This is a genomic window from Verrucomicrobiota bacterium (assembly GCA_016871675.1).
Taxonomy (GTDB): domain Bacteria; phylum Verrucomicrobiota; class Verrucomicrobiia; order Limisphaerales; family VHCN01; genus VHCN01.
In genome coordinates this window covers 1-57,671 of sequence record VHCN01000011.1, presented here as the reverse complement: position 1 = coordinate 57,671, position 57,671 = coordinate 1, and the positions used below count along the sequence as shown (strand labels likewise).

The 57,671-nt window shown below is 65.6% G+C and carries 50 protein-coding genes and 1 tRNA gene (1 of these 51 running past the window's edge); 33 read left to right on the top strand and 18 right to left on the bottom strand.

The window, feature by feature from the left end; translation table 11 throughout:
• On the bottom strand, window positions 1-1,529 hold the beginning of the coding sequence (locus FJ386_04265; GenBank protein ID MBM3875920.1) for a PAS domain S-box protein. Its footprint begins 2,659 nt before the window's first position; only the first 1,529 of its 4,188 coding nucleotides appear in the window; it begins with the start codon at window positions 1,527-1,529; its stop codon lies beyond the left edge, outside the window.
• Window positions 1,530-1,559: 30 nt separating this feature from the next.
• On the opposite strand from FJ386_04265, the gene FJ386_04260 reads away from it, so the two are divergent.
• From FJ386_04260 to FJ386_04250, 3 genes are all read left to right on the top strand, one after another.
• Window positions 1,560-2,813: a membrane dipeptidase gene (locus FJ386_04260; protein ID MBM3875919.1), complete on the top strand. Its 1,254-nt coding sequence runs from the start codon at window positions 1,560-1,562 to the stop codon at window positions 2,811-2,813.
• Window positions 2,814-2,827: 14 nt separating this feature from the next.
• On the top strand, window positions 2,828-4,312 hold the full coding sequence (locus tag FJ386_04255; protein ID MBM3875918.1) for an arylsulfatase: 1,485 nt from the start codon (window positions 2,828-2,830) through the stop codon (window positions 4,310-4,312).
• A gap of 113 nt (window positions 4,313-4,425) precedes the next feature.
• On the top strand, window positions 4,426-6,123 hold the full coding sequence (locus FJ386_04250) for an amidase (protein MBM3875917.1): 1,698 nt from the start codon (window positions 4,426-4,428) through the stop codon (window positions 6,121-6,123).
• Between the two features lie 20 nt (window positions 6,124-6,143).
• Here the strand turns inward: FJ386_04250 and FJ386_04245 are convergent, their stop codons facing one another.
• A complete protein-coding gene (locus FJ386_04245) occupies window positions 6,144-6,596 on the bottom strand; it encodes a D-tyrosyl-tRNA(Tyr) deacylase (protein MBM3875916.1) in 453 nt (150 codons plus the stop codon).
• A gap of 142 nt (window positions 6,597-6,738) precedes the next feature.
• Between FJ386_04245 and FJ386_04240 the strand changes: the two genes are divergently transcribed.
• The 6 genes from FJ386_04240 (at window position 6,739) to FJ386_04215 (ending at window position 14,760) form a co-directional block, all read left to right on the top strand.
• Window positions 6,739-7,764 (top strand): Gfo/Idh/MocA family oxidoreductase, encoded by a 1,026-nt coding sequence (locus FJ386_04240; GenBank protein MBM3875915.1) that lies wholly within the window; start codon window positions 6,739-6,741, stop codon window positions 7,762-7,764.
• A gap of 289 nt (window positions 7,765-8,053) precedes the next feature.
• Complete coding sequence (locus FJ386_04235; protein MBM3875914.1) at window positions 8,054-10,843, top strand: DUF1549 domain-containing protein; 2,790 nt, start codon at window positions 8,054-8,056, stop codon at window positions 10,841-10,843.
• Between the two features lie 119 nt (window positions 10,844-10,962).
• The gene (locus tag FJ386_04230) at window positions 10,963-12,249 is read left to right on the top strand and encodes a DUF1501 domain-containing protein (protein MBM3875913.1); all 1,287 of its coding nucleotides are present in this window, start codon (window positions 10,963-10,965) and stop codon (window positions 12,247-12,249) included.
• Between the two features lie 74 nt (window positions 12,250-12,323).
• Window positions 12,324-13,778, top strand: a complete 1,455-nt coding sequence (locus FJ386_04225; protein MBM3875912.1) for an FAD-binding protein — start codon at window positions 12,324-12,326, stop codon at window positions 13,776-13,778.
• Window positions 13,775-14,188 (top strand): response regulator, encoded by a 414-nt coding sequence (locus FJ386_04220; protein ID MBM3875911.1) that lies wholly within the window; start codon window positions 13,775-13,777, stop codon window positions 14,186-14,188. The genes FJ386_04225 and FJ386_04220 overlap by 4 nt, the downstream gene beginning before the upstream one ends.
• Entirely contained in the window at window positions 14,185-14,760 is a 576-nt protein-coding gene (locus FJ386_04215) for a cob(I)yrinic acid a,c-diamide adenosyltransferase (protein ID MBM3875910.1), read from the top strand. Before FJ386_04220 ends, FJ386_04215 begins: the two co-directional genes overlap by 4 nt.
• 47 nt (window positions 14,761-14,807) lie before the next feature.
• On the opposite strand, the gene FJ386_04210 is transcribed toward FJ386_04215, so the two are convergent.
• Window positions 14,808-15,518 carry a RibD family protein gene (locus FJ386_04210; protein MBM3875909.1) on the bottom strand — a complete coding sequence of 237 codons (711 nt, stop codon included), beginning with the start codon at window positions 15,516-15,518 and terminating at the stop codon, window positions 14,808-14,810.
• Window positions 15,515-16,591, bottom strand: coding sequence for a tRNA preQ1(34) S-adenosylmethionine ribosyltransferase-isomerase QueA (gene queA / locus FJ386_04205; GenBank protein ID MBM3875908.1), 1,077 nt, complete (start codon window positions 16,589-16,591; stop codon window positions 15,515-15,517). The genes FJ386_04210 and queA overlap by 4 nt, the downstream gene beginning before the upstream one ends.
• A 253-nt stretch (window positions 16,592-16,844) precedes the next feature.
• Between queA and FJ386_04200 the strand changes: the two genes are divergently transcribed.
• From FJ386_04200 to FJ386_04120, 17 genes are all read left to right on the top strand, one after another.
• The gene (locus FJ386_04200) at window positions 16,845-17,306 is read left to right on the top strand and encodes a hypothetical protein (protein ID MBM3875907.1); all 462 of its coding nucleotides are present in this window, start codon (window positions 16,845-16,847) and stop codon (window positions 17,304-17,306) included.
• An 829-nt stretch (window positions 17,307-18,135) separates the two neighbouring features.
• Window positions 18,136-19,065, top strand: coding sequence for a 16S rRNA (cytosine(1402)-N(4))-methyltransferase RsmH (rsmH, locus tag FJ386_04195; protein MBM3875906.1), 930 nt, complete (start codon window positions 18,136-18,138; stop codon window positions 19,063-19,065).
• A 19-nt stretch (window positions 19,066-19,084) separates the two neighbouring features.
• Window positions 19,085-19,456 carry a hypothetical protein gene (locus FJ386_04190; GenBank protein MBM3875905.1) on the top strand — a complete coding sequence of 124 codons (372 nt, stop codon included), beginning with the start codon at window positions 19,085-19,087 and terminating at the stop codon, window positions 19,454-19,456.
• 92 nt (window positions 19,457-19,548) lie between these two features.
• The gene (locus FJ386_04185) at window positions 19,549-21,582 is read left to right on the top strand and encodes a penicillin-binding protein 2 (GenBank protein MBM3875904.1); all 2,034 of its coding nucleotides are present in this window, start codon (window positions 19,549-19,551) and stop codon (window positions 21,580-21,582) included.
• Between the two features lie 2 nt (window positions 21,583-21,584).
• Complete coding sequence (locus FJ386_04180; GenBank protein ID MBM3875903.1) at window positions 21,585-23,072, top strand: UDP-N-acetylmuramoyl-L-alanyl-D-glutamate--2,6-diaminopimelate ligase; 1,488 nt, start codon at window positions 21,585-21,587, stop codon at window positions 23,070-23,072.
• On the top strand, window positions 23,069-23,809 hold the full coding sequence (locus FJ386_04175; GenBank protein MBM3875902.1) for an SIMPL domain-containing protein: 741 nt from the start codon (window positions 23,069-23,071) through the stop codon (window positions 23,807-23,809). Before FJ386_04180 ends, FJ386_04175 begins: the two co-directional genes overlap by 4 nt.
• The gene (locus tag FJ386_04170; protein MBM3875901.1) at window positions 23,810-25,195 is read left to right on the top strand and encodes a UDP-N-acetylmuramoyl-tripeptide--D-alanyl-D-alanine ligase; all 1,386 of its coding nucleotides are present in this window, start codon (window positions 23,810-23,812) and stop codon (window positions 25,193-25,195) included.
• 17 nt (window positions 25,196-25,212) lie between these two features.
• The gene (gene mraY, locus FJ386_04165; protein ID MBM3875900.1) at window positions 25,213-26,358 is read left to right on the top strand and encodes a phospho-N-acetylmuramoyl-pentapeptide-transferase; all 1,146 of its coding nucleotides are present in this window, start codon (window positions 25,213-25,215) and stop codon (window positions 26,356-26,358) included.
• Between the two features lie 189 nt (window positions 26,359-26,547).
• The gene (gene murD / locus FJ386_04160) at window positions 26,548-27,987 is read left to right on the top strand and encodes a UDP-N-acetylmuramoyl-L-alanine--D-glutamate ligase (protein ID MBM3875899.1); all 1,440 of its coding nucleotides are present in this window, start codon (window positions 26,548-26,550) and stop codon (window positions 27,985-27,987) included.
• A 96-nt stretch (window positions 27,988-28,083) separates the two neighbouring features.
• A complete protein-coding gene (locus tag FJ386_04155) occupies window positions 28,084-28,911 on the top strand; it encodes a LysM peptidoglycan-binding domain-containing protein (GenBank protein MBM3875898.1) in 828 nt (275 codons plus the stop codon).
• A gap of 147 nt (window positions 28,912-29,058) precedes the next feature.
• Window positions 29,059-30,195 (top strand): putative lipid II flippase FtsW, encoded by a 1,137-nt coding sequence (gene ftsW, locus FJ386_04150; GenBank protein ID MBM3875897.1) that lies wholly within the window; start codon window positions 29,059-29,061, stop codon window positions 30,193-30,195.
• A 2-nt stretch (window positions 30,196-30,197) separates the two neighbouring features.
• Window positions 30,198-31,394 carry an undecaprenyldiphospho-muramoylpentapeptide beta-N-acetylglucosaminyltransferase gene (gene murG / locus FJ386_04145; protein MBM3875896.1) on the top strand — a complete coding sequence of 399 codons (1,197 nt, stop codon included), beginning with the start codon at window positions 30,198-30,200 and terminating at the stop codon, window positions 31,392-31,394.
• Window positions 31,238-33,823: a UDP-N-acetylmuramate dehydrogenase gene (gene murB, locus FJ386_04140; GenBank protein ID MBM3875895.1), complete on the top strand. Its 2,586-nt coding sequence runs from the start codon at window positions 31,238-31,240 to the stop codon at window positions 33,821-33,823. Before murG ends, murB begins: the two co-directional genes overlap by 157 nt.
• A 90-nt stretch (window positions 33,824-33,913) precedes the next feature.
• Window positions 33,914-34,819 (top strand): D-alanine--D-alanine ligase, encoded by a 906-nt coding sequence (locus FJ386_04135; protein MBM3875894.1) that lies wholly within the window; start codon window positions 33,914-33,916, stop codon window positions 34,817-34,819.
• Between the two features lie 56 nt (window positions 34,820-34,875).
• The gene (locus tag FJ386_04130) at window positions 34,876-35,841 is read left to right on the top strand and encodes an FtsQ-type POTRA domain-containing protein (protein ID MBM3875893.1); all 966 of its coding nucleotides are present in this window, start codon (window positions 34,876-34,878) and stop codon (window positions 35,839-35,841) included.
• Window positions 35,834-37,060: a cell division protein FtsA gene (gene ftsA / locus FJ386_04125; GenBank protein ID MBM3875892.1), complete on the top strand. Its 1,227-nt coding sequence runs from the start codon at window positions 35,834-35,836 to the stop codon at window positions 37,058-37,060. Before FJ386_04130 ends, ftsA begins: the two co-directional genes overlap by 8 nt.
• A 19-nt stretch (window positions 37,061-37,079) precedes the next feature.
• A complete protein-coding gene (locus FJ386_04120) occupies window positions 37,080-38,378 on the top strand; it encodes a hypothetical protein (GenBank protein ID MBM3875891.1) in 1,299 nt (432 codons plus the stop codon).
• 5 nt (window positions 38,379-38,383) lie between these two features.
• On the opposite strand, the gene FJ386_04115 is transcribed toward FJ386_04120, so the two are convergent.
• Complete coding sequence (locus FJ386_04115; GenBank protein MBM3875890.1) at window positions 38,384-38,713, bottom strand: cupin domain-containing protein; 330 nt, start codon at window positions 38,711-38,713, stop codon at window positions 38,384-38,386.
• A 130-nt stretch (window positions 38,714-38,843) separates the two neighbouring features.
• Between FJ386_04115 and plsY the strand changes: the two genes are divergently transcribed.
• Both plsY and FJ386_04105 read left to right on the top strand, forming a co-directional pair.
• Window positions 38,844-39,476 carry a glycerol-3-phosphate 1-O-acyltransferase PlsY gene (plsY, locus tag FJ386_04110; protein ID MBM3875889.1) on the top strand — a complete coding sequence of 211 codons (633 nt, stop codon included), beginning with the start codon at window positions 38,844-38,846 and terminating at the stop codon, window positions 39,474-39,476.
• Window positions 39,473-40,453 carry an NAD(P)-dependent glycerol-3-phosphate dehydrogenase gene (locus FJ386_04105; GenBank protein ID MBM3875888.1) on the top strand — a complete coding sequence of 327 codons (981 nt, stop codon included), beginning with the start codon at window positions 39,473-39,475 and terminating at the stop codon, window positions 40,451-40,453. The genes plsY and FJ386_04105 overlap by 4 nt, the downstream gene beginning before the upstream one ends.
• On the opposite strand, the gene FJ386_04100 is transcribed toward FJ386_04105, so the two are convergent.
• Together FJ386_04100 and FJ386_04095 are read right to left on the bottom strand one after the other, a co-directional pair.
• Window positions 40,422-41,291 (bottom strand): cobalamin biosynthesis protein CbiX, encoded by an 870-nt coding sequence (locus FJ386_04100; protein ID MBM3875887.1) that lies wholly within the window; start codon window positions 41,289-41,291, stop codon window positions 40,422-40,424. The two genes, FJ386_04105 and FJ386_04100, sit on opposite strands and share 32 nt — an antisense overlap.
• A 38-nt stretch (window positions 41,292-41,329) precedes the next feature.
• Window positions 41,330-42,352 carry a DUF4912 domain-containing protein gene (locus tag FJ386_04095; protein ID MBM3875886.1) on the bottom strand — a complete coding sequence of 341 codons (1,023 nt, stop codon included), beginning with the start codon at window positions 42,350-42,352 and terminating at the stop codon, window positions 41,330-41,332.
• Window positions 42,353-42,441: 89 nt separating this feature from the next.
• Here FJ386_04095 and FJ386_04090 point away from each other — a divergent pair, with 89 nt between their 5' ends.
• The 5 genes from FJ386_04090 to FJ386_04070 all read left to right on the top strand — a co-directional run bounded on the left by FJ386_04090 (window position 42,442) and on the right by FJ386_04070 (window position 45,085).
• A complete protein-coding gene (locus FJ386_04090; GenBank protein ID MBM3875885.1) occupies window positions 42,442-42,906 on the top strand; it encodes a RidA family protein in 465 nt (154 codons plus the stop codon).
• 87 nt (window positions 42,907-42,993) lie between these two features.
• Window positions 42,994-43,539, top strand: coding sequence for a RidA family protein (locus tag FJ386_04085; GenBank protein MBM3875884.1), 546 nt, complete (start codon window positions 42,994-42,996; stop codon window positions 43,537-43,539).
• A gap of 8 nt (window positions 43,540-43,547) precedes the next feature.
• On the top strand, window positions 43,548-44,660 hold the full coding sequence (locus tag FJ386_04080; protein ID MBM3875883.1) for a D-TA family PLP-dependent enzyme: 1,113 nt from the start codon (window positions 43,548-43,550) through the stop codon (window positions 44,658-44,660).
• Window positions 44,661-44,741: 81 nt separating this feature from the next.
• A tRNA-Arg gene (locus FJ386_04075) sits at window positions 44,742-44,818 on the top strand.
• Entirely contained in the window at window positions 44,780-45,085 is a 306-nt protein-coding gene (locus tag FJ386_04070; protein ID MBM3875882.1) for a hypothetical protein, read from the top strand. The genes FJ386_04075 and FJ386_04070 overlap by 39 nt, the downstream gene beginning before the upstream one ends.
• A 256-nt stretch (window positions 45,086-45,341) precedes the next feature.
• Here the strand turns inward: FJ386_04070 and ureG are convergent, their stop codons facing one another.
• The 11 genes from ureG to FJ386_04015 form a co-directional block, all read right to left on the bottom strand.
• Window positions 45,342-46,019 (bottom strand): urease accessory protein UreG, encoded by a 678-nt coding sequence (gene ureG, locus FJ386_04065; GenBank protein ID MBM3875881.1) that lies wholly within the window; start codon window positions 46,017-46,019, stop codon window positions 45,342-45,344.
• 75 nt (window positions 46,020-46,094) lie between these two features.
• Entirely contained in the window at window positions 46,095-46,886 is a 792-nt protein-coding gene (locus FJ386_04060) for a hypothetical protein (protein ID MBM3875880.1), read from the bottom strand.
• Between the two features lies 1 nt (window position 46,887).
• Window positions 46,888-48,603: an urease subunit alpha gene (gene ureC, locus FJ386_04055; GenBank protein ID MBM3875879.1), complete on the bottom strand. Its 1,716-nt coding sequence runs from the start codon at window positions 48,601-48,603 to the stop codon at window positions 46,888-46,890.
• Between the two features lie 225 nt (window positions 48,604-48,828).
• Window positions 48,829-49,581 carry an urease subunit gamma gene (locus tag FJ386_04050; protein MBM3875878.1) on the bottom strand — a complete coding sequence of 251 codons (753 nt, stop codon included), beginning with the start codon at window positions 49,579-49,581 and terminating at the stop codon, window positions 48,829-48,831.
• Between the two features lie 48 nt (window positions 49,582-49,629).
• Window positions 49,630-50,490 carry an urease accessory protein UreD gene (locus tag FJ386_04045; GenBank protein MBM3875877.1) on the bottom strand — a complete coding sequence of 287 codons (861 nt, stop codon included), beginning with the start codon at window positions 50,488-50,490 and terminating at the stop codon, window positions 49,630-49,632.
• A gap of 367 nt (window positions 50,491-50,857) precedes the next feature.
• Window positions 50,858-51,553, bottom strand: coding sequence for an urea ABC transporter ATP-binding subunit UrtE (urtE, locus tag FJ386_04040; GenBank protein ID MBM3875876.1), 696 nt, complete (start codon window positions 51,551-51,553; stop codon window positions 50,858-50,860).
• A 95-nt stretch (window positions 51,554-51,648) separates the two neighbouring features.
• Entirely contained in the window at window positions 51,649-52,410 is a 762-nt protein-coding gene (urtD, locus tag FJ386_04035; protein MBM3875875.1) for an urea ABC transporter ATP-binding protein UrtD, read from the bottom strand.
• A gap of 3 nt (window positions 52,411-52,413) precedes the next feature.
• Entirely contained in the window at window positions 52,414-53,613 is a 1,200-nt protein-coding gene (gene urtC, locus FJ386_04030; protein ID MBM3875874.1) for an urea ABC transporter permease subunit UrtC, read from the bottom strand.
• Window positions 53,614-53,746: 133 nt separating this feature from the next.
• Window positions 53,747-55,177, bottom strand: a complete 1,431-nt coding sequence (gene urtB, locus FJ386_04025; protein MBM3875873.1) for an urea ABC transporter permease subunit UrtB — start codon at window positions 55,175-55,177, stop codon at window positions 53,747-53,749.
• Between the two features lie 390 nt (window positions 55,178-55,567).
• Window positions 55,568-56,806: an urea ABC transporter substrate-binding protein gene (urtA, locus tag FJ386_04020; GenBank protein ID MBM3875872.1), complete on the bottom strand. Its 1,239-nt coding sequence runs from the start codon at window positions 56,804-56,806 to the stop codon at window positions 55,568-55,570.
• A gap of 64 nt (window positions 56,807-56,870) precedes the next feature.
• Window positions 56,871-57,671, bottom strand: an 801-nt coding sequence (locus FJ386_04015) for a hypothetical protein (GenBank protein MBM3875871.1), incomplete at its 5' end; no start/stop codon positions are given.

Below are 57,671 nucleotides of genomic sequence, written 5' to 3'. Positions count from 1 at the left end.
CAGAAGCGCGGGTTGACGAACGTAAACTTCCCCTGCCGGTCCTTGCGGAACATGTTTTGCGGAAGGTTCTCGACGAGCGAATGGTAGAGCACCTTCGAGTCGCGAAGCGCCTCTTCCGCGCGCTTCCGCTCGGTGATGTCGTGGAAGATGCTCATGAGCAGCGGCACGCCGGATTCGATTTCCACGAAGGAGTTGCCCAGTTCCACGTCGAGCGTGCGGCCGTTGCGGAAGGTGACCTTCCGCTCCATGTGATGCTCGACGGTGTGCCGCAGGAACCGCTCGCGATAGCGCGCCAGCCGGCCGGGATTGTCGGGGTCGTTCTCGCCGTAAATCGCCGTGAACGGCCGGCCTTCGAGTTCGGCGGGCTTCATGCCGACCATCTCGCAGTAGGCCGGGTTCACCGCGCGCGTCACGCCGTCCTTGTCCGTCAGCCGCATGCCGTCGGCCGAGTTTTCCCAGATCGAGCGGAACCGCGCCTCCGACCGCTGCAGCGCCTCCTCGTGGCGCCTGCGCACGGTGATGTCCTCGACCGTGCCTTCGTAATAAAGCAGGCGTCCCGCGGCGTCGCGCACGGCGCGGGCGTTCTCGACGATCCACAGCACGTTTCCGCTTTGGTCGAAGATCTCCGATTCGAAGCCCGTGATCTCGTCCTGATGCTCCATCAGGCGGATGAACTCCGAGCGCCGCGCCGGGTTCACGTAGAGCTGCCGCGCCACGTCGCTGAACGAGGCGATGAGTTCCTCCGGCGAACTGAAGCCGTAAATCCGCGCGAGCTTCCGGTTGGCCGAGATGAACTTGCCCTCCGGCGACGTCTGGAAAATCCCCTCGCTGACATTCTCGAAGATGCTCCGATACTTTGACTCCGCCTGTCGCAGGGCTTCCTCCGTGCGCTCGTGGCCGTCGATGGACCGCGCCAGTTCGGCGATGTTGCGGCGCAGTTCGAGCTGGCTGATCGCCTGCCGGCTCAGGCTTCGCAGCGCCGACGATTGGTGAAACGTCAGCGTGGCCGGCTCCGGCCCCATCACGCACAACGTCCCGAGCACGTGACCCTGCGGCGAGACGAGCGGCACGCCCGCGTAAAACCGCACCGTTGGCGCGCCGACCACCATCGGGTCGTTCGCGAAGCGCTCGTCCTTCGCCGCGTCCGCCACCACCACAAGGTCGCGCTGCAACGCGGTCACCGTGCAAAAGGACACCTCGCGGGGCAGCTTCTCGGCGGGGATTCCATGGACGGACTTGAACCAGTGCCGGTCTGCGTCCATCAAGCTCAGCAGCGCGATCGGCGCGGCGCAAACCTGCGAAGCCAGCCGGGTCAGGTCGTCGAATGCCGGCTCCGGTGCCGTGTCGAGGACGTTGTATTGCCTTAGCGCCTTGAGGCGCTCGTCGTGCGATGGCGACGTCTGTGAGGCGTGGGTCGTCAAGCCTTGCGCTTCGCCAGGCCGGCGGGGGACGCGCGCCGACTCTACTGGACCCGCGCCGGATGAGAAGCGCGGAGTGGCGGGCACCGTGTGACGCTTTGACTTCGGCACGCGCCTGCGTTTGAATCCGCCGACTCCACGATGAACCGCATGCCCTACCGTCGCCTGCCCGCGGCTTTGGCGTTCGCCGCTTGCCTGGTTTCGTCCACCGCCGTGCTCGTCGCGGCGGACAAGCCACGCGACACCACCGACGCCCGGCTTCGACAGATTCTCCGCGAAGACCCGCTCATCGACGGCCACAACGACATCCCGTGGCAATACCGGCTCCGCGCGAACGACCTCGGCGCCATCGATCTCGCGGGCGACACGCGAACGCTGAAGCGCCCGCTCTCCACCGACATTCCCCGCTTGCGGCGCGGCGGAGTCGGCGGCGTATTCTGGTCCGTTTACGTGCCGGTCACGCTCCGCGGCGAAGCGGCGGTGCGCGCCACATTCGAGCAGATTGATGTCGTCCACCGCCTCTGCGCGAAGCACCCCGACGCCTTGGAACTCGTCCGCAAAGCCGACGACATCGAGCGCATCCACCGCGCCGGCCGCATCGCCTCGCTCATCGGCATGGAAGGCGGCCACTCGATTGACAACTCGCTCGGCAACCTCCGCAAGATGCACGCGCTCGGCGCGCGTTACATGTCGCTCACGCACGCCGCCAACACCGACTGGGCAGACGCCGCGACCGATGAGCCCCGCGCCCGCGGCCTCACGGCGTTTGGCGAGGACGTCGTCCGCGAGATGAACCGCCTCGGCATGCTCGTGGATCTCTCGCACGTTTCCAAGCCCACCATGCTCGCCGCGATGACGGTGTCGAAGGCGCCCGTCATCTTCTCGCACTCAAGCGCGCGCGCCCTTTGCGACCATCCGCGCAACGTGGACGACGAGACGCTTCGCCTCCTCCGCGAAAACGGTGGCGTCATCATGATCAACTTCTTCCCCGGCTACCTTGTGCCCGCCCACGCCGCGTATGCCGAGAAACTCCGCGTCGAGCGGAAGCGCCTGCAGGGAATCCACGGCGACAACTTCTCCGCGCTCGACGACGGCCTTGCCGAGTGGCGTCAGGCCAACCCGCCACCGCCGAACGCCACGCTGGGCGACGTGGCCGACCATCTCGACCATGTGCTGAAAGTCGCGGGCGAAGACCACGTCGGACTCGGCTCGGACTTCGACGGCATCACGTATGCGCCCAAGGGACTCGAGGACGTCTCGTGCTACCCGGCGCTCTTCGCGGAGTTGCAGCGCCGCCGCTGGACACGCGACGAAATGAAGAAGCTCGCCGGCCGCAACATCCTCCGCGTGATGCACGTCGCCGAGCGCGTCGCGCAAGAACAGTCCGCGAAGTGATCCGAGCCTCAATCATGAACTGCTTCCTCGCCTTCACGCGTGCCATCGCCGCGATTTCAGGTGTCGCCTTCGCCGTTTCGCCCGCGCTTCACGCCGCGCCCGCGGGCAAGCCCAACATCATCTTCATCCTCGCTGACGACCTCGGCTACGGTGATCTCGGTTGCTACGGGCAGAAGCTCATCCAGACGCCGAACCTCGACCGCATGGCGCGCGAGGGGATGCGCTTCACCCAGTTCTACGCGGGCTCGACGGTGTGCGCGCCGTCACGCTCGGTGCTCATGACCGGCCAGCACACCGGCCACACGCGCGTCCGCGGCAACGCGGGCGCGGGCAACCCGCTCGCGCAATCGCTCCGCACGGGCGACATGACGGTCGCGCGCATGCTCAAGTCGCCGGGCTACTCCACCGCGCTCATCGGCAAGTGGGGACTCGGCGACGAGGGCGACGCGGCCGTCGGCATGCCCACGCGGCAGGGCTTCGACTACTTCTTCGGCTACCTCAACCAGCATCACGCGCACAACTACTGGCCCGCTTACCTCTTCCGCGCCGAGCAGCGCGTGCCGCTTCGCAATGAAGTTCCCGGCGGCGACCCGTCGAACCTTGCCGCCGCGCGCTTCGGCCGCGGCTGGGCCGGGAAGAAAGTGGACTACAGCCACGACCTGCTCGCCGAGGACGCGCTCAAGTGGGTGGAGACGCAAAAGGACCGCCCGTTCTTCCTCTACCTCGCGCTCACGACACCGCACGCGAACAACGAAGCCACGCGCGGCACCGGCAACGGGCAGGAAGTCCCCGACCTCGGCATCTACGCCGACAAGGACTGGACTCCGCAGAACAAGGGCCAGGCCGCGATGATCACGCGCATGGACCGCGACGTGGGCCGGCTGTTCGAGTCGCTGAAGCGCCTCGGCCTCGACGAGAAGACCCTCGTGCTGTTCAGCTCCGACAACGGGCACCATCGCGAAGGCGGCAACGACCCGGAGTTCTTCGATGCCAACGGCCCGCTCAACGGCATGAAGCGCAGCCTCACCGACGGCGGCATCCGCGTGCCCTTCCTCGCCCGCTGGCCGGGGCGCATCAAGCCCGGCTCCGTCTCGCCGCACGTGGGCTACTTCGGCGACTTCCTCGCGACAGCCGCGGAGTTGAGCGGCGCGCAGATTTCCCCGCCGCACGACAGCATCAGCTTCGTGCCCGCGCTGCTTGGGGACTTGGCGAAGCAGCCCAAGCACGCCGCGCTCTACTGGGAATTCCACGAAGGCGGCTTCAGCCAGGCGGTGCTGATGGACGGCCGCTGGAAAGCCATCCGCATGCGGCGACAGGATGCGCCGGTGCAGCTCTTCGACCTTGCGGGCGACATTGGCGAAACGACGAATCTCGCCGCTGACAACCCCGGGTTGGTCGCCCGCGCGAACGAGTTGTTCAAGTCCGCACGCACCGACTCACCCGACTGGCCCATCCGCGACGGCGCGGCGGGTGGCGCGAAACAGAAGGGAAAGCCGTGAACTCAAATCGGTTCGCCTCGAAATCCACCCGGCCGCCCGGTGGCTCCGGTCGCGCTGCGGCCGGACGCGTCGCGCCGCGACCCGCTCCACCACAGGCAGTTGGTCGCAGGCTCATCGTCGCCGCGATCCTTGCGGTGACAGCGGGTGATTCGAGTTCCGCCCGCGCCCAGATCACCAACACCAACTCCATCTCACGCCAGACCGTCATCGAGGCAGAGAAGCTGTTCGGCCTCGACTTCAACGACCGGAAGCGCGACCAGCTTCTGCCCGCGCTCCGGCAGCAGGCGCAGCGTTACGAAAACCTCCGCAAGTTCGGCATCACGAACGCCGTCCCGCCCGCGGTGAGCTTCAATCCGCTGCCCGCCGGCTTCAAGTTCGAGGCCCGGCGCGCGCCCTTCAAGCCGGGCACGCCGAAAGTCACGCTCCCCGCGAGCGACGAGGACATCGCGTTCCTTTCCGTCGGCGAACTCGGCGCGCTCATCAAATCGCGCCAGCTCACCTCCGAGCGGCTCACACGGCTCTACCTCGGCCGGCTCAAGAAATACGGCCCGCACCTCGACTGCGTCGTCACGCTCACCGAGGAACTCGCCCTCGCGCAGGCCCGCCGCGCCGACGCCGAGATCCGCCGCGGCAAGTATCGCGGCCCGCTGCACGGCATTCCCTACGGCGCGAAGGACCTTCTCGCCGTGCGCGGCTACAAGACGACGTGGGGCTCCGTCGCCTACCAGGATCAAGTCATCGAGGCCGACGCCGAAGTCATCAAGCGCCTCGAAGCCGCGGGCGCGGTGCTCGTGGCCAAACTCACGCTCGGCGAACTCGCGCTCGGCGACGTGTGGTTCGCCGGCACCAATCACATCACGAAGAACCCGTGGAACCTCACGCAGGGCTCGAGCGGTTCGAGCGCGGGTTCCGCGAGCGCGACGGCCGCGGGACTCGTCGCGTTCGGCATCGGTTCGGAAACGCTCGGCAGCATCGTGTCACCGTGCACGCGCTGCGGCGTCACGGGACTTCGCCCCACGTTCGGCCGCGTGCCGCGCACCGGCGCGATGGCGCTATCGTGGTCCATGGACAAGCTGGGCCCCATCTGCCGCACCGTCGAGGACTGCGCGCTCGTCTTCAACGCCATCCTCGGCCCCGACAGCGCGGATTTCTCGGTGATGGACGCGCCGTTCAACTACGACGCGAAGCTCAGGCTCTCCACGGTCCGCATCGGCTACTTGAAGACCGACTTCGACTCCGCCCGCCCCGGCGCAGGCAGGACGAACAACGAAGCCGCCCTCGACACGATGCGTGCTCTCGGCGTAAAGCTCATCCCCGTCGAACTGCCGGCGATGCCCGTCGGCGACCTCACGCTCATCTTGAACGTCGAGGCGGCTGCGGCGTTCGACGACCTCACGCGCAGCGGACGCGACGACCTGCTCGTGTTGCAGAATGCGTGGCCGCAGACGTTCCGGCGCGCGCGCTTCGTTCCGGCCGTCGAGTATCTGCAGGCCCACCGCGTGCGCCACCTGCTCGTGCAGGAGATGGCGAAGGTCTTCGACAAGGTGGACGTGTATGTAGCGCCAACGCACGACGGTTCAAACCTCCTCATCTCGAACCTCACGGGGCATCCGGCCGTGGTGGTGCCGAACGGCTTCACGTCCACAAACACCCCGACGGCCATCACGTTCATGGGCCAGCTTTTCGGCGAGGCCAGGCTGCTTGCCGTCGCGAAGGCGTATCAGGATGCGACCCGTCACCACAAGAAACGCCCGCCCGTGGACGCGCAGATCGCGAAGCTTGCAGCGGAGAGGTCCGGCGAATCGAAGTGAATGCCGCGTCTCCCCGGCCTTCACTCGCGCGCCTTCGAGTCGATCACGATGGTCACCGGGCCATCGTTCACGAGCGCGACGTGCATGTCGGCGCCAAACTCGCCGCGCTCGACCGCGCGGCCGAGGTGCGCCTCGAGCTCGCGCAGGAACTTCTCGTAGAGCGGCACCGCCACTTCCGGCCGCGCGGCGCGGATGTAGCTCGGTCGATTCCCCTTCTTCGTGCTGGCGAACAGCGTGAACTGGCTGAGGACGAGGATTCCGCCGCCGACTTCCTGCACGCCCAGGTTCATCAGTCCCGCGGCATCGTTGAAGATTCGCAGTCGCACGAGCTTGCCTGCGAGCCATTCAATGTCCTCCGCAGTGTCGGCGTCCCCGACGCCGACGAGCACGAGCAACCCGCGCGCGATGCGGCCCCTCACCTCGCCGCCGATGGTGACGGCGGCCTCCGAAACTCGCTGAACCACGGCGCGCATGTGGACGCGCGCGGAGGATGTCAAAGTGCCGCGCCGTCAACAAGCGAACAACCGGCGACGAGGCTTTGGGTTGACAGCCGGCGCGCGTGAGGGCGAGCATCGGCGCGTCACGCGCACGAAACACCACACGCACTCCACTTCCATGAGCAAGACATACAACGTCGGCATCATCGGCTACGGCTGGGTCGCCACGGCGCACATCCCGGCCATCAACGCCAGTTCGCAGGCGCAGGTCACCGCCGTGTATTCGTCGCGCCCGCAGGACGCCGCGGCGCTGACGGCGAAATACGGCTCGCCCATCGCCACCTTCACCAACCTCGAGGCGATGCTTGCCGACCCGAGTATCAACGCCGTCTCCGTCTGCTCCATGCCGAGCCTGCACGCGCCGCACGTCATCGCCGCCGCGCGCGCGGGCAAGCACATCATCATCGAAAAACCCCTCGCGATGTCGTGGACGGACGTGCAGGCCATGCAAGCCGCGGTGAAGAAAGCCGGCGTGAGGACGTGCGTGTGCTTTGAGTGCCGCTACTCGAGCCAGTTCACGGCGATCAAGGCGGTGCTCGACCGCGGCCTGCTTGGCAGGCTGCATTACGGCGAGGTGGACTACTACCACGGCATCGGCCCGTGGTATGGGCAGTTCCGGTGGAACACCTTCAAGAAGGACGGCGGCTCCTCGCTGCTCACGGCCGGCTGCCACGCGCTCGACGCGCTGTTGCTCTGCATGGGCGGCGAAGTCACCGAGGTGACCAGTTACGACACGCGTTCGCAGAGCAGAATCTTCAAGCCCTACGAATACACGACCACGAGCGTGACGATCCTCAAATTCAAGGGCGGCGCGGTGGGCAAGTGCGCGGCGGTGGTGGACTGCCTCCAGCCGTATTACTTCCACACGCACCTCGTCGGCAGCGAGGGCAGTTTGCTCGACGACAAGTTCCACTCGATGAAACTCGGCACCAACAAGGCCAAATGGAGCCAGCTCTCGATGAAGATGCTCGACTCCGGCGATGTGAGCGACCACCCGTATCAGTCGCAGTTCCAGGCGTTCTTCGACGCGCTCGACGCCGGCAAGGAAATGCCGCTCACGAGCCTCGCCGACGCCGCCGCGAGCCACCGGGTCATCTTCGCCGCGGACAAGTCGGCGGCGACGGGCAGGACGGTGAGATGGTAAGCATCGGCCACGAGCCGCGAGGCGCACGAACCCGGCTTGCGACACGCGAACGCGATTCAAGCGGTCAGCCGTGAGCGCCCTAATCTGCAGGCGGAGCATCGGCGTGGAAGGCGCCGCGGCGGGAACCGACACCCGCCCGACGAACAACTTGACCTCACGTCGCGCTCGCGGGTCTGTGATCGCCAAGGCGACCGGTTGATGCAGCCGCGCCGCACCCGCTCCAATTCTGCTGAATAGCCCCTCGCGGGCTCGCCTCTAAATTTCACCCGCCCCGCGCGCGCTCAAACCGATGAAACGACCGAGCCCACCGATGATACGACTCCCGCGCGCGCGGCGTCCGGGAGCGATTCTGTTGATGGCGGGACTGGTCGCGGCGGCCGTCGCGGCGCCTTCGCCGCCATTCGTCCCGCTGCACGAGCGGATCGACCGCATGATCGAGGGCACCTTCGTCGGGCCCGTCCTCGGCGTCGCCGCGGATGCAGATTTTGTGCGGCGCATCCACCTCGATCTCACCGGAAGGATTCCATCGGCCGAGGAGGCGCGCGCATTTCTCTCGGACACTTCGCCGGACAAGCGCCCCCGGCTCGTGGACCGGCTCGTCGGCTCGCGAGACTTCGCACGGCACATGGCCACGACATTCGACGTGATGTTCATGGAGCGTCGCCCCGAGAAGAGCGCGAAAGCCGCCGACTGGCAGCAGTGGCTCTTCGAGTCATTCGCGACAAACAAGCCCTACCACCAGCTCGCGCAAGAAATCCTTTCGGCGGACGGCACGGAGGCGAAGAATCGCGTCGCCTCGCGGTTTTTCCTCGACCGCGATGCGGAGTCGAACCTGCTCACCCGGGACACGGGCCGGATTTTCTTCGGCAAGGACCTGCAGTGCGCGCAGTGCCACGACCACCCGCGCGTGGATGATTTCCTCCAGCGCGATTACCACGGGCTCTACGCGTTCTTCAGCCGCGCCTATTTGTTCACCGAGGACCGGTCGAAGAAGGTGTTCCTCGCCGAGAAGGCCGACGGCGACGTGGCCTTCACATCGGTGTTCACGAAGGAGTCCGGCGCGACACGCCCGCGACCGCCCGGCGGACTGCAGATGGCCGAGCCGCGATTTCGGATGGGCGACGAGTGGGTCGTGCGGCCCGACGCGAAGGACAAGAATCTCCGGCCCGTCCCGAAGCACAGCCGCGTGGCGCTGCTCGCCGCTGCGACCACGGACGGCTCGAACCGCGACTTCAACCGCAACATCGCCAACCGGATTTGGGCCGCGATGATGGGCCGCGGCCTCGTCGACCCGGTGGACGAGATGCACTCGGACAATCCGCCGGCGTATCCCGCGCTGCTCGACCTGCTCGCGAACGAGATCGTGACGATGAAGTTCGACGTGCGATCGTTCGTGCGCGAACTCGCGCTGACGCGCGCGTATCAGCGCAGCATCGAGATCGCCACGGTGCCGGCCTTGCCCGCCCGCCCGACGGCTGGGCGAATCGCCGACCTCGAAGCGGAGCGGACGCGGCTCTCGGAGTGGCTCTTGAAGCACGACGAGGCGCACAAGGCAGCGCTGACAAACCTCGCCGCCGCGCGCAAGGAAGCCGCGCCACTTGTCGCGGACTTCGCCAAGACCAACGCCGCGCTGCTCGAAGTGAAGAAGGCGTGCGACCCGGCCATCAATGCGCATTACGAGGCACAGCGCATCCTCTTGTCGCGGCGCGACGCCTTGCAGTCCATCAACGAAGGTCTTGCCCGCGTGCAGGCTGCGCTGGCGAACTTGCCTGGAGACAAGGACCTCACCAACTCCATCGCCAGCCTCACCGCGCGCTCGGCCTCGCTCACGAAGGACGTGGAGGCCGCCGCGAAGGACGCCGACACCAAGGCCGCTGCGGCCAGGCCGATGTTCGACGGCCTGGCGGCCGCGGACAGTGCCGCAGACTCGATCCGCGAGCGGCACGACGCGGTGGAGAGACAGATACTCGCCCTCGAGGCCGGGCTTACGTCGATGCTGGCGCGGCGGCAGGCGGACCGGACGTTGTTGCGCCACGTCGAGCGACAGCTTGCGGACGCGAAGGCGCTCGTGGAAAGCGAGCCGCTTTTCGCCCTGGCCAGCGCTTCTCTCGCGGAACTCGAAGCGCTTCGCGGGCGGGAGCGGCGGGCGCGGGAAATCGTCGCCACTTACGATGCGCTCGTCGCAGCGCAGCGCGCGGACGACACCGCGGACAGGGAGCTGCGCGAGAGCCGGCGTCAGCTCGCCGAGGCGGTTTCGCCACCGAGAGGCTGCACGCCCGCCACGGCCGGGGAGCTTGCGAAGCTCCGCCGGGTGGTGGCGTCGCGCGAGGCAGCCGTCACGATCGCGACGATGCGGCTTGCGCAGGCCCGGCGGGGGTTTGAGCCGGTGGCCAGGCAGTTCGCCGACGCGAACCGCGATCTGCCCGCGATCGAGAAACAACGGGCGGCCGCCTCGGCCAAGGCCGAGGCCGACCGGCGCAAGCTTGGCGAACCGTTCGTGAAGCTGTCGCCGATGCTCGAAAATCGCTTCGCCTCGGGCGCGCTCGTGGCGCTCACGCCGGAGCAACTTTGCTGGAGCATGATGCAGGCGAGCGGCCAGGTGCGCGCGCAGGAGCTCGCCGCGGATGCCGAGTTCGAGAAGAAGGACCCGGCGACGGAATCGAACAAGGACAGCCCGGCGCGGCTCGCCGCCCGGGCGACCTTCCTCGAGCAGTTTGTGTGGGACCGGTTGCGTGGAAACGCGGGCCAGTTCGCAAGCCTGTTCGCCAACGGCGCCGGCCAGCCGCAGAACGCGTTCTACACAACCGCGGAACAGGCGCTGTTCTTCAACAACGGTGGGCTCGTCCGCAGTTGGCTCGCGCCGTCCGCGGGAAACCTCACTGACCGGCTCCTGAAGGCCGCCGATGCGCAGTCGCTATGCGACGAGCTTTACATGAGCGTGCTCACCCGGCCGCCGACTGCGGACGAGGTGAAGGAAGTTTCGCGTCGCCTCGGCGCGCGGGCCGGCGACAAGCCAGCGGTCGTGCAGGACCTTGCGTGGGCGCTGCTCACGAGCGTGGAGTTTCGATTCAAGCACTAGCGCGCTGCGTTGGGGGGGGGCGGGGCAGGCAAAAAAAGCCCGGACATTCCGTGATTCAGGGTTGCGTCGAGCGCGTCGGAATGGGATAAATTCAACAACGCACAACCCTTCCACGAGATATGAAATGTGATTACGCCTGCGGTTCAGCGGAGCACACCATTGCCCGGCGCCAGTTTCTCGGGTCGCTCGCCGCCGGGGCGGGCGCCGTGGCTGGCGGGCTCGGGGCGTTCGCCGCGCCCCCGGTGTCAGCCTCCCTCGCGAAGAACCAGAAGCGGATGGTCGTGTTCAACATGCACGGCGGGCTTTCGCAGCTCGAAAGTTGGGACCCTAAGCCCGGCACGGACACCGGCGGGCCGTTCCGCGCCATCCCGACAAGCGTGCCGGGAATCCACATCAGTGAACTGCTTCCATTCACGGCAAAGCAGATGCACCACCTCGCGCTCGTGCGCGGCATCAACACGAAGAACGACGACCATGGCAAGGGCACATACATGATGCTCACGGGCCGGCGTCAGGTGCCCGGGCAGGAGTTCCCCCAGATTGGCGCGGTGGTGGCGAAGTGCTTTGACGGGCCGCACCAGTCCCTGCCCGGCCACGTGCGCATCACGGCCGGCGGCGGCGGGCGCAGCGGCGACTCCGCGTATCTTGGTCCCAAATACGCCAGCATCGGGCTCGACGGCAGCCAGCCGCCCGCGAACACGACCAAGCCCGACAGCCTGTCCGTGGCGTCGCTCGCGGAGCAGAATGAATTTCGACGCGTTGCGAATGACCACTTCCTTTCGCGCCGGCGCACGGCGATGACCGATGCTTACACGCAGAGTTACGAGCAGGCGCTGGAGTTGATGAAGCAGCGGGACGTGTTTGACCTTTCCAAGGAACCCGAGAAGGACCATGAGCGTTACGGCAAGCACGACTTCGGCCGGCATTGTTTGATGGCGCGGCGGTTGTTGGAGAAGGGCATCACGTTCGCGCAGGTGTCGCACTCGAACTACGACACGCACAACGAGAATTTCAACTTCCACTTCGAGCAGATGGGCGAGTTCGACAAGCCCTTCGCCACGTTCGTGGCGGACCTCGCGGACCGCGGGATGCTCGACAGCACGCTGATCGTCGTGCTGAGCGAGTTCGGCCGCACGCCGCGCATCAACCAGTATTACGGCCGCGACCACTGGGGCCGCGCATGGAGCGTGTGCGTGGGCGGCGCGGGGATCGTGCGCGGCGCATCCGTGGGCGCGACGAACAAGAACGGCACGGAAGTCTCCGAGCGTGAGGTGGACTGCGGGCATCTCTTCCACACTTACCTGCGCGCGCTTGGATTGAGTTCGAAGGGCAATTTCGACATCGCCGGCCGGCAGGTTCCGATGGCCGACCCGGCGGTCGGGCCGATCAAAGAGCTGCTGGTCTGACCGACGTGCGTTTCCCTTGGCGCCGGGGCGCGCGCGCCCTCGACACCCCGGTGCCTGCCTGCTAGTTTCCGCCCGTGGCCCAGTCGTCGGAAACAGTGGTTTCGCCTTCCGTCGTCCGTGAACTGGCTTCCATTGTCGGGCCGGCGAACATCGTCACAGCCCACGACGAGCTCGTCGTCTACGAGTGCGACGCCTACACGCTCGAGAAAAGCCTGCCCACCGTCGTCGTGCTGCCGCACACGACGGATGAAGTCGCGACGGTGCTCAAGCTTTGCGCCAGCCACAACCTCCCGGTCATCCCACGCGGCGCAGGCACGAGCTTGAGCGGCACCGTGCTCGCCGTCACCGGCGGCGTGATGATCGCGCTCACGCGGATGAACCGCATCCTCGACCTCGACGTCCGCAACCGCCGCGCACTTGTCGAGGCGGGCGTCATCAACGCGCGAGTCACGCAAGCCGTCCAGTCACGCGGGCTTTTCTACGCGCCGGACCCCTCGTCGCAATCTGCATGCACCATCGGCGGCAACGTGGCCACGAACTCGGGAGGGCCGCACACGTTGAAATACGGCGTGACCACCAACCACGTGCTTGGCTTCGAGTTGGTGCTGCCCGACGGCGAAGTGGTGTGGCTCGGCGCGCGCCCCGGCGGCGGCGAGGATGTGGAGGGCTACGACCTGCGCGGCGCGGTGATCGGCTGCGAGGGGATGTTCGGGATTGTCACGCGCGTGCTGCTCCGGCTCGTCCGCGCGCCGCAGGAATTCAAGACCATGCTCGGCGTGTTCGAGAGCGTGGATGACGCGAGCCAGACGGTGAGCGACATCATCGGCGCGGGCATCGTGCCGGGCGCGATGGAGATGATGGACCAGATGATCACGCAGGCGGTCGAGGCTGCGTATCATTTCGGGTTCCCGCTGGACGCCGGCGCGGTGTTGATCGTCGAGTTGGACGGATTATCCGCGGGACTCGGTCGCCAGGCGGAGCGGGTCATGGACCTGTGCCGCCGGAACGCCGCGCGCGAAGTGCGGCTGGCGAAAACCGCGGAGGAGCGCGCAGAACTGTGGAAGTGCCGCAAGCGCGCGTTTGGCGCCATCGGGCGGTTGAGCCCGAGCTTCCTCACGCAAGACGGCGTGGTGCCGCGATCGAAACTGCCCGAAATGATGCAGTTCATCGGCGAAACGAGCCGGCGGTGCGGACTGCGCATTCCAAACGTCTTCCACGCGGGCGACGGGAACATCCATCCGCTGGTGCTTTTTGACGAGCGGGACCCGGAGCAAGTGCGGCGCGCGGTGAAGGCCGGCGAGGAAATCCTCGAGAGATGCATCGAGTTGGGTGGCAGCGTGAGCGGCGAACACGGCATCGGCGTGGAAAAGATGGACATGATGGCGCGGCAGTTCACGGCGGATGACCTCGACGCAATGCGGGCGCTCCGGCGCGTATTCGACCCGGAGGGCCGGTGCAATCCGCACAAGATGTTTCCCGGCTCCAAGCGCTGCGCGGACTTCGCGCCCCGCAAGCAGATTGCGGCATGAGCAACCCGCGCCCCAACGGCGGCAAGGCACTTGCGCCCCGCGCGAAGCGAAAGCTGCGCGCCCGCGTGGCGGGCCGTGCGGCCGGGGTTCGAGTCGCGCGCGGGCCGGGTGAAGCCCCGCCGGATCTCCGGGGCATGCGCGATGGCGACGGGCCTTACGCGGACCGCGCCGCGCACCCGTTGCCCGGATTGATCCTGCTCGACTTGAAACTCCCGAAGCGCTCGGGCCACGAAGTCCTCGCGTGGCTCGGGCAGCAAAGCGGGTTGAGTCCCATCCCGGCCGTCGTTCCCAGCCCGTCGCAGCAAGCCGCCGACATCGACGCCGCGTTTCGACGCGGCGCAAACTCCTACCTCGTAAAACCCGTGCTGTTCGACGACCGTGTGTCAACCGGAGCGCAGTTCATCCCATGAGCATCGCAACCAAGACCGGCGACAAAGGCACCACGGGCCTGATGTATAACCGCCGCGTGCCGAAGAACCACCCGCGCGTCGAGGCGTATGGTTGCGTGGACGAACTCAACGCGGCGCTCGGGGTCGCGCGCGCGACGACGAAGGCTTCTGCCATCCAGTCGGACTTGCTTCGCATCCAGAAGGACCTCGTCACCATCATGGGAGAACTGGCGACAACCATCGAGGACCTCGGCCGATACGAGAAAGACGGGCACCCGCTCGTGACGCCGGAACTCACGGCCAAGCTCGACGGGGTCGTCCGGCAGATTGAAGAACAGGACATCACTTACCGCGGCTGGGCGACCCCGGGCGCGACGCAGGATGCTGCGGCCGTCGACATGGCGCGGACCATTTGCCGGCGGGCGGAGCGGCGCGTCTGTGCCTTGCAGGAGGCGGGCGAGTTGCGAAATCCGGAGATCATCGTCTATCTCAATCGCCTTGCTGACGTGTTGTGGTTGATGGCCCGCCGGATCGAGACCGTCGCCGAGGAGCCGGAGCCCGGGGAGAAAGGTCCTGCCGGACAGGTCGCGTGAGAAATCTACCGTGGCTTGGGTTCCCTTCCGACGGGCAGCCGCCGCAATCATGCGTGCGCGGCCAAGACGAGGAAGAACTCATCCCCGGTCCGGCGCACCGATTGGATCTCAAACTTCGCCGCGTCACGGAGCTTTCCACCCAGCCCATCTGAAATCGTCGGCGCCTCGCGCCCTCCGATAATCTTCGGACAAAGCGTGACGTGGATTTCGTCCACGATCCCGGCGCGGAACAGCGCACTGTTGAGTTCGCCGCCGCCTTCGCAGAGCAGGCGGTGGACTTTCCATTCCGTGCGCAGCCAGCGAAGCGTCGGGTCCCATTCGATGGCGCGGCAACCGCACACGCGCACCACATCCGCGACCTCGCGCAACCGTGCAAGCCGCGTAGCCGGGCAGCGTGAAGTCGTGAGCACGACGACGGGTGACCTGCGGTCCGCGAACAAGTGCGCCCGTGGATCGAGCGTGCCGGATGGCGAAACGACGATGCGGAGGTTGAACTCGCGAAGCCCGCGCCGGATTCGCGCCCTGCGAAATGCCCCGCCACCGGGGCCGAGCGTGATCCGGTTCAAGTCCGCCGTCCGCGCGCCGCACATCACCGCGTCGGCCGTTGCGCGCAACTCGAGGAGGTGGCGCTGATCTCCCGCGCTGCTGAAGGACGAAACCGCGCGGTTGGCGGTGGCGATCTTGCCGTCCGCGGCCATCGACATATTGACCAGCACAAACGGCCGGCGTGGACTGGACTGATTGGAGTCCGGTTTCACAAGATCAACATCGCGTCGCCGTAGCTGAAAAACCGGTATCGCCCGCGAATGGCCGACGCATACGCGGACATCACGAGTTCTCGCCCGGTGTGGCCGCCGGGCGCGGCAAACGCGCACGCAAGCACGAGAAGTGACGAGCGAGGGAGGTGGAAATTTGTGAGCAGCGCGTCCACAACACGGAAGTGAAATGGCGGCCGGACAAAGAGGCGCGTGCGGCCGGACTGCTCGCGCCACGGGCCATCGAGGCTCGCGGCGATGGTCTCCAAGACGCGCAGGCTCGTTGTCCCGCAAGCGATGATCCGGCTCCCGCGGCTCTTCGCGGTGTTGAGCTCGGCTGCCGTTTCTGCGCCGAGGTGAAATCGCTCCTCGTGCATCACGTGGTCGTCGAGGTCTTCCGCCTTCACGGGTGCGAATGTTCCAAGCCCCACATGCAAGGTGACAAAACGGACTCGCGCGCCTCGCATGCGCGCAGCGTCGAGCAACTCGGGCGTGAAATGCAAACCTGCGGTCGGCGCCGCTGCGGATCCCGGCGGGCCGGCGAAGACTGTCTGATAGCGGACACGATCCTCGTTGTCGTCGCGCGGGTCGCCACGCGGAATGTATGGAGGCAACGGGACTTCACCGAGTTCATCCAACTCTCCGACGATGTTTGGTGTGGCGCGAAACTCGATACGGCAATGGCCCTCGTTGTTCCTTTCGCGCAAAACCGCGGTGACGGGCGACGGAGTTCCGCAACGCTTGCAGATTTGCAATTCGGCTCCGACGCGCACTCTCTTGGCGGGTTTCATCATCACCCACCAGTCGTTCACGGAGCTTTCCTCGAGCAGCAGAAGTTCCACGTGACCGCCGGTTGTCGGTTTGATTGCGCGCAACCTTGCCGGAATCACGCGCGAATTGTTTAAGACGAGAACGTCGCCCTCGCGCACGTAATCCAGCAAGTCCACAAAGCGCCGGTGTGCGATCGAGCCATGCTGCCGATCCAACACAATGAGTCGCGAAGCATCGCGACGTGGCGCGGGCGTGTGCGCGATCAACTCGGGGGGCAAATCGTAATCGAACTCCTGCGTGCGCACGGGCTTTCAATAGTAGTTCCGCGTCGCGAAGGCAAACCGCGATGACACTTGCTTTGTCCCCGCGCGGACTCAGTTCTTTGCGAGAGTGACTGACGAATTGCAAAAGTCGGGCGCCGACTGCCCTGAAATGGAGCGGTTCGGAGGCCGCGAAAGCACGCCCAAATTTTTTTTGATTCCCCTATTGACGCCCAAGTGCCCCTAAGGTAGAAAAAGGGTCGTTCCGGGGCAAATAGGCGAACCGTTTTTCTTGGATATGTCTGAAGTCAACGCCATCGCAGAGATGAGCTTCCACGGTGAATTCGACCATGGGGTCGACTTGCAGCGGCGGTTGCAGATTCCGGCCGACTGGAGGCCGACCGGCCCGAATGCCAAATTCATCCTCCTACCGTGGGAATATCCAGCGGGCTTTTGCATTCGAGTGCTCACGCCCGCCAAGCTAGATCACTTGCTTAAGGAGATTAACGCCCTGCCGAATGACAATCCAAGGAAGGCCCAACTCAAGCGCTACATCGGCGCGAACTCGAGCCGCGTAACACTCGACAAGAACGGGAGGATTTGCCTACCAACCGGACTATCGGAGAAGGCTGGAATCGTAAACTCGGCGAAGCTGGTGAGCTTGCTCGACCGATTCGAGATTTGGAACCCGGAGCGATACCTCCCAGTGGCATCAGATGATCAGAGTGTTGCGCCGGATGCGAACCGATATCTGGGCTGATTATGGGCCTGATGAAACTCCTGTAGGCGGGGAAGGGATTGGTCGGCATTCGCGATGGACGGACAAAGTATAAGGTTACCAAGGCCAACTTGGTTCCAAACTTTAACGAGACAGCTCGTTCGATTGGGCCTGTTAGTTCATTGAAAGTCGGTTCAAGTAAGAAAGTCGGGAACCCCGCCAATCCGTTCCAAAGGAAGGTGCGGGATGGCGCGCAGGGCAGAGCCAACAATTGCTCCCCGATCCGAAAGGCGACGGGGAACTGGGGAAAGCGACGCTGCCACTGTCGGAAATGACTGAGGCAGAGACAGTTGCTTGGAATGGCCAACCGGCCGTGGCGGATGCACCCGCCGCGGCCGGAGCCAGTCCAGAAGTAGGTTCGACTGGAAGGACAGAATCAAAAGCTATTATGCACCAAGCAGATACAATCGGATCGAAGCGAACACTCAAACGAAGTGGCACGATTCGTTCAATCCCCGTCACCGCCCGGCTCGCGGAACCACTCCTAACTGCCGGGGAGCGCAAGCGAAAGCCGAAACCGCCATTTGTGGCAAAGCTCGCTCAACTTGCGGCACTCGCCAAAATCGGAAAGCGCCAGAAACCTGACCAAACCTTCGAACCATGGCTCAACAAGTTGAAGGTAGTTCGGAATGACCTTCGGGACTCGGACCTGGAAGTCCTTCCCGTGAAAACCACTGCCGGTTCTCGCTGCAAGCCAGTCGGCCCCGGTGTGGACGCATCCAGCAGGTCAGTGGCCCGATTCGTTCAGAGCCGGAAGTTGTCACGGATGGTATCGGCGTGTTTTGCCTGGTTCTAACTTTGGCCATGAGAAGTGACGGAACTCACTCACAAGCCAGTGCTGTTGCCGCAAGTGCTCGAGGCCCTGCGGCCGCGGGCGGGCAGCCGCCTCGTCGACGGAACGATCGGTTTGGGTGGACACGCGTCGGCGCTGTTGATGGCCAGCGCGCCGGATGGGCTGCTTCTTGGATGCGATCTCGATGGCGCCGCGCTTGAGATCGCGTCGCGCCGACTCGAACCATTTACCGGGAGGTTCGAGCTGCAAAGGATGAATTTCGCCGGGCTGGCCCAGTGGATCCAGCCGGGGTCGTGCGGCGGGATGCTGCTGGATCTCGGGGTCAGCTCGGCCCAACTGGATTCGCCAGCCCGCGGGTTCAGTTTTCAGAACGACGGGCCCTTGGACATGAGAATGGACTGCAATTCGCCGATGACGGCCGCGACGCTCTGCAATACTGCGAGCGCCGCGGAACTCGCGCGCATGTTCGCGGACTTCTCGGACGAACCGCACGCCCGTCGCATCGCCCGAGCCATCGAGAGCGAACGTCAATCCCATACCTTTGAGACCACCGGGCAACTCGCGAGACTAGTCGAGCGCATCAACCCCCGCTGCGGCAGCAGGTCGCATCCCGCGACCAGGGTGTTTCAGGCGCTGCGCATGGCCGTGAATGACGAACTGGCCTCGCTGCGGTCGGGCCTCGCGGCTGCGCTCGAGATTCTCGCCCCCGGCGGCCGTCTGGCCGTGATCACGTTCCATTCCATCGAAGACAGGATCACCAAGAACTTTGGCCGCGACGCGGCCCGCGACTATTCCGTGCCGGGTGCGGAGGACATTCCCGAATTGCGCCAGGCGCGCCAGCCCCTGCTCCGGGTGCTCACACGCAAGCCGGTGGTGCCAGATGCCGCCGAGATCGCCGCCAACCCGCGCGCTCGGAGCGCCCAACTTCGAGTGTTCGAGAAGCTCTAGCCGCCAACATACCTTTGCCATGTCCAGAAACCGAAAGAACCCCTCCAGCGGATTCTCGCTCAGCGCCGCGGCGGCGATCGTCACGCTCATCATCGTCTTCGGCGCTGCATCGGTCGGTTACGTTTGGCAGAAGTCCCAAATCCTCGACCTCGGAAAGCAGATCAAGAACAACGAAATCCGTCTCGCCGAAATCCGTCGCCAGAACAAGATTCGCCGCGACCAACTCGACTACTTGCGGTCACCCGCCGTGCTCGATCAGCGCGTCAAGGAACTCAACCTCGGGCTCGTTCCTCCTCTGCCCGGGCAGATCATCACGCTCATCGAGTCGTTGCCTGCCGCTGCGACATCGCAGTCTTCAAAACACCTCGTCGCCGCGGCTCAGCGCCGATGATGACACACGAAATCCATGAACCCGCAATTGCCTGAAGACGATGGCGCGCCGCAGGACGCCAAGCCGTTCGCCCATGTGCCCGGTGGATTCGCATGGGGTTGGAGTTTTCACGTATTGTCCGGTCCGTCGCGCGCGCACGAGCCGTCTTCGTGCCCCGTCGACTGCCGGTCACTCGCGACAGGCTTCGCGCCCGACGACATTCTTGCCTTTGCCGCATGAAGCACCTCATGTCCTCGTCCGGTCGGCTGATTTTCCTGGCCTCGCTGCTGGTGCTGGGATTCTGCGGACTCGGCTTCCGGTTGGTTGAGCTTCAAGTGCTCCGGCACGGCGAATTGCGTGAACTCGCCGAGGTCAACACACGTCGCACACACTCCATCGAACCGCGCCGCGGCGACATCCGCGACATCAAGGGCAACCTGCTCGCCACGAGTCACGTTGTGAAGCACGTCGTCGCCAATCCCTCGCTCATTGGCGACCGCGCCGCCGACGTCGCGCGCGTCCTCGCCCCGCACTTGCGAATCCCGGAGGCTGAACTCGTCCGCAAGCTCACGCCCGTCTCGCAGCTTGATGACTCCGGCGTCGTCGTCACCAATCGCTGGGTCTCGCTCAAGAAAAAAGTCCCGCTCGAGTCGTGGAAGAGTCTGACTGCGGCGATGGCCACGCTCGACTTTGGCTACGATGAGAAGGCCGAGCGCAAGCTTCCCAAAGCCCAGCGGCAGGCGTTCGTCGCGATCCGACACAGGGCGATTTACGCCGAACAACCCGACCTCCAGCTGCGCGAGTATCCGAACCGTACCCTTGCCTCGCATATCCTCGGCTACACCGGCACAGCCGAGCGCAAGTTCAACAACCGCACTTACACCGACTATGTGGGGATGGACGGCATCGAACTCGCGCTCGACTCCAGGCTGAACGGTGTTCGCGGCTGGGTGCAGACCGCGGAGACACGCCGAGGGCAGGAAGTCGTGACGATGCGCCAGCAGGACGTCGAGCCGCGCAACGGATACAACGTGGTGCTCACCGTCGACTCCGGCCTCCAGCACATCCTCGAGTCCGAACTCGCCGCCGGCGTCAAGCGGCACGATCCCGTGGCCGCGCACGCCATCATGGTCCGCCCGCGCACGGGCGAAATCCTTGCGATGGCAACGATGCCCGACTACGACCCGAACCGCCCGGGCGACGGGCCAGCCGAGAATCGCCGCAACCGGCTCATCACAGACATCATGGAACCCGGCAGCACGTTCAAGGCGGTCACAATCGCCGCGGCGCTCGACGCGCAGCGCGTCACGCTCTCGGAGACCATCGATTGCGCGAACAACAAGTTCTTCTACGCCGGCAAGTGGCTTCACGAGCACGAGTCGCGCGGCTACGGCGTGATTTCCGTCGAGCAGATCATCGCCAAGTCCTCGAACATCGGCGCGGCGAAGATCGGCATCAAACTCGGACAGGAGAGCCTGCACGCCTCCATTCGCGGCTTTGGCTTTGGCAGCCAGAGCGGCATTCCACTCCGGGGCGAACAATGGGGCATCGTGCACCCGATCAAGGACTGGACACCGCTCTCCATCTCGCGCGTGCCGATGGGCCACGAGGTGGCTGTAACGCCGCTGCAGATGTGCATGGCGTTTGCCACGATCGCGAATGGCGGCAAGCTCATGCGCCCGATGCTCGTGGATCGCTTCGAGGGTGACCGCGGCCAGGTCGTCATGAAGATCCAGCCGCAGATCATTCGTCAGGCCATCTCTCCCGAGACGGCCAAGCTCATGACCCAGGCCCTCAAGGTCGTGGTCTCCACCAACGGCACCGCGCTCAAGGCCCGGCTCGATTACTACATTGTCGCGGGAAAGACCGGCACGGCGCAGAAGGCCGGGCGCAACGGCTACATGCCCGGCAAATACTTCAGCAGCTTCATCGGCTACTTCCCCGCCGACAACCCGGAGCTCTGCATCGCGGTGATCTTCGATGAACCGCACACCGGCGGTTACTACGGCGGGATCGTCGCGGCACCGGTCTTCAAGGGCATCGCCGAGCGCGCCGCCAATTACCTGAACATCCGGCCCGACCACGCGCCCGCGCAACCGATGGTGGTCTCGGGCCGGACACCTGCGCGCCCTGCCCGCGCCAACTAGCCATGCAAGTCCGGGAACTCGCCGCCCAACTCGCCCCGACGAAAGTCGAGGGCCCGCTGGATTTGGAAATCTCCGGCATCACCTACGACTCGCGTCGCGTCACCCCGGGCATGGTGTTCGTCGCCATGAAGGGTGCAAACGTGGACGGCCACGACTTCATCGCCCCGGCGGTGGCTCGCGGCGCGGCGGCGGTTGTCTGCGAGCGCAACGGTTTCGCGACCACGCGCACGGCTAAAATCATCGTCAGTGATTCCCGTGCCGCCCTCGCTTGCGCGTCGCTTGCGTATTTTGGTCGCCCGAGCTGCAGGCTCAAGGTCGCGGGCGTCACCGGCACCAACGGCAAGACCACCGTCACCTTCATGCTCAAGCAAATGCTCGAGGCATCGGGTGTGCGCACCGGTCTGCTCGGCACGGTCGGTTACGAAATCGGCGGGCGCATCCTGCCTGCGCCGCGCACCACGCCTGAATCGCTCGAGTTGCAGGACATGATGGCTCAGATGCTCCGCGCCGGATGCGGCGCGTGCGTCATGGAAGTCAGCTCGCATGCGCTCGACCAGCAACGCGTGGCCGGCGCCGAGTTCGACGTGGGCATCTTCACCAACCTCACGCGGGACCACCTCGATTACCACCGGACGATGGAGGACTACTTCGCCGCCAAGCTGCGGCTCTTCACCGGATGGCCGCACGGCGCCAAGCGCGGCGTGTGCGTGACGAACGTGGATGATCCGTTCGGCGCGCGAATCGCACGGGAGACCAACGCCCCGGCGACGCTGGGATTTGGCCTGTCGAACCGTGCAGACATTCGTGCGGCAAACATCCGGCTCGGCCGCGCAGACACGGCGTTCGAACTGCACGCGAACGGCGCCGCGCACCCTGTCCGCATGCCACTCATCGGCCGGCACAATGTTTACAACGCGCTCGCCGCGGTCGGCGGAGCGCTCGCGCTCGACGTCCCGACGGCCGCCGTGCTCAAGGCGCTCCGCTCGATGCGCGCCGCGCCCGGCCGGCTGGAGCCCGTCGAGTGCGCGCAGCCGTTCGCCGTGTTTGTGGATTACGCCCACACGGACGACGCGCTGCGCAACGTGCTCACGGCGTTGCGCGACGTCACCACGGGCCGTCTATTGCTCGCGTTCGGCTGCGGGGGCAACCGCGACACGGGCAAACGCGCCAGGATGGGCAAAGTCGCCGCGCAGCTCAGCGACGCCTGCATCATCACAAGCGACAATCCGCGCAACGAGCCGCCCGCCGCCATCGCCGTCGCCATTCAGGAGGGCTGGCACGCCGCGCGCGCGGATGGTTACCACGTCGAACTCGACCGGCGCCGCGCCATCGACCAGGTGCTCGCGATGGCCCGACCCGGCGACACAGTCCTCATCGCCGGCAAAGGCCACGAGACCTATCAGGAGATCCAGGGGACGGTCGCCCCGTTCGACGACAGGCTGCACGCGCGCGAAGCCCTCGAAACCCTCGGCGCGAAAGGAACCCGATGACGGAACCCCGCTCCCATCTCTTCGGTGTCGTCGCCGGTCTTGCCCTCGCCGCGGGGCTCGTCCTCTCGGCGATGATCGCGACGCGCGCCTGGATCAAGATTCACGAGACGCACTCGATCGCGGTTACGGGTTCCGCCCGCAAAAACATCCGCGCCGACCTCATCGTGTGGAAAGCCTCGTTCCTCTCCGAGGCCAAGTCCCTGATCGAGGCGCAGACCGCGTTGAAGGCCGACTCCGCGAAGGTGCTTGCGTTTCTGCAATCGCGAGGCGTCACCGACGCGGTCTTCCAGCCCATCAAGATCGAGGAAGTCCGCGGCCGCGAGTTTCGCGACACCAAGGGTAATTTCGACGAGCGCACCTTCAGCTACCGGTTGACGCAGCCCGTCGAAATCCGTTCCACCGATTTGGACCGGGTGATGCAGATGGACCGAGAGTCCGCGTCACTCGTCGGCCAGGGGGTGCTCTTCACCGCCGCCACGCCGCAATTCATCTACACGAAGGCCGGCGAGACGAAGATCGAAATGCTCGGGGAGGCGACGAAAGACGCCCGCGCCCGCGCCGCGCTCATCGCGCAACAGGGCGGCAGCCGAATCGGCGGCTTGCAATCCGCCAGGATGGGCGTGTTTCAGATCACACCGTTGCATTCCTCGCAGACCAGTTGGGAAGGGATGAACGACACAACCTCGCTCGAAAAAACCGTCACTGCGGTTGTCACAGCGACTTTCTCGCTCAAGTAAATGGACCCACGCACGTTGAACTACATCGCGGACGCCTGCGGGGGAGAACTGCTGCGAGGCATCGGAAGCGGGCTTGCCCGGCACATCTGCACCGATTCCCGCCGTGTGCGGCCGGGCGACATCTTTCTCGCGATCGCAGGTCCTGCGATGGACGGCCACACGTTTCTTGCCGAGGCCGCGGCGAAGGGCGCTTCCGCGGTCATCATCGCAAAGTCGAGGGATTCCGCCGCGGCAGGAAGCGCCGCCGTGATCGCCGTCGAAGACACACGCCACGCTTACGGCCGGCTTGCGGCACGCTACCGTCAGGATTTCGCGCTGCCTGTCGTCGCGGTCGGCGGCTCCAACGGAAAGACCACCACCAAGGAACTCATCGCCGCGGTGCTGCGCGAGAAGTTCAAGACGCTCGCGAGCCTCGCGAGTTTCAACAACGACATCGGCGTGCCGGCGACGCTGCTGCAGCTCGAATCGTCCCACACCGCGGCCGTGTTTGAAGTCGGCACGAACCATCCCGGCGAACTCGCGCCCCTGGTGGCGATGATCCGGCCGCGCCTCGGCGTGGTCACAAGCCTCGGCCGGGAGCACCTGGAATTCTTCGGCGACCTCGACGGTGTCGCGCGCGAGGAGGGCGCGCTCGCTGAGTTGCTGCCCCCGGACGGCACGCTGTTCGTGCACGGCGACAACCCCGGCATGGACGCGATCACGGCCCGCGCCAAGTGCCGCGTCGTGCGCGCCGGATTCGATGCGCGCAACGACTGGCGCGCGGAGAATGTGCGGCTTGAGGAAGGCGGGACAGTCTTCGCGGTGAAGTCGGCACAAGCTGGATTCAACGGCGACTGGCGGTTCGGGCTGCACGGGCGGCATCAGGTCATCAACGCCCTTTTCGCCATTGCCATCGGCGCGGAGTTGGGCGTGACCGCGGCGCAGGCGCGGCATGCGCTCGAGCATTGCGCGCCGCTGAACATGCGGCTCGAGACTTGGAAAGCCGGCGACATCACGGTGCTCGACGATTCCTACAATGCGAACGCGGACTCGATGCTCGCGGCGTTGCGGACGCTGCGCGAAATGCCGTGCGCGGGGCGCCGCGTGGCCGTGCTCGGGGACATGGCCGAGTTGGGCGCGCACAGCGCCGCGGCCCACGCCGAGGTCGGACGTGGAGCCGCTGAACTCGGGGTTCGCGTGCTGTTCACCACCGGCAAGTGGGCCGCCGTGATGGCCGAAGCCGCGAAGTCCGCCGGGCTGAAAAACGTGTTCGTGTTTGAAAATGTTCCTGACGCCGCGCAAGCCGTCCGTGCCGAGGTGAAGCCGGGCGACCGCGTGTTGCTGAAGGCGTCGCGCGCGACCCGCCTCGAGCGCGTGTCCGCGGTGCTGAAGGCGGACCGGGACTGAACCCCGAGCGATGACGAATGTTCTACTACTTGAGCCAATGGTTGCTGGACGCCGTGAACGGCACGGTGTGGGCCGACTGGCTGTCGCCGTTGCGCGTGTTCCGCTACATCACGGTGCGGAGCGCGGGCGCGGCGATCACGGCGCTGGCGTTGAGCTGGTGGCTTGGCCCGAAGGTCATCGCGTGGCTGAAGGAGCAGAAGTTCGGGCAGAATTACGCGGACCGCGCGCAGGAGTTGGGCAACCTCAGGACGCGCACGACGGACAAGGTCGGCGTGCCGACGATGGGCGGCGTGTTGATCGTGGTGGTCGTGGACTTGACGGCGCTGCTGTGGGCGCAATGGAACGCGCTGATCGTGCTCACGCTGGTCTCGATGCTCGTGCTCGGGGCGCTGGGCTTCTGGGACGACTACTTGAAGATCACGAAGAGCAACGCCGCCGGCGCGGCCGAGGGCGTGAAGCTCGTGGTGCAGTTCTCCCTCGCGCTGTTCATCGCGCTCTATCTTTTCCGCATGCCCGAGACACGCGACCTCGTGGCAAAGGTGATGGTGCCATTCCTGAAGAACGAATTGATGACCAACGCGATCGCGGGCGTGCTCATCACGGTCTTTGCGATCGTGGGCAGCTCGAACGCGGTGAACCTGACGGACGGTCTCGACGGACTGGCGATCGGCTGCACGGTCATCGTGACGATGGTGTTCGTCGTGTTCACCTACATCGCGGGCAACGCGGTCATCTCCAAGTATCTCGCGGTGCCGTATGTCGCGGGCGCGGGCGAGTTGACGGTGTTCTGCTCGGCGCTGGTCGGCGCGGGGCTGGGATTCCTGTGGTTCAACTGCCACCCGGCGCAAGTGTTCATGGGCGACACGGGTTCGCTGGCGATTGGCGGCGTGCTCGGGATCATCGCGGTGCTCATCCATCAGCCGTTCGTGCTGGTGATTGCCGGCGGCGTGTTTGTGATCGAGGCGGCCTCCGTGCTGGTGCAGCGGAGCTGGTTCAGATACACGCGCCGCAAGTTCGGCGAGGGCCGCCGGATCTTTCGAATGGCGCCGCTCCACCACCACTTTCAAATGCTCCAATGGCATGAATCACAAATCGTCACCCGTTTTTACATTGTGGGTTTGCTCTTCGCGGTGGTCGCGCTGAGCACGCTCAAGTTGCGCTAGTGAAACTGAAATCCAGCATGGGCACGAAAGGGCACGAACTCCACTGGGCCGGCGTCCCGAGGTATCGGGACGCCGCCCGCTTCATTCAGGGAGCGTCTGAACTGTGTTCGCCAGAACACGCCTGCTACATTGCCCGCCTATTCGTGTCCCTTCGTGCCCGTGCTGTGAAGCCGCCCCGCGGCCGCTGACATGCCCTCCCACGCCAACCAATCCGTGCTCGTCCTCGGCCTCGGGTCGAGTGGACGGGCCGCGTGCCTCATGCTCAAGGCGCACGGCGCGCGGGTCACTGCCGTGGACAGCGCGGACACGCCGGCGTTGCGCGAGACGGCCGCGCAACTCGCCGCCGGGGGCGTTCGCGTGGAGTTGGGCGCGACGATTCCGCCGGTGGGGCATTTCGACCTCGCCGTCTTGAGTCCCGGCGTGCCGTCGACGCTCCGTCTGGTGAAGGACCTTGCCGCGCGCGAGGTGCCGCTCATCAGCGAGCTCGAGCTCGGCTACCAGCACACCGTCTGCCTGAACATCGCCATCACCGGCACCAACGGCAAGACCACCACCACCGAGCTTGTCGAGCGCGCCCTCACACACTCCCACAAACACACGCTTGCCGCCGGCAACATCGGCACGCCCGTGTGCGACATCGTCGGGCGCACGCGGGAGCTGGACTACCTCACGGTCGAGGTCAGTTCGTTCCAGCTCGAGGGCATCCAGCACTTCCGGCCGTCGGTCGCCGTGCTGCTCAACATCACACCGGACCACCTCGACCGCTACGCGAGCATGGCCGATTACGTGCGGACCAAGGCGCGGCTTTTCGAAAACCAGCAGCCGTTCGACTGGGCCATCGTCCAGAGCGAGGCGCTTGCGCAACTGCGGTCGCTCGGGTGCAAGGTGCCGTCCAAGACGCTCACGTTCAGCGCGAACAACCGCCGCGCCGACATCTGGATGGACCGCAGCCTCCTCATCAGCCGCATCGAAGGTTGGGAGGGGCCGTTGCTCGACATGGAGCGCACAAAACTCCGCGGCCAGCACAACGCCGAGAATCTGATGGCCGCGCTTGCGGTGGGCCGGGTCCTCCGGCTGCCGCTCGAGCTCGTGGTCGAGTCGCTCTGCTCTTACCAACCCGGCGAGCACCGGTGCGAACTCGTCGCCGAGGTCCATGGCGTGAAGTTCATCAACGACTCGAAGGCCACGAACCTCGATGCCGTGGCAAAGGCGCTCCGCTCGATGCCTGCCTCCCGGCCTGGCGAGCCCAACGTGTGGCTCATCGCCGGGGGACGCGACAAGGGATTTGATTTTCACGACATCGGGCCGCTGCTGGCGCACCGTGTGCGCGAGGCATTCCTCGTCGGCGAGACCCGCGCGAAACTGCGCGCGGCGTGGAGCCTGTTTACACCTTGCGCCGTCAAGGACACGCTGATAGAAGCTGTGTTCGGCGCGGCAGAAAAGGCGGAACCCGGCGACGTCGTGTTATTGTCGCCGGCCTGTTCGAGCTTTGACCAGTTTCAAGATTACCGACAGCGGGGAGAAGTGTTTCGACAGGCAGTCAAACAGTGGGCCCGGGCTACGGATGGTGGCGCATCCGGGACGGGCCCCATTTCTGGTGGAGCCCCCAAGCCCGCATCACCACACTGACGCCACAGGACAGACGCCAGACAAACTATCTATGACAATTTGCGCCAGGACTGCCCGTCCGGCGGCAAACGCAGCAACACCCAACACACCCCAACCATGAGCACTCCAAATCCCATCAACCCCCAAGGCTCCCTGCTCGAGCAGAAAGCCCGCAAGAAGCCCAACCTGCCCATCGTCGTCATCATCTTCCTGGCCATCCACGCCATCGTGCTGGGCGGCATCCTGATGAGCGGCTGCAAGAAAGACGACCCCGGCACGCCGGGCACAACGGGGAAGGGAAACACCGGCAGCCTGCCGCCGATCAACACGAACGACTGGCTCCAGCAGCCGCCGACGCCGATCACGCCGGCTTCCAATCCCGTCGTCATCCCGACGCCGATCGCCCAGCAATCCAACACCGCGGTCATCACGCCGCCAACGCCCATCGTCGTCACGAACGCGGCGCCTCCGCCACGGACCACCGCCAGCGAGATTCCCGTGGCGACGCCATCCTCGCACGTCGTCGCCACGGGCGATTCCTTCTACAGCATGGGCAAGAAATACAACGTGCCAATGAAGGACATCGAAAACGCCAACCCCGGTGTCGATCCCAAGAAGCTCAAGCTCGGTCAGAAGATCAACATCCCCGCGCCCGCCGCGAAGGCGCCCCCCGCCGGAACCTCGAACGGCGCCGGCAAGGCCGCCGAGCCCGGCACTTACGTGGTCAAGTCCGGCGACCGGCTCGAGAAAATCGCCAGGGCCAACAACACCACCGTCGCGCGCATCAAGGAGGCGAACAACCTCCCGACCGACACCATCAAGGTCGGCCAGAAGCTCATCATCCCGCAGGGCAACGGCAAGAAATCCAACGGCACACCTGCGCCCGCGCCCGCGCCCGCGCCCGTGCCCGAGGGCGGCGTCATTCCCCCGCCGAAGAGCCCGTAGCCCGACAAACCCAGCGCAACTTCGGGAGAAACTGCCTCGCAACATGAAACGCTCGCGACGCAATCGAAACTTGACGCAGATCCCGGGGCCGGGTGTGTCCCCGATCCGCCGTCTTGCCCCGATGCGCCGCGCCTCCTCGGACCACGGTTGAAAGCCATCCCGACCCTCGTCATCAGCACCTGCGGACTGCTCGTCCTCGGGCTTGTGATGCTCTACAGCTCGCGAATGGCGGACAAAGGTGCGCACTTCATGCTGCTTCAGATGGCGTGGGCGGGCGTTGGAATCTTCGCGTGCGTCATCGCCGGTGCGACCGATTACCAGCGGCTCCGCAGGTGGAGTTGGGTGTTCCTCGCCATCGCCGTCATCATGCTCGTGCTCGTGCTCTTCCCAAACATCGGCAGGAAAATCGGCGGCGCGCGGCGCTGGTTCAGCTTTGGCCCGGTGAACTTCCAGCCGTCCGAGTTCGCCAAGCTCGCGCTCATCATCGGGGTCGCCGCGTATTGTGACTGGCAACGCCGGCACATGGGCGAGTTCTGGCGCGGCATCGCCTGGCCTTCGGCCCTCATCGGCTGCGTGCTCCTCCTCATCTTCATCGAGCCGGACCGCGGCACGACGATCCTCATGGGCGCGGTCACAGGCACGATGCTCATCGTCGCGGGCGTGAAGCTGCGGATGGTCATCCCGCCGCTCCTGCTCGCCGCGGGCGGGATCGCGTGGTCCATCTACCACGACCCGGTGCGCATGGCCCGCGTGGAGAGCTGGCTCAAGCTGATCCAACTCGACCCCGACGTGCGCATCACCGACGCGGACTGGCAGGTGTGGCAGGGCTTGCTCGCGTTCGTCGCTGGCGGCGTCGATGGCGTCGGGCTCGGCGAGGGCCGGCAGAAGCTCGGCTTCATCCCGGAGCATCACACCGACTTCATCCTGCCCGTCATCGGCGAGGAACTCGGTCTGGTCGTCACGCTCGGGGTGGTCCTCGCGTTCATCGCGCTTTTTTGCAGTGGTGTCTGGATCGCGTGGCGGGCGCGCGACACGTTCGGCCAGTTGCTCGCGTGCGGCGTCACGTTCCTCATCGGCTTCCAGGCGTTCATCAACATCGCCGTCGTCACGAGCATCCTTCCGAACAAGGGGCTGCCGCTCCCGTTCATCAGCTACGGCGGCTCGAACCTCCTCATGACCCTCACCGCGCTCGGTGTGCTGATCAGTGTCGCGCGGCAAATCGAGTCGCCACTCCCGCTGGTGCAGCCCACGCCCAGCCGCGCCTTGCCACTGACCACCACCTAGCCATGACCCCGGCGCCCGCCAAGCCGTTTGTCGCCCTCGCCTGCGGAGGCACCGGCGGGCACCTGTTCCCCGGCATCGCCGTCGCCACCGAGCTTCGAGCCCGCGGCGCGGATTGCGTGCTGCTCATCTCGCGGAAGGACGTGGATCACGAAGCCGCGCGCACCGCGCCCGAGATCGAAGCTGTCGCGCTCCCGGCCGTCGGGTGGGACTGGCGGCACCCGGTCCGCTTTGCGGGCGCCGCGTTGCGCAGCCACGCCGAGGCGCGCGGACTTTTCAAGCAGCGCAAGCCGTCTGCCGTGCTCGCGATGGGAGGGTTCACGAGCCTGCCCGCGGCCGTCGCCGGCCGTCGTGGTGGCGCCAAGATTTTCCTGCACGAGTCCAACGCCGTTCCCGGCCGCGCGAACCGCCTTCTCTCGCGCATCGCGGACGAGGCGTTCACCGGCTTCGACTCCGCAGCCGCGCAACTTGCCGCGACGCGCGTCACGCTTACGGGCACGCCGGTTCGCGCGCAATTCCAGCCGCAGGATTCCGCTGCCGCGCGGGCCGCGCTTGGGCTCGACCCCTCGCAGCCCGTGTTGCTCGTGATGGGCGGCAGCCAGGGCGCGCGCGGGGTGAACGACCTCGTGCTCGCCGCGCTCCCCGCGATCACGGAGTCCGCGCCCGGATTGCAACTCGTCCACCTCACCGGCCCCGGCGACGAACCGAAGGCGCTCGCCGCGCTCGCGAAGCTGCGCGTTCGCGCCGTCGTGCGGCCCTTCTTTGCGCGGATGGAACTCGCGATGAGCGCCGCCACCGTCGCCGTGTCCCGCGCGGGCGCCTCCACGCTCGCGGAACTTGCCGCGCTGCGCGTGCCGTCCGTGCTCGTGCCATACCCGCACGCCGCCGACAATCACCAGTGGTTCAACGCGCGTGCGTTCGAGCGCACGGGCGCGGCCCGGATGTTGTGGAATCACCACGCCACGCCCGCGGACCTCGCGCGGACCGTTCTCGAATTGCTCGCGCAGGCCGCCGCGCGGGACGCGATAAGTTCCGCCCTCGCGCAATGGCACCAACCCGGCGCCGCCGCGCGCATCGCCGGGCGGATTCTTGCCGCGATCGGCCTGGCCGTCGACGCCCCGCGACCCGCCGCCCCGCAGCGTCCCGGCTGCAGCGGCGACCCGGGCTTGCTCCGCGAAACACTCCTTCACACCGCGTCATGATCCGACTCACCGCCCAGGAAGTGAACGCCATCCTGCACCGGGCCGACCCGGTGGCGACGGTGTATCTCGTCGGCATCGGGGGCAGCGGCATGAACGGCCTCGCGCACCTGTTGCTCGACCTCGGCCACCAGGTCGTGGGCTCGGACCTCGTCGAGAACGACGAGATGCGGCAGTTGCGTGCGCGCGGCGCGAAGCTCTTCGTCGGCCACAACGCCGCGCAGATCATCGCCGCGAAGCCCTCGCTCGTCGTCCATTCCAGCGCGATCCCGAAGGACAACGTGGAACTTGAGGCCGCCTTGCAACGTCAGATCCCCATCGCGCGCCGCGCGGTGATGCTCGCCGCGCTGTTCCACCGGCAGCGCGGCATCTGCGTCGCGGGCATGCACGGCAAGACCACCACGGCCGGCATGCTCGCCTTTGCGCTCGATCAACTCAAGGTCCAGCCCAGCTACGCCATCGGCGCGGTCGTGCCGCAACTCGGCCGGCCCGCGCACTTCGTCGGCGCCGATCAATCGCCCGTCGCCGCCGGCGTGGTCGCGCGCGAGGACGCGCCGCGTCGCGGGCACGGCCACGAAGTCCGGCCCGAGCGGTGGTTTGTGATCGAAGCCGACGAGAGCGACGGCACGCTGTGCGAGTTCCACCCCGAGCACTCGATCGTGCTCAACGTGGACGAGGAGCACCTCGATTATTTCTCGAATTTCGAGGCGATCTGCGGCGAGTTCCAGCAGTTCGCCGAGCAGACGCGCGGCAAGCTCGTGTTCTGCGCCGACGACCCGCAGCTCGTCACGCTGCTCGCGCGCCGGCCCAACGCCGTGTCCGTGGGCTTCAATCCGCTGGCGATGTATCGCATCGAGCCAAAGCCGCCGGCGGCGCCGCGGGGCAAGTCCGCCGCGGTGCTCACGGCATTCGAGCTGTGGCATGAGGGCGAGACCCTCGGCGAATTCACGCTCCATCTTGCCGGCGAGAAAAACGTGTCCAACGCCGCGTGCGTGATCGCGCTGCTGGCCGAGATGGGTTTTCGTCCCGCCGAAATCGACGAGGCCATCGGCGCGTTCAAGGGCGCGCTCCGCCGCCAGCAGGAGTTGTTCAGCGACGAGAACTTCCGGCTGTTTGATGACTACGGTCACCATCCGCGCGAAGTGCAGGCGACGTTGCGCGCGATGAAATCGCTGACGAGCGGACGGCTGCTGGTCGCGTTCCAGCCGCACCGCTACTCCCGCACGCGCCACCTCCTCCGGCAGTTCGCGACGAGCTTCGCGATGGCCGACCGTTTGTGGATCGCGGAGGTTTATGCGGCCAACGAGCCGGAGATCCCCGGCGTGAACGGACTGGCCTTCGCTGAGGCGGTGCGGGCCGCGGGGCAATCCGCCGAGTTCGTGCCCGTGCTCGCCGACCTGCCCGCGCTCGTGCGCAACGCGATGCAACCCGGCGATGTCGCGCTCTTCCTCGGCGCGGGCGACATCACCCAAGCCGCCCATCTTATGGCCGGAAAACTCCGTGACGAGACGCCGCCCTCGCACCGGCAGACCCTCGCCGACCTTGCCGCGCGCCTTGCGCCGGGCACGGTCGTCCGCGCCAACGAAACGCTCGCCAATCGCACCACGCTGCGCGTCGGCGGCAAGGCGGATTTCTTCGTCGAGCCCGCGAGCGAGGCGGAGCTTTCAGACGTCCTGAATTTCTGCCGCGAGCGGTCGCTGCCCTTCATGCTGCTTGGGCGCGGCTCGAACCTGCTCATCCGGGACGGCGGGATTCGCGGCGTTGTGATTTCACTCGGCCACGCGTGTTTCAGCAAAGTGCAGGTGCAGGGCGAGCGGCTGCGCTGCGGCGCGGGGGCGCGGCTTCGGAGCGTGGCGAACGAGGCGAGGCGCCATGGCATCTCGGGGCTCGAATTCATCGAGGGCATCCCGGGCAGCGTCGGCGGCGCGCTCCGCATGAACGCCGGCGCGATGGGCTCCTGGACGTTTGATGTCGTCGAGAGCGTGCGCTTCATGGACTACGAGGGGCAGATTCACATCAAGCCCGTGAGCCAGCTCGACGTGGCGTATCGCTCGTGCCCGATGTTACAGACGCACATTGCGCTCGGCGCCGTCTTCAAGGGCCGCATGGCTGCGCGCGAGGACATCGTGAAACGCATGACCGAGTGCCAGCAGCGCCGGTGGACGTCTCAGCCGCGCAATCCGAGCGCCGGGTGCATCTTCAAGAACCCGACACCGATGCCCGCCGGCAAACTCATCGACGAGCTCGGCCTGAAGGGCCGGCACGTCGGCGGCGCGATGGTCAGCGATGTGCACGCCAACTTCATCGTCACCGAGCCCGGCGCAAAGGCGTGGGATGTTTTGCAATTGATCGAAGTCATCAAGCAGCACGCCCGCGAGTCGCGTGGGATTGAGTTGGAGACCGAGGTGGAGATCGTGGGCGAGGATGTGTGAAGCGCCGCGTCTCGCCGGTCGCGCCTCGCACGGCCTGAGGCTGGAGAGTGGGGCCGGGATTCCGGAAGAGTTGGGGCAGCGGGGCAGAACATGGGCAAGAAACGCAACATCACCGTGATGCTCGGGGGACCGGGCTCGGAGCGCGAGGTGTCGCTCAACAGCGGCGCCGCCGTCACGCGGGCGCTGCGCTCGATCGGGCACACCGTCCACGAACTCGACCCTATCGCGGCGGGCTGGACGCTTGCGCCCGGCACGGAGGTCGTGTTTCTGGCGCTCCACGGCACTTACGGCGAGGACGGCACGGTGCAGGCGCAACTCGATGGACTCGGAATCCCCTTCACCGGCTGCGGCGTGGAAGCGAGCCGCACGGGCTTCGACAAGGTGCTTACCAAGCGGCGTTGCATCGAGCACGGCGTTCCCACCGCGCGGTTCGCCGTGTTCCAGTCCGCCGACTCGCCGTGGCCTGCGGGATGGCAGGCGCCCGTCGTGCTCAAGCCGGTGCGCCAGGGGTCGAGCGTCGGCCTGCAGTTTGTGGACCGCGCGGAGGATTTTCCCGCCGCGCTCAAGGCCGCGTTTCGTTTCGACAACGAAGTGTTGATGGAGGAGCGCATCGCCGGGCGCGAAACCACGGTGGGCATTCTCGACGGCCGGCCGCTGCCCGTCGTCGAGGTGCGGCCGAAGGCGGGCCGCTACGATTACCAGACCAAATACACGGCGGGGACCACGGAGTATCTGTGCCCCGCGCCCTTCGACAGCGCGACGACGCAGCGCATCCAGCGCTCGGGGCTCGGGGCGTTCCACGCCATCGGCGGCCGGGATTATGCCCGCGTGGACGTGATGGTGCGCGACGACGGCAGCCCCGTGGTGCTCGAGGTGAACACGCTGCCCGGCATGACCGAGTTGAGCCTGCTGCCGAAAGCGGCCGCCGCCGCGGGGATCGATTATGCAACCTTGTGCGACCGCATGATCGAACTGGCATCGAGCCGGACGCGGTGAGTCCCACGACCGTGAACACGCCCCGCGCAACCGCCGGCACTCGAAACTGACACGCCATGTTCTGGAAACGCAATCGAAGCAACGCGCGCCACCGGCGCGACCACGTGCTCGACGTGAAGCTGCACCAGCAGCAGGCGGGCGCGGTCGCGGTTCGATTCGCGGGCCGGGCGCTCACCGCCGTGCTCGGCGCCGCGCTCGTGCTCGTGGTGCTCTGGCAGGCCGGCGCCTACGCGCTCGACGCGCTCATCTATCGGAATCCCGCGTTCGCGTTGAAGACCGTTGACGTGCATTGCAGCGGCGCGCTGCTTCCGGAAGTCGTCGTGCGTTGGGCCGGGGTGAAGCCCGGCGAAAACCTGATGGGCCTGGACTTGCGCCGCATCAAGCGCGATCTCGAACTCCAGCCGATCGTCGACTCGGTGGCCGTCGAGCGCGTGTTGCCGAACATACTGCGTCTGCGCGTGACCGAGCGCGAGGCGGTGGCCGTGATTTACGACGTGCGGCCCCGGGCTTCGGGCGCGGGCATGGCCGCGGAGCCGTTCTTCCTCGATCCCGCCGGCATCGTTTATCCCGTGCCCGCGCCGCACATCACGAAGGAGCCGCTTTTCCCGCTCGTGGGCCAGTTGCCCGTCCTCACGGGCGCGGCGGGAGTCGAACTGCGCGCCGGCCAGCCGGTCTTCTCACCCAAGCTCCGGTCCGCGCTGCGATTGCTCTCGCTCTTCGACGAGTCGGAGATGGCCTCGGCCACGGACATCCGGCGGGTGGATTTGAGCGCGCCGGAAGTCCTCCTCGTGACCACGGGGCAGGGCAGCCGCGTGACGTTTGCCACGACGATTCCGCCTGACACGCAAATCCGCCGGTGGCGCACGATCCACGAACTCGGCGCGCGCAATAACAAGGCCATCGCCACGCTCGACCTTTCGGTCACCAATCATCTTCCCGCGCTCTGGGTCGAGGCTTCGCGGGCGCCCGCCCCAACACCGAAGTCCAGCAAGCCTTCGCGAACCAAAAAGAAAAATGTTTGATTCCTCACCCTCAGTCCTCGTCGGCCTCGAGATCGGCACCTCGAAAATCTGCGCCGTGGTCGGCGAGGTTTCGGACGACAACGTCGTCAACATCATCGGCGTCGGCCAGCACCCGTCCACCGGCGTGCGCAAGGGCGAGATCGTTGACTCGGCCGCCGCCGCCGCGGACATCCGCGCCGCGCTGTCGCAGGCCGAGGAACACGCCGACGTCGAGATCCGCTCCGTGGTGCTTGGCGTCACCGGGGCGCACATCCATGGCTTCAACAACCACGGCCAGCATCCCATCGTCAGCGCCGACCGGCTCATCTGCGCGGACGACGTGCTGGACGTGGTGAAGAACGCGAAGGCCACCGGCCTTCCCGCCGAGCACTGCGTCCTGCACACGATCCGCCAGCATTTCACCGTGGATGGGCAGCACGGCATCGTGTCGCCCGTGGACATGGTCGGCGCGAAGCTCGAAGTGGACATGCACGTGGTGCACGCGCATTACAACCGGCTGCAGAATCCCGTGAACGTGCTCGAGGGGATGCAAATCCAGTTGCAGGGCGCGCCGGTCTTCAACGGGCTCGCCTCCGCCCTTTCCGCGCTCGACATCGAGCAGAAGGACAGCGGCGCCGTGGTGCTTGACCTTGGCGCGGGGACGACGGAATTCGTCGTCTATTCGCAAGGAGTCGTCCGCCACCTCGGCGTGCTCGCAGTGGGTGGCGACCACGTCACGAACGACCTCGCCTACGGGCTGAAGGTCCCGCAGGCGCGCGCCGAGGCGCTCAAGCTCGCGCACGGCTGCGCCGTCGTGGAGCCGTCGGCCCGGGGCAAAACGATCGCCCTCACGAGCGAGTCCGGCCATGCGGGACGCGACATCCATGTCGAACATCTCCAGCGCGTGATGTCTGCGCGGCTCGAGGAAACGTTCCAACTCATCGCGGCGGAATTGGACAAGGAGCGGCTGCTCGATCACCTCGGCGCGGGCGTCGTGCTGGTCGGCGGCGGCGCGCACATCCCGCGCATCCACGAACTCGCCGAGCGGGTTTTCCAGGTGCGCGTCTCGCCGCGGCACACGCACACCGTCAATGGCGTGAAGACCGTGCTCGATGCGCCCGAGTTCACCACGGCCATCGGGCTCGTGAAATACGGCTCGATGCAAGCGCAGCGGGCCGAGCCCGGCGGCTGGTTTGTCCGAGTCTTCGGCGAAACATTCGGCGCGCTGCTCGGTCGTTGACCCGCAATTCATCCCATCCATGAACCCGGAATCCCCACTCACCTCGAATCCGCCGGCCCAACGCGCTCTCGCTGTCTCGGTCCTCGGCGTCGGCAGCGCCGGATGCAACGCCCTCGAGCCGTTGCTCGGCGCCGGACTTGAATCGGTCAGATTCGCCGCGCTGAACACCGACGCGCTCGCCCTGTCCCGCTCGAACGCGCCCCTGAAACTCCCGCTCGGGGTGAAGGTCACCCGAGGACTCGGCGCGGGTGGCGACCCGGAGCGGGGACGCGCGGCGGCGGAGGAGTCGCTGCCGAAGTTTCACGAACTGATTCAGGGCTCGGACTTGGTCTTCATTGCCACCGGGCTCGGCGGAGGCACGGGCACGGGTGCGAGCCCAGTCCTCGCCCGCGCCGCGAAGGAGACCAACGCGCTCGTGCTCGCCGTCGTCACGCTGCCGTTTGAATGCGAGGGCGGCCGCCGCCGGCACATCGCGCAGCACGGGCTCGAGCAGTTGATGCTCGCCTGCGACGGGGTCATCTGCATGCCGAACGAGACGGCGCAACGGCTCCTGGACGACCAAACGTCTGTGATGGAAATGTTCCGAACGACCAACGGCCTGCTCGCCGACGGCGTGAGCGGCATCTGGCGGATGCTGACGCGGCCGGGGTTGATCAACATCGATTTCAGCGACCTGTGCTCCGTGCTGCGGCGGCGGCACGCGTTGTGCCGGTTTGCCACGGCCAGCGCCGCGGGGCCGAACCGCGCCCGCGAGGTGTTCGAGCGCCTCATGGCGAATCCGCTGCTCGAAGGCGGCGAGCTCCTCACCAACGCGGACGCGCTGCTCGTGAGCATCGTCGGCGGTCCCGGCCTCACCATGGCCGAGATCAACCGCGTGATGGATCAGATCAACCGCCAGTGCGACGGCGTGCATCTCGTCCTCGGCGCCGCCGTGGACGATTCCCTTGCGGACAAACTGTGCATCACAGTCGTCGCCTCGCGCGTGGCCCCGCAAAACCGTGAATCCCCGGGAGCGCCTTCCCCGGCTAGGGCGCATCCGCCGGCCGAGGACTTCTCGTCCATCCTCGAGCCGACCACATCCGTGCGTCCGCCCGTGCGGACCGTGCCGCCCGCGCCCGAGTCCACGCCCGAGCAAGTCGCGGCGCTCACCGGCACGGGGACAAAGCGGGCCAAAGGCAAGCCTGGCAAGCCGCAGCAGATCGCACTGCCGCTGGAAATCGTCTCAAAGGGGCGCTTCGAGAAAAGCGAGCCGACCCTTCGCAACGGCGAGGACCTCGACTTCCCGACCTACGTCCGCAAGGGCATTGTCCTGAACTGAAACGCTCAGGCGAGCGTCAGCGGTCCGTCAAAGACGGTCAGGCTCACCACTTCCGTGCGGGCGAGGTGCGGTCCGTGCTTCACCCCCTTCGGCGCGTGGAACAACGTGCCGCTCGAATACACCGCGCCGGATTCTTCCCACTCGCCCGTGAGAACGTAGGCCCACTCATTCGCGAGCGGGTGCGTGTGCGCCGGAATTTCCGCGCCGGCGTGGAATTTGCGAAGCACCGTCAACCCACCCGTCGCCTCGTTCTTGTGGAGCACGCACAACTCGACGCCCGGATACGGCCCCGGCATCCACGGCTTGTCGCCAGCCAGCACGGTGATGGGAAACATGCGCCGATGAAACGCGCCCGCCGGATGATTGCAAGTCCGCAGTCGGCTGACCGCGCGGGACCGGCAAACTTTGAACTTTGAACTTTGAACTTTGAACTCCTACCTTCGTCGCGTGGACCCGCTCGCCCTCATCGTGACTCTGGTGGCCGCGTATCTGCTCGGTTCCATCCCGACGGGATTTCTTGTGGCGAAGGCGCGCGGCGTGGACATCCGCGCGGTCGGCAGCGGCAACATCGGCGCGACGAACGCGTTCCGGGTGCTTGGCGCGGCGGCAGGTTCATTCGTGCTCTTCGTGGATGGGCTCAAGGGTTGCGCCGCGAGCGCGTGGGCTTCGGGCCTCGTGTTCGAATTCGTCGCGGGCCGTGGCTCCGCCCCGGCCTCGACGCGGGACGCGGTGGCCATCCTCGCTGGCATCTCGGCGATCCTGGGCCACAACTACACCTGCTGGCTCGGTTTCAAGGGGGGCAAGGGCATTGCGACCAGCGCCGGCGTGTTCTTTGCGCTGGCGCCGCTCGCCGCGGGCATCGCGCTTGGCTCGTGGGTGGCGGTGTTTGTGGTCTCGCGGTTTGTCTCGGTCGCTTCGCTCGCCGCATCCGTGGTTCTGCCGGCGGCGGTTTGGTTTTCCGACGCGGGCGCGCTGCTCAAGTGGGTCACGACCGCCGCGGGCGCGCTCGCGATTTACAAGCACCGCTCCAACATCGAGCGCCTGCTCGCGGGAACCGAGAGCCGAATCAGCTTCACTCAAACGGGTCCGTCGAAATGAACATCACCGTCCTCGGTGCCGGCGCATGGGGAACCGCGCTCGCCCGCATTCTCGCGCTGCGCGGACACCGCGTCGTGCTTTGGGATTTCTTTCCCGACGCCGTCGAGGCGATCCGCGCGACGGGCCGCAACGAACGCTATCTGCCCGGCATCGAGCTGCCGCCCGGCCTGCGCGCCGAGCCGGATGGCGCGCGCGCGGTTTCCGATGCCGAACTTGTCGTGGTGGCCGCGGTGTCCAAGGGCTTCCGCAACGTCACTCAAACCCTTGGCGGATTCGGAGGCATCGTCGTCAGCGTCACGAAGGGCATCGAGATCGGGACGGGCAAGACGATGACGGACATCCTCGGCGAGAACGCGCCGCGTGCGCGCGTCGTGGCGATGTCCGGACCCACGCTGGCCCTGGAGGTCGCGCGCGGCGTGCCCACGGCGATCGTGGCGGCGAGCACCGACGAGGCGGCGGCGCAGACCGTGCAGTCGCTCTTTCACAGCCCGGCCTTTCGCGTTTACACGAGCGCGGATGTCCACGGCGTCGAGCTCGGCGGCGCGCTCAAGAACGTCATCGCCATCGGCGCGGGCGTGTGCGACGGCCTGGGCTTCGGCGACAACTCGAAGGCGGCGCTCGTCACGCGGGCCATCGCGGAACTGCGGCGGCTTGGCGTGGCTTGCGGCGCCCAGGCGGACACGTTTTCCGGCTTGAGCGGGATGGGTGACCTGATGGTGACGTGCTTCTCCAAGCTCAGCCGCAACCGCGGTTTCGGCGAACGGCTCGGCCGCGGCGAGAAGGCCGAGGACATCGTTGCGAGCATGACGGCGGTTGCCGAGGGGTATCCGACCGCGCGCTCGGCCCGCGAACTCGCGCGGCGTCACGGTGTCGACACCCCCATCATGCAGGAAGTCCACGCGATGCTCCATGAGGGCAAGGACGTGCGGCAGGCCGTGCGCGACCTCACCGGGCGAGAGTCGAAGGCGGAGGATTAGCCGCTGCCTCGCGCACGCGCTCGAGGATGACGTCAGCGATATGCGGTTCGGTGCCGACACTGGAGCCATACCACAGGAGCTTGCCGTGGCGCCCGGTCGGATTGCGCCATGTGGGCTGGCCGGACTTGAACCGCTCCTTCACGACGCGCTCTGGTTCGCCGAGCAGCACCGGGATGTCCTCGTAGCTGTGCAGCCCGTCGCTGATGAAGAAGGGAACCACCACGAGGTTCCGTGCCTCTGCCATCTGCCAGCAGGAGGCAATGCGCGGCTCCTCCTCCATGAAAACGGCGTGAACCTCTGCGAATGGTCCGAGTGCGCGGATACGCCCGACCTGCCGCTCGATGGCTTTGCGTGAATTCTCGTTGTTGCCGGTGCCATGCCCGGCGACGAACAGCGCCGTGTCGCGGTCCGCGGGTCGCCGCGGAAACGGATGCGCGTCCACGACTTCGCGCGCGCGGGCGAGGATGACGCCCGTCATGGTGTCGTGAGTCCCGACCGGGCCGCAGTAGTGAATCGTTTGTGTCGGAGTCCGGCGCGTGCGCGGAAATCCCGCCTCGGTGGAAGGCGCAAAGCCCATCTCGCGCGGCAGCACGTCCTCGGTGAAGTAGCCTTCGCTGATGAACAGCGGCACGATGAAGACGCGAGATGCAAACACGCCGCGGAGCGCACCGGCCCAATGCGGCTCCTGCTTCCAGAAGGTCTCGACCACTTGGGCAAACGTGCCGCGCCGGCGCAATGCGTCGGCGTGTTGAAAGGTGGGCGCGGCCGAATCGGCGTTCAGCGTCGAGCCATGCCCTGCGAGCACGAGCGCGGCGTCCGTCAGGTCGGGATTCGGCATGGCCAATCGTTAACCCGGCGCGCGCGTCGTCGCAAGCATCACGCCACCTTCGCGGCGGCGGCGGACGAAAGCGCGCCCGGCGTCTCGTCGGCGAGCCTGCGTTTCACGAGCTCGGTGATGTCGAGGGAGCCGACCCACACACGGCGCACGGCGTCCATTGTCACCACATCGGCGAGCGCTTGTTCCTGCGCGGGCGTGAGCTCAGGCGGCGCCGCGGGGTGCGAGGCGGATTGGGCGGCGAAGACCTCGACGGGCGGGAGTTGCGGGAACTCCGGCCGGAGTTGTTCGAGCGCTTCGAGCAGCGGGACGTGCGCGGAGACGGCGGCCTTCACGACACCGAGGATTTGGTCGAACGGAACCGCTGCCGGGAGATTTGCGAACCGGACGGTCGTGTCCCCACTCATCGCATCGGGCGGTGTGAGCGCCGGGCGTGAGGTCGCCACGGGGGTCCACGTGCCCGCGGCGTCGCGGTAGCCGAGTTCCGCGATGAACCGCGTGCCGCCGCGGCCGACGAACACAAACCAGCTTTGCGACTCGGGATGCACGTGCTGCGTCACGAGCGGTTCGCCCGCGACGCGGTCGGCGAAGACGCGCAACACGAGGTGACCGTCGGCGGAAAGCGCGTTCAACCGTCCTAGGTGCTCGCGAGGGAAATCCCAGTGGGCGTAGAGCCAGTGCGGGTCGCGCGCGGTGAGCAGCAGTTTGTGTGTGCCGTAGGACTCGGGCAGTTCGCCTGTTTCATCAAGCCGCGCCGCGTGCGCGGGCGGCGCCGAGGGGCCGAGCGAATATCGCGTTCCGGGGCCGCTCGCGGAAACCGGGCGCGCCGGTTCATCGCCTTCGAGCAGAAGGCGCGGCACTTCGATCACCGGCTTGCGCGCGCGCGGTTTCGAGGCCTTGAACAACCGGCGCTGGGCCGCGCGGCGCTTTGCAGCGGGCTCCGGTTTGGCCGGGGTCTTGGGAGTTTTCTTCCGTGTGTCGTCCGATTTCATGATCGGGGAGGCGGGGCTCTGCGGGAATGGCGAAATGCCCACGAACAGGGACGGACTATTGGCAGGCGCCATTCATCGCGCAATGGAAAAGTCTTGCCCGGCTGATGTTACGACACGATTGTCACCCACGCGCCTCCAGTTAGGCCGCGTCAAAGATCAACATGAGCGCCGAAGCCCGTCTGCGCGAACTACGACTTCAACTTCCACCCGCGCCCAAGCCCGTGGCGGTTTACAAGCCCGTCGTGATCGTGGGCACGATGTGCTACGTCTCCGGCCACGGCCCGCTCAAGCCCGACAAATCGATGATGACCGGCGTTGTCGGGAGGGAAGTGGACCTCGCCGGCGGACAAGCCGCCGCGCGGCAGGTCGGCCTTGCGATCCTCGCCACGCTTCGCAATGAACTTGGCTCGCTCGACCGCGTGAAGCGCCTCGTGAAAACGCTCGGCATGGTGAACACCGCGCCGGATTTCTACGATCACCCGAAGGTCATCAATGGATTCAGCGAACTCATGCGGGATGTCTTCGGCGAGGATGCCGGCGTCGGCGCGCGCAGCGCAGTCGGCATGGGGCCGCTGCCGGGGAACATCTCGGTCGAGGTCGAATGCATCTTTGAACTCGACGCCTGAATCCGCGTGAACACGTCGTCCTCGTCCCCGCATGGGACTCACTTCGCCGCGGTGCTCTTGAGCCTGGCATTTTGCGGCTGCATCTCCATGGATGTGACGCGCGAGACCCGGACCGCATCGAGCACGCGGCCGACAACGAAGACCTCGGCAGCATCGAAGCCGGAGGCGCCTTCCGCCGAGGCCCGCCTGCTGGAACTGGGCCTCAAGCTGCCCGAGGCGAACAAACCTTCCGCCACGCTCACGCCGGTCGTGATCACGGGTAACCTCGCATTCGTGTCCGGACACATTTCGCGCGGTGCCGATGGCAAGGCCATCACGGGCCGCGTGAGTGAGGAACTCACTGTCGCCCAGGGCAAAGATGCCGCGCGACAGGTAGGCCTCGCCGTGCTCGCCTCGTTAAAGCAGGAACTCGGGAGCCTCGACCGCGTCAGGCGCGTGGTGAAAGTGCTCGGCATGGTGAACAGCCCCGCCGGCTTCAAGGACCAGCCGCAGGTGATCAACGGCTTCAGCGAGCTGCTCATCGAAGTCTTCGGCAGGGAGCGCGGTCTCGGCGCCCGAAGCGCGGTCGGCGTCGCCTCGCTGCCCGGAAACGTGGCCGTCGAGATCGAGGCGATTTTCGAGATCGAGCGCTGAGCGTTCCCATGACCAAGGACTGGCACCGCATCCTCAACGTGGACGATGTCCCGTCGCCCGCGCTCGTGGTTTATCCCGACCGCATCGCGGAGAACATCCGCCGCATGGTCGCCATCGCCGGGACCGCACGCCGGCTTCGGCCGCATATCAAGACCCACAAGCTTCCGGAGGTCATCAAACTGCAAGCCGAGGCCGGCATCACCAAGGTCAAGTGCGCGACGATCGCCGAGGCAGAGATGGTCGCGAAGGGCGGCGTCCCCGACGTGCTGTTGGCATATCAACCCCTCGGCCCCAACGTCCGGCGCCTCATCCAGCTCATCAAACAACATCCGCGCACACGGTTCGCCGCCATCGCCGACGACGAGGCGGCGCTGCGAAATCTTTCGAAAGCCTTCGAGGCCGCAAGCCTTACCCTGGAAATCCTGCTCGACCTCGACACCGGCATGCAGCGCACCGGCATCCAACCCGGCCCGCGCGCCTTCGAACTCTACCAACTCATCACCAAACTCCCCGGCCTGCGCGCGGGCGGACTGCACGCCTACGACGGCCACCTTTGCATCGCGGACCTCGCCGAACGCACGGCGAAGTGCGACGCGGCCTTCGAGGGCGTCGAGGGACTCAAGACGCAGCTCGAAGGCGCGCACATCCAGGTGCCGCGCATCGTCGCCGGCGGCACACCCACGTTTCCCATCCACGCAAAACGCGAGGGCGACATCGAGTGCGGGCCCGGCACGTGCGTCTTCTGGGACGCGGGCTACGGCATCAAGCTGCCCGACATGGATTTTCAAGTCGCCGCTTTGGTGCTGACCCGCGTGGTGAGCAAGCCCGGCCCGAACCGGCTCTGCCTCGACCTCGGCCACAAAGCCATCGCCGCCGAGAACCCGCACCCGCGCGTGCGGTTGCTCGGCTTGAGCGACGCCAAGGCCGTGATGCACAGCGAGGAACACCTCGTGATCGAGACCCCGCGGGCGGACGAATTCAAGGTCGGGTCGGTGCTTTACGGCGAGCCATGGCACATCTGCCCGACCGTCGCGTTGCACTCGCAGGCGGTCGTCATCCGCAACGGCCGCGCCGACACGCGCTGGCAGGTCGTCGCACGCGAGCGAAGCCTCTCGGTGTGAGCTTGGCCGCTTTCGGGCCGGGTCAGCCAACTCCGCGCTTGCCGCCTCTACGACCCACCGCTAGATTGCCGCGCCTTTGGAGCACCCGTAGCTCAATTGGATAGAGCATCTGACTACGGATCAGAAGGTTTCAGGTTCAACTCCTGACGGGTGCGCCAATTACTACAAGATGTTTCGAGCGTAACCCAACGAAGTTCTCCAAGGCCGGAGCGGAGCTCCTCTTCGAGGTGGTGAGCCGGGCGTATGAGCGCACCAGCCTGCTGGTGACGACGAACCTGCCCTTTGCCCAATGGACGGAGGTGCTGGGCAGCGAGCGGCTGACCGGCGCGTTGCTGGACCGGCTGACGCACCGGGTGCACATCCTGGAAGCCAACGGGCAAAGCTACCGGTTGCAAGACGCCAAAGAGCGGCTGAAGTGGAAGTAAGTCCAACGAACCTTCGACCGCAGGCGGGCGCGAGCTGGGGGCTCGCCGCTCGCCCGCCTGCTCGTTTTACCTCGCGGCGAGCTTCTCGGACTTGACCTCCCAGCCCAAAAACCGTTCCCTACGCCTCGGAAGGTGTCTCACTTTTCGAGCGCCACCCGCCGCACTTTTCGACCGGCGTTTACAACAATGCAGTCACGATGCTCCAACGCTGTTCGTCAGCCAGCGGCCTAAGCATTTTCACCCGCCAGTCCATTTCTCAGTGTGAGTGCTCCACCCCGGTCGCATGCTGCCAAGCGTGGAGGATGTGAGTGATGATCGCGTCCACGCCCACCCCGTTCTTGACCTGCGCGAAGACGAAGGGACCGTTGCCGCGCATCTTCTTGGAGTCGCGCTCCATCACCGTGAGGTCTGCGCCGATGAGCGAGGCAAGGTCGGTCTTGTTGATGACCAGCAAATCGCTCTGGGTGATGCCGGGGCCGCCTTTGCGCGGGATTTTGTCGCCGCCCGCCACGTCAATGACCTGGATGGTGTAATCGGCCAGCTCGCGGCTGTAGCAGGCGGCGAGGTTGTCGCCGCCGGACTCGATGAGGAGCAGTTGCGGATGGAACTTCCGGTGCAAGTCCTCAAGCGCAAGCAGGTTCGCCGTGATGTCCTCGCGGATGGCCGCGTGCGGGCAGCCGCCGGTCTCGACGGCCTTGATGCGGTCGGCGGCGAGCGCGTCGTTGCGCACGAGGAACTCACCGTCTTCCTTGGTGAAGATGTCGTTGGTGACGGCGGCGATGTTCATCTTCTCGCGCAACTTGCGGCAAAGCTGGAGCATCAACGCGGTCTTGCCGCTGCCCACCGGCCCACCCACGCCGACAGTGAAAGCGCGGCGGCTGAAATCACGGTGCAGTGGCTGGTCGCGCTCATGGAAATGGCCCGGGTGTTCCATGTGCTCGTGGGTATGACCGCCGGGGCCGTGGCTGTGGGAGTGGGGATGGAGGAGGATGCGATTCATGGTGGGAGTTCAGCTTTGAAAGAGCCGTGAGTAAAGCCGGTCCTGCGCACCCTGCCAGAGGTCGAGGAGCGGCGCGGTCTGCGTGAGGTTGTCCAAGGTGAACGAGGCAGCCTGCGTGGCCACAGCCTCAGCCACCGTTCCGAGGCGATGCTGCACGGCCTGGGCTTCCAGCGGGCCGATGACACCAAGGCGAACAGCGGAGGACACCAGCCCGCGCAGGTGCAAGAAAAGGAAGAGCCTCGCGGCTGACGGCGCCGTGATGGCGAGCCGCTGAGTGAGCACGCCGAAAACGGGGGCGAGGTGGCAAAGCTCCGGCGGTTCGGCAAGCTCCGGCAGGAAGGCGCGCGTGACAGCGGTCCAAAAGGCACGGCCTTGCAAACGGCTGGCGCGGTTCGCGACGTGGTTGGAAAGGAACGCGTCGCAGAGTTGGTCGAACTCAGTCAGGCGCTGCGACTCGGTGTGAGCGGCAGTAACGAGAGGCAACGCAGCGCGGGCGCATTGGCGAAGGCTGGCTTCGAGGAAACCGGGCAAGCCCGCGCGGGTCACTTCGCCATGCTGGCACGCGGCTTCCAATCCGCCGGAATGTCCGAAGCCGCCGGTGGGGAAGGCGGAGTCAGCGAGCTGCCAGAGGAGCCAGTCGTCGCCGCTCGCGCCTGCGGCCGTTGAAACGGTGGTGTGACCATCACGCGCCTCAACCCCGGGCAGAAGCCCGGTGCCAATGCGCGGAGCAACGTCCAAAGCGGGCACGCGGTGACGCGGCCTGTCCGTTCGCCTGTTTCGCTTTGGCACAGCCGCCGCCATTTTAGAAAAGAAAATACCGTTGCGCCAGCGGCAGCACCTGCGCGGGTTCGCAGGTGAGCAGCTCACCGTCAGCGCGGACCTCGTAGGTCTCGGGGTCCACGGTGATTTTGGGCAACGCGTTGTTCCACTTGAGGTCGCGCTTGGTGACTTTGCGGCAGCCTTTCACAGCTTCGATGCGTTTGGTGATTCCGTAGCCCTTCGCCACGCCCTTCGCTTTGCAGAGCTGGCTGACGAACGCGATGCTTGTCGCACCCGTCGCGCGACCAAACGCGCCGAACATCGGACGCATGTAAACCGGTTGCGGCGTGGGAATGCTCGCGTTCGGATCGCCCATCTGCGCCCACGCGATGAATCCGCCTTTGATGACCATCTCCGGTTTCGCGCCGAACATCGCAGGCTTCCACAGCACGAGATCGGCGAGTTTCCCGACTTCAATTGAACCGATGACATGCGCCATGCCGTGGGCAAGCGCGGGGTTGATGGTGTATTTGGAGAGGTAACGCTTGATGCGGACGTTGTCGTTGTCGCCTTTTTCTTCGGGCAAGCGACCGCGCTGTTGCTTCATCTTATCCGCCGTCTGCCAAGACCGCGTGATGACTTCGCCGATGCGGCCCATCGCCTGCGAATCCGAGCTCATCATGCTGATCGCGCCCATGTCGTGCAGGATATCCTCCGCCGCGATGGTCTCACCCCGGATGCGGCTCTCGGCAAACGCCACGTCCTCGGGCAGGTTCGGGTCGAGATGATGGCAGACCATGAGCATGTCGAGATGCTCGTCAATCGTGTTGACCGTGTAAGGCCGCGTCGGGTTGGTGGAACTCGGCAGCACGTTCGGCTCACCGCAGATGCGGATGATGTCCGGCGCGTGACCGCCGCCCGCGCCTTCGCTGTGATACGTGTGAATCGTGCGGCCCTTGAACGCGGCAATCGTGCCTTCGACGAACGTGGATTCGTTCAGCGTGTCGGTGTGAATCGTCACCTGCACGTCGTGTTTGTCCGCGATGCCGAGGCAGCAATCAATCGCGGCGGGCGTCGTGCCCCAGTCCTCGTGCAGCTTGAGGCCGATTGCGCCGGCGGCAATTTGCTCGGGCAAACCGGCGGGCATCGCGGTGTTGCCTTTGCCGGTGAAACCAAAGTTGAGCGGCAGGGAATCCACCGCTTGCAACATCGCCTTGAAATAAAACGGCGCGGGCGTGCAGGTCGTCGCGCAAGTGCCGACCGCCGGGCCAGTGCCGCCGCCAACCATCGTGGTGAGACCGGCGGCAATCGCTTCGTGCGCCTGTTGCGGGCAGATGAAATGGATGTGCGTGTCGAGGCCGCCCGCCGTGAGAATCAAACCCTCGCCCGCGATGACTTCCGTGGTGACGCCGACGATCATGCCTTTGGTCACGCCCGCCATCATGTCGGGATTGCCCGCCTTGCCGATGCCGGAGATCAAGCCATTCTTGATGCCGATGTCGGCCTTGTAGATGCCGGTATGATCGAGCACGAGCGCGTTGGTGATGACGCAATCCAACGCGACCTTCGCCCCGACACCGGCGGCCTGGCCCATGCCTTCGCGGATGACTTTGCCGCCGCCGAATTTGCATTCGTCGCCATAGACGGTGAAATCCTTCTCGACCTCCGCGATGAGCGAAGTGTCGCCGAGCCGGACTTTGTCGCCGGTGGTCGGGCCGAACATGTCGGCGTAGTGGGCGCGTTTCATTTTATGGGACATAGCAGGAATCGGGTTCAGCCCCGGAGGGGCGTTTGAAGGTAGCGCACGGCGTGAGCCGTGGGTCTAGCGAACATACGGAACAAGCCCCGGCAGGGGCGAAAGAGATTTCCGGCGGAAAATAACGATTCTGTCGCCCCTCCGGGGCTTGCGCTATTTCGGACGCGAATCCCACGGCTCACGCCGTGGGCTACCTTCTGCCGCCTCTCTGAGGCTATGAAATGCGTTTCAAGCACTGGCAAAACCTTTCGCCTTCGCTTTCTTCAACGCGGCTTTCTTCCCAGCGGAGGAAACTTTGCCGCTGGCGAGGTTGTTGCCACCGCGGATGACTTTCTTCCCGGCGATTTCAACGAGCTTCACCGTCTTGGTTTCACCGGGTTCAAAACGCACGGCTGTGCCTGCCGGGATGTCGAGGCGCAGTCCGTAGGCTTTCGCGCGGTCGAAGCGCAGTGAAGCGTTGGTCTCAATGAAGTGGTAGTGGCTGCCGACTTGAATCGGGCGGTCGCCGAGATTCGTGACGGCCAACGTGGCGGTCGCACGACCGGCATTGAGTTCGATTTCACCGTCCTTGATTTCGCAGGCACCGGGCACTGGCTGTTCTGCCGCCGGTTTGAAATCTGAGATGTCCGGCACAGGGAGGAAACTGCCGTGGAGCGCGAGGGCCAAGTCGCCGTTCTCGCTGGCGATGGGATGATGCACAGTGACGAGCTTCGAGCCGTCGGGAAACGTGCCTTCCACCTGCACGTCGTAAATCATCTCCGGCACGCCGGGCATGACCTGGTTGCGGCCCAGCAGCTTACGGCCAAGATTCATCAACTCGGCGACACTCCGGCCATCGCGGATGAACTCCAGCAGAACCGTCGCGATGAGCGCGACGGCTTCGGGGTGGTTCAGGCGCAACCCGCGCGCGAGGCGCTTCTGCGCAAGGGAGCCGGCGGCGTGGAGGGTGAGCTTGTCGAGTTCGCGGGGGCTAAGATGCATGGTCAGTAGTCAGTGTTCAGTGACCAGTGTTCAGTCGGTTTGGGTGGTTTACCATTTTCGGGCGAAGGGGTCGTCGCCGAGGTGTGCGGGGAGGAAGGCGAGGTGGGTGTGGAGTTCGCGGGCCACGTCCTCGAAACGCTCGCCAGCGATACGGAGCAAGGCCCCGTCACGGAGCGGGCTCGCGGCGACGACCAGTGGAGCGCGGCGCTCTACAGGGCGCTCGGCGAGGGTGGCGAGCAGTTGCTGCGCGGCAGTGGCCAGTGGCGGGCCGAGGAGCAGGAGGAGCGCGAAGCAATTGAAGCGGCCGAGGCGCATCGGGGCATCGAGCGCTCCGTCGGCGGGATCGAGGAGCAGCGAGTCGAGGAAGAGGCGCTTGGGGATGGCCGATTGGTCGGAGCGCCAGACTTCAATGCGGCTGGCGTAGGCGTTGAAGGCCCAGCGTTCACCGCGCGCGACGCGGCCGGAACAGCACCAGTCAAGGAGCACCAGTCCGGCGGTCGGGTGCAGGAAGATTTCCTGGCGCTGGCTGAAGCTGGAATCGGCGAACGACTGGACCGGGTCGGGGGCGAGGACGAGCAGGCTGTCCTCGGCGACGTCAGCGCGGACACGATGCGAGCAGGGGCGCTGCGTGGGGTTGCGATAGATTTTCGTCGAGGCCTGCGTGCCGACAAAGCAGCGCGTGCCGGGGCCAGCGTGGAGGTCGAGGCGGGTTTCATCACCGGCGACCATGCCGCCGCCGAAGCTGCTGAGGTAGGCCCAGACACTCTCGCCGCGCGAACGGGGCGTGAGGAGTTTCAGCGGCGAGGTGGCGAAGGACGAAGTGACGGCGGTCTTCCCGGCGATCCGCTCGCACTGCAAGTGCGCGTGGCCGGAACGACGAGTGGTAAAGTCATGGATGGCGGCGACCATCACGCACGGAGTCCCCAAACAACAGCGGCAACGGCAACAGCGACGAGGCCCGCGCCTTGGAGCATACGGCGCGGCCAGCGGGCTTGGACAAAACGCGCGCCGAGGCACAGCACGACGCCAGCGAGGGCGAGCACGGCGAGATGGTCGGGACTCGTCACCAAATGCCGTGCGTCCACCGCAGCCCAATCATGGCCGGGATGCGCGGACGCGGAGAGTGCGAAGGCAGTCGTAGCCGCCGACGTGAGGAGGCGGACTTTGAGGCGTGAGCCAAGGGTTACACGCCACCCCTCACCCCGACCCTCTCCCCTCATCCGATGAAGGGAGAGGGAGGAGAAGCGGTTCGTGCGGCTGCGGTCAGATGGGTTGCTCATACAGTCAGGTGCAGTTTGACGAGGTCGTCGTTGAGTTGGGCGATGGGGCCGGAGGCTACGATGGAGCCGCGATCCATGATGTAAAAGTTGTCCCCGACCGCGAGGCAGAAGTCGAGGTATTGCTCGACGAGGAGGATGCTGATCTTGCCCTCCTGTTTGATCTTCACGAGCGTGTCGCCGATCAGGTCAATGATGTTGGGCTGGATGCCCTCGGTCGGCTCGTCGAGGATGAGCACCTTGGGGTCAGTGAGCAGGGCGCGGGCGATGGCGAGCTGCTGCTGCTGGCCACCGCTGAGCACGCCGCCCTTGCGCTGGAGAAACTCCTTGAGGATGGGGAACAGCTCGAGCACGCGGTCCACCTGGCCGTTCGCCTTCGCGCCGTGGACCACGAGACTGAGCTTCAAATTCTCCCAGACCGTGAGGTGCGGGAAGATGTCGCGCCCCTGCGGCACGTAGCCAACCCCGTCACGAGCGCGCTCGTCAGGCCGGCAGCCGGTGAGATTCTTGCCGGCCAGCGTCACGGTGCCGGAGTCCGCCTGCACGAGGCCGATGATGCTCTTGAGCGTGGTGGTCTTGCCGACGCCGTTGCGGCCCATGAGGCAGACGAGGCTGCGGTCCGGGACTTCGAGGCTGACGCCGCGCAGGATGCGGGAGCCGTCGTAGGAAACGTTGATGTCGGAAAGGGTCAGCATGGGAAGTAATTAGTGATTAGTGATTAGTCTCCGAGCGATCAACGCGGTCCCTTCCGCGCACTCATTACTAATTACTAAGCACTTCTTCATTGGGTTCACGCCTTCTTCTTGCGACCGAGATACACCTCGATGACGCGCTCGTCGTTCTGCACCTGGTCCACGGTGCCTTCACAGAGGACATGGCCCTGGTGGAGGACGGTGACTTTGCGGGCAATCTGCCGGACGAAGGTCATGTCGTGCTCGATGACGACGATGCTGTGCTTGCCTTCGAGACTCATCAACAGCTCGCCGGTTTTGTGCGTCTCCTCGTCGGTCATGCCGGCGGCAGGTTCGTCCACGAGGAGGAGCTTCGGATTCTGCGCAAGCAACATGCCGATTTCGAGCCACTGCTTCTGGCCGTGGGAGAGCAGGCCGGCCTTCGTATCGGCCTTGTCCACCAGACCGATGGTCTTCATCACCTCATGGATGCGGTCGCGCTGCTCGGAGGAGATGCGCGAGAAGAGGCATGACCAGAGGCTGCGGCTGCCTTCGAGCGAGAGCCAGATGTTCTCGAAGACCGTGCTGTCCACATAAACCGAGGGCGTCTGAAACTTGCGGCCGATGCCGAGGCGGTTGATTTCGTATTCGTTCAGCTCGGTGAGGTCGGTGTCCTTGCCAAACTCGACTTTGCCCACGTCCGGCGCGGTGCGGCCCGTGATGAGATCGAGCATGGTGCTCTTGCCCGCGCCGTTCGGGCCGATGACCACGCGCAACTCGCCCGTGTCCATGTAGAAGTTCAGGTCGTTGATGGCCTTGAAGCCGTCGAACGATTTTGTGACGCCCTCGATGGTCAGGATGAATTCTTTGTGCGCGGTCACGGGTCAGGAGGGCTTGGCTTTGGCGGGTTCGGCGGCTGGTGCTTCACCCTCGGCGGGTGCCGCTGCGAGGGGCGCGTCATCGCCATTCGGCTTACGAGTGAAACGCGCCTTCAACTCACGCAATTGATCCGGGATGCCGACAATTCCCTTCGGCATGAAGAGCGTCACGAAGATGAACAGCAGGCCGAGGATGTAAGGCCACTGTTCGGCGAAGGCGTGCGTGGCATAGCTTTTGAGCGCGTTGATGCTGACTGCGCCAAGGATGGGGCCGATGAGGTTCTGGCGTCCGCCCACGGCGCACCAGACCACGGCTTCGAGCGATTTTTCCGGGGCCATTTCGCTGGGATTGATGATGCCCACCTGCGGCACGAAGAGCGCGCCGCCCAGAGCCGCGATGACGCCAGCCACGACGAAGACGAAGAGCTTGAAGTGCGCCGTGGCATAGCCGCTGAAGAGCACGCGGTTTTCGGAGTCGCGGATGGCGCGTTGGATGAGGCCGAACTTGGTCGTGTTGAGCCAGCGGCAGAACAAATACACGAGCAGCAGCAGCACGCCGGATGCGATGTAGAGCGTGCGCTTCGTCGTGGGCGCATTCACGTCGAAGCCGAGGATGAACTTGAAATCCGTCAGCCCGTTGTTGCCGCCGAAGGTGAAGTCGTTGCGGAAGAACATCAGCGTCGCCGCGTAGGTCAACGCCTGGCTGAGGATGGAGAAATAGACGCCCTTGATGCGCGAGCGGAAGGCCAGCCAGCCGAAGATGTAGGCGACCACCGCCGGCACCACGACGACCATCAGCGCGGCGAACCAGAAGTGCTTGAAGGGAATCCAGTGCGGCGGGAGGCCGCCGGTTTCCGGGAAGCGCTTCGGAAATTCGAGGAACACCATGAAGTCCGGGATGTCGGCCTTGTATTGGCCGAGCTTCCCAATCATCAGCATCAGGTTCATGCCGAGGCAGTAGCCGCCGAGCGAGAAGAAGAGGCACTGGCCGAGGCTGAGGATGCCGGTGTAGCCCCAGAGCAGGTTCACGCCCATGGCGAGCACGGCGTAGGTGAGATACTTGCCGTAAACGCTGAGGGTGAAGGTGCTGACGTGCAGCGGGCTGTTCGCGGGCAGAAAGGCGTTCAAGCCGGGGAGGACGCCCAGCACGACGAACGCCACGACGGCGACGCAGGCGACTTCACGTTTCGACAACGAGAGCTTCATGTGAACCAGCGGACCAGCCAGCGACGGTATTTCATTCCCAAACCGAGTCCCCAGCCGCAGACCCGGCCGAACACCACGCGCAGCCGGCCGGGCCGTGCGGCCGCGTCAGACAGGGGGATGCGCGTGGTGTCCGTCATCCTTCAAGGCTGCGGGTGCGCACGGCGAACAGACCGGCCGGCCGCCATTGCAGGAACAGGATGATGCCGGCCAGCACGGTGATTTTGCCCAGCACCGCGCCGAGCCACGGCTGGAGAATCTGATCGGTCACACCCACGCCGAGCGAGGCGCAAACAGTTCCAACCAGATTGCCCACGCCACCCAGCACCACGATCATGAAGCAGTCCACGATGTGGCTTTGGCCAAGGCTTGGGCCGACATTGCCAATCTGCGAGAGGCACGCGCCGGCCATGCCCGCGAGGCCGGAGCCGAAGGCGAAGGTCATCATGTTCACGCGGTCGGTGCGCACGCCGAGCGCGGAGGCCATCTGGCGGTTTTGCATCACCGCGCGGATTTGCAGGCCGAGGCTGGTGCGCGTGAGCAGCAGATAGGTGCCCAGCACGATGAACACCGCGAAGCCGATGACGAAGATGCGGTTGTAGGCGAAGAGCACGTCATGCACGACATAGCTGCCGCTCAACCAAGTCGGCGAGTTCACCTGCACGTTGGCCGCGCCGAAGATGTGGCGGAACACCTGCTGCAACACGAGGCTCACGCCCCACGTGGCGAGGAGGGATTCCAGCGGGCGCTTGTAGAGGAAGCGGATCACGCCGCGTTCCAGTGCCAGGCCCACGAGACCCGAGACCAGAAATGCCAACGGGAGCGCGGCCATGAAGTAAGCATCGAAGCCCGCACCCGAGCCGCCGAATTTTGCGCGGAAAAGATTTTGCGTCACGTAGGTGGTGTAGGCGCCGACCATGATGAGTTCGCCGTGCGCCATGTTGATGACGCCCATGAGGCCGAAGGTAATGGCCAGGCCGAGGGCGGCGACGAGGAGCACGGCGGCGAGGCTGAAGCCACGGAAGGCGGTGCCGAAGAGGTTGCCCATCGAGATATAGAATTCGATGTCGGCGACGGACTTGCGGACGGATTCAAGCGTCTCCTGGCCAAACTTCGCGGTGTCTGCCTTGGCGTCCTTTTTGAGTTTCTGGAGAAATTGAAGCGAGTTGATGGAGCGCAGCTCGCCCAGCCGGCGGATGGCGGGCGCGCGGACCTTCGGGTCATCGTCAGCAATACGCGTGAGGGCGACGGCTTCCTCCAGCGCACGGCGGACTTCCCTGTCGGTTTCCTTGGGCAGGCGGGCCTCGAAGAAGGGGAGATACTCGGCGTTTTGTTCCTGGCCCAGCTTCGTCACGGCATCGCGACGCATTTTCGGATTTGGATTGCCGAGCGAGAAGAGGTCGAGCGTGGTCTTGATGGCCTTGCGGAGCTTCGAGGTGGTGTCAACGGCGGTCAGGTCGTTGGCGGCGAACTTGAGCGGCTTGCCGGCGGGGTCTTTCAGTTGTTCGCCATCGGACAAGCGCAGGGCGCGCGCCAGCCCGTCGCCGTCGGTCTGCGCGTCGAGCATGAAAGGCGTGCGGGTGTCGTTGGTCTCGTAGATGAAGACGCCGCCCTGCCGCCACGCGGAGAGGGCCTGCTCGACAATCGGGTCGGCTCCCGCGTCCACGAGTTTCTTGACCAAGTCAATCTGCTTGCCGGCATCGTCTGTGAGCAATGCCTCGATGAGCGTGGCACGATGCGGGGAAGGGGCCGGCACGGGCGCGGCGGTAAGGGGGCGAAGCTGAACCAACAGGACGATGCAGAGCAGGAGGAATCGAGCGGCAGTTTGGGTCGCCGGGCGGACGGGGCTGGGTATCACGACGAGTTGGCGAGGGGCTGTCTCTTTCTGGTTGGAAGGGGAGGCGGGCGAATGCACGCGCCCGCCTCCCCGCAGAACTAACAGTCAAACAACAACAACCTATTTCTTCGTCAGGAACTTCTCGCTGAACGGCTCGCCGGCGACCGCGCCGAGCGACTTGATGATCTTGAACTGTCCGGTCGCGAGAGTTTCACCGATGAACACCGGGTTGATGAGGTGGTGATTCGCCTGCATCGTGACCTCGCCGGTGGGGGCCTTGAACTTCTGGCCGATGAGCGCGGTGCGGACCTTGTCCACCTCGAACGTGCCGGCCTTCTCAGCGGCCTGCTTCCAGAGATACACGCCGATGCGGGAGAGGTTCATGGGGCTGCAGGTCACGCGGCCCTTGGCATCGATGCCGGTCACCTTGTAGTCCACACCGGTCACGACGGGGGCCTTGATCCACTTCATGAAGTCACCGACGAACTTGGTGTTCTCCGGGGACTTGATGGACATGAAGTAGGTCCAGCAACCAAGGTGGCCGACGAGCTGTTTGGCGGGCAGGCCGCGGAACTCATCCTCCGAGATGGAGAAGGAGACGACCGGGCAGTTCTCCGAGGTGAGGCCCGCGTTGGCGAACTCCTTGAAGAACGGCACGTTGGTGTCGCCGTTGAGCGTGCTGATGATGCAGGCCTTGCCGCCGGCGGCGAATTTCTTCACCGAGGCGACGATGGTCTGGTAGTCCGTGTGGCCGAACGGCGTGTAGATTTCCTCGATGTCCGAGTCCGGGATGCCCTTGGACTTCAGATACTGCTTGAGGATCTTGTTGGTCGTGCGCGGATAGACGTAGTCCGAGCCAAGGAGGAAGAACTTTTTCTTGCCCTCCGCGAGCATGTAATCCACCGCCGGCACGGCCTGCTGGTTCACGGCTTCAGCGGTGTAGAAGATGTTCTTGGACAACTCTTCGCCCTCATACTGCACGGGGTAGAAGAGCAGCCCGTTGTTGCGCTCGAACACAGGGAGGCAGGACTTGCGGCTGACGGAAGTCCAGCAGCCGAATACGACGGAAACCTTGTCCTTCACGAGCAACTGCTCGGCCTTTTCGGCGAACAGCGGCCAGTTGGACGCGGGGTCCACGACGACGGGCTCGATGAGCACGTTCTTGCCGCCGACCTTGACGCCGCCGGCCTTGTTGATCTCGTCGAACGTGAAGAGCAGCACGTCCTTGAGCGAGGTTTCGCTGATGGCCATGGTGCCGGACAGCGAATGGAGGACACCGACTTTGACTTTTTCCGCCGCCTGCGCGGTGACGCCGAGGGCGAGGGCCGCAAGCGCGGCGAGGATTTTCTGGGTTTTCATGGAGGGGATTACTGTGGGGATTGGAGTTTCAGGTTTACCAAGGTTTGAGTTTTAGGGGACAGGTTTAGAACGAGTAGGAGACGCCCATGCCGCCAATCCAGCGGCTGTTGGCGCCGTCGAAGCCGCCACTGAGTGAAGTCCGGTCATACCGGATCTCTGGCTGTAGTTTTAGGCTTGGATGCAGCTTGTAGTTGGCCGTGAAGGTGACGCTCAGAAGATTTTGCCCGGTATTGGCCGGGAATCGAAAAGCCGCCACAGGACCCACTCCGCCAGTGGCGAACCCGTCGTTGTCCTTCACGTAGTCGGCGCGGAGGGCCACGCCCACTTTTTCGCACAAGTCAGCCGTGAGCCATCCACCGACAGACCAGTAGTCCTGGCCGCCAACGGGCTTGGTTTGCACGCTGAACAGGTCAATCTCGGTGGCCAGCGTCAAATTGTATTTCTCGGTGAGCTGGCGGGACGCGAGGATGGAACCACCGACGATCTGGCCAAAGGGCTCATAGCCGCCGAAGCCAATGAAGTTAATGCCGGTTTTCGCATCGGGCTTCCAGCCCAAGCTGGCCATGCCGATCTTGCCGCTGTTGTCATCCGCCAAACCTGTGTAGAGGCCGTTCTGAACGCGCACATTGAGATTCCATTGATCGCTGAAGGCATAACCAAGCTGAACGCCAGCGGCCGGTCCGTTGCCCGTGTAGAACCACTGGTTGCCTTGTGAAAAGTTAGCATTAACCACGCCCCCATCACCCGACTCCCAGTTCAGCAACGAGATCAGATGGCCGGCCTTAATGTTTAAGCCGGTGCCGACGGGCACATGCACCTCAATGTAGGCATCGCGCAGGCTCTCCACGCCCTGGGCAGCGGCGCC

What these genes read in the sequence shown, in the direction of transcription:
- FJ386_04260 (MBM3875919.1), top strand. Translation starts at nt 1,560, where the DNA reads ATGAACCGCATGCCCTACCGTCGCCTGCCCGCGGCTTTGGCGTTCGCC.
- FJ386_04255 (MBM3875918.1), top strand. Translation starts at nt 2,828, where the DNA reads ATGAACTGCTTCCTCGCCTTCACGCGTGCCATCGCCGCGATTTCAGGT.
- FJ386_04245 (MBM3875916.1), bottom strand. Translation starts at nt 6,596, where the DNA reads ATGCGCGCCGTGGTTCAGCGAGTTTCGGAGGCCGCCGTCACCATCGGC.
- FJ386_04240 (MBM3875915.1), top strand. Translation starts at nt 6,739, where the DNA reads ATGAGCAAGACATACAACGTCGGCATCATCGGCTACGGCTGGGTCGCC.
- FJ386_04235 (MBM3875914.1), top strand. Translation starts at nt 8,054, where the DNA reads ATGAAACGACCGAGCCCACCGATGATACGACTCCCGCGCGCGCGGCGT.
- FJ386_04230 (MBM3875913.1), top strand. Translation starts at nt 10,963, where the DNA reads ATGAAATGTGATTACGCCTGCGGTTCAGCGGAGCACACCATTGCCCGG.
- FJ386_04220 (MBM3875911.1), top strand. Translation starts at nt 13,775, where the DNA reads ATGAGCAACCCGCGCCCCAACGGCGGCAAGGCACTTGCGCCCCGCGCG.
- FJ386_04215 (MBM3875910.1), top strand. Translation starts at nt 14,185, where the DNA reads ATGAGCATCGCAACCAAGACCGGCGACAAAGGCACCACGGGCCTGATG.
- FJ386_04200 (MBM3875907.1), top strand. Translation starts at nt 16,845, where the DNA reads ATGTCTGAAGTCAACGCCATCGCAGAGATGAGCTTCCACGGTGAATTC.
- FJ386_04190 (MBM3875905.1), top strand. Translation starts at nt 19,085, where the DNA reads ATGTCCAGAAACCGAAAGAACCCCTCCAGCGGATTCTCGCTCAGCGCC.
- FJ386_04185 (MBM3875904.1), top strand. Translation starts at nt 19,549, where the DNA reads ATGGGGTTGGAGTTTTCACGTATTGTCCGGTCCGTCGCGCGCGCACGA.
- FJ386_04180 (MBM3875903.1), top strand. Translation starts at nt 21,585, where the DNA reads ATGCAAGTCCGGGAACTCGCCGCCCAACTCGCCCCGACGAAAGTCGAG.
- FJ386_04175 (MBM3875902.1), top strand. Translation starts at nt 23,069, where the DNA reads ATGACGGAACCCCGCTCCCATCTCTTCGGTGTCGTCGCCGGTCTTGCC.
- FJ386_04170 (MBM3875901.1), top strand. Translation starts at nt 23,810, where the DNA reads ATGGACCCACGCACGTTGAACTACATCGCGGACGCCTGCGGGGGAGAA.
- mraY (MBM3875900.1), top strand. Translation starts at nt 25,213, where the DNA reads ATGTTCTACTACTTGAGCCAATGGTTGCTGGACGCCGTGAACGGCACG.
- murD (MBM3875899.1), top strand. Translation starts at nt 26,548, where the DNA reads ATGCCCTCCCACGCCAACCAATCCGTGCTCGTCCTCGGCCTCGGGTCG.
- FJ386_04155 (MBM3875898.1), top strand. Translation starts at nt 28,084, where the DNA reads ATGAGCACTCCAAATCCCATCAACCCCCAAGGCTCCCTGCTCGAGCAG.
- murG (MBM3875896.1), top strand. Translation starts at nt 30,198, where the DNA reads ATGACCCCGGCGCCCGCCAAGCCGTTTGTCGCCCTCGCCTGCGGAGGC.
- murB (MBM3875895.1), top strand. Translation starts at nt 31,238, where the DNA reads ATGGCACCAACCCGGCGCCGCCGCGCGCATCGCCGGGCGGATTCTTGC.
- FJ386_04135 (MBM3875894.1), top strand. Translation starts at nt 33,914, where the DNA reads ATGGGCAAGAAACGCAACATCACCGTGATGCTCGGGGGACCGGGCTCG.
- FJ386_04130 (MBM3875893.1), top strand. Translation starts at nt 34,876, where the DNA reads ATGTTCTGGAAACGCAATCGAAGCAACGCGCGCCACCGGCGCGACCAC.
- ftsA (MBM3875892.1), top strand. Translation starts at nt 35,834, where the DNA reads ATGTTTGATTCCTCACCCTCAGTCCTCGTCGGCCTCGAGATCGGCACC.
- FJ386_04120 (MBM3875891.1), top strand. Translation starts at nt 37,080, where the DNA reads ATGAACCCGGAATCCCCACTCACCTCGAATCCGCCGGCCCAACGCGCT.
- FJ386_04115 (MBM3875890.1), bottom strand. Translation starts at nt 38,713, where the DNA reads ATGTTTCCCATCACCGTGCTGGCTGGCGACAAGCCGTGGATGCCGGGG.
- FJ386_04105 (MBM3875888.1), top strand. Translation starts at nt 39,473, where the DNA reads ATGAACATCACCGTCCTCGGTGCCGGCGCATGGGGAACCGCGCTCGCC.
- FJ386_04100 (MBM3875887.1), bottom strand. Translation starts at nt 41,291, where the DNA reads ATGCCGAATCCCGACCTGACGGACGCCGCGCTCGTGCTCGCAGGGCAT.
- FJ386_04095 (MBM3875886.1), bottom strand. Translation starts at nt 42,352, where the DNA reads ATGGCGCCTGCCAATAGTCCGTCCCTGTTCGTGGGCATTTCGCCATTC.
- FJ386_04090 (MBM3875885.1), top strand. Translation starts at nt 42,442, where the DNA reads ATGAGCGCCGAAGCCCGTCTGCGCGAACTACGACTTCAACTTCCACCC.
- FJ386_04085 (MBM3875884.1), top strand. Translation starts at nt 42,994, where the DNA reads ATGGATGTGACGCGCGAGACCCGGACCGCATCGAGCACGCGGCCGACA.
- FJ386_04080 (MBM3875883.1), top strand. Translation starts at nt 43,548, where the DNA reads ATGACCAAGGACTGGCACCGCATCCTCAACGTGGACGATGTCCCGTCG.
- ureG (MBM3875881.1), bottom strand. Translation starts at nt 46,019, where the DNA reads ATGGAACACCCGGGCCATTTCCATGAGCGCGACCAGCCACTGCACCGT.
- FJ386_04060 (MBM3875880.1), bottom strand. Translation starts at nt 46,886, where the DNA reads ATGGCGGCGGCTGTGCCAAAGCGAAACAGGCGAACGGACAGGCCGCGT.
- ureC (MBM3875879.1), bottom strand. Translation starts at nt 48,603, where the DNA reads ATGTCCCATAAAATGAAACGCGCCCACTACGCCGACATGTTCGGCCCG.
- FJ386_04050 (MBM3875878.1), bottom strand. Translation starts at nt 49,581, where the DNA reads ATGCATCTTAGCCCCCGCGAACTCGACAAGCTCACCCTCCACGCCGCC.
- FJ386_04045 (MBM3875877.1), bottom strand. Translation starts at nt 50,490, where the DNA reads ATGGTCGCCGCCATCCATGACTTTACCACTCGTCGTTCCGGCCACGCG.
- urtE (MBM3875876.1), bottom strand. Translation starts at nt 51,553, where the DNA reads ATGCTGACCCTTTCCGACATCAACGTTTCCTACGACGGCTCCCGCATC.
- urtC (MBM3875874.1), bottom strand. Translation starts at nt 53,613, where the DNA reads ATGAAGCTCTCGTTGTCGAAACGTGAAGTCGCCTGCGTCGCCGTCGTG.
- urtB (MBM3875873.1), bottom strand. Translation starts at nt 55,177, where the DNA reads ATGCTCGACGCGCAGACCGACGGCGACGGGCTGGCGCGCGCCCTGCGC.
- urtA (MBM3875872.1), bottom strand. Translation starts at nt 56,806, where the DNA reads ATGAAAACCCAGAAAATCCTCGCCGCGCTTGCGGCCCTCGCCCTCGGC.